This window comes from Streptomyces sp. NPDC004065, from assembly GCF_044903565.1.
Classification (GTDB): Bacteria; Actinomycetota; Actinomycetes; order Streptomycetales; family Streptomycetaceae; genus Streptomyces.
The window spans coordinates 1-57,671 of record NZ_JBJDQT010000009.1 but is presented as its reverse complement, the minus strand read 5'-3'; the positions used below and the strand labels follow the sequence as shown (position 1 = coordinate 57,671).

The window sequence follows — 57,671 nt, the reverse complement described above, 5'->3', positions numbered from 1 at the left end:
GACGTCGCCGGCCTGCTCGACGAGCGGGCCGAGGAGAGCGTCGGCTCGCTGCTCGCCTCCGTGCCTCCCGCCGACCGCCCCCGGCTCGCGCGGGCCATGCGGACCGTGCGCGAGATCCTCTCCGACGGGACAGCCTCCGACGGGACGGCGCCCCGGGCCGCCCAGGACGTCGTGCTGCGCGGCCCCGCCCCCGGCGAACTGGGCTGGATCGTGCAGCGCAACGCCGCCGTCTACGCCGCGGAGTACGGCTGGGACTCCGGCTACGAGCGCCTGGTGGCGCGGATCGTCGCGGACTTCGCCGAGGACCACGACCCGCGCCGGGAGCGGGTGTGGATCGCCGAGCTCGACCACCGGCCGGTCGGGTGCGTGATGTGCGTACGGGACGAGGCCCCGGCCACCGCCCGGCTGCGGCTGCTGCTGGTCGAGCCCGAGGCGCGCGGCCTCGGCATCGGCGACCGGCTGGTGGACGCCGTCATCGGCTTCGCCCGCGAGGCGGGCTACCGCGACCTGGTGCTGTGGACGAACTCCGTGCTGGCCGGGGCCCGCCGCATCTACCAGCGGCACGGCTTCACCCTGGTCGCCGAGCGGCCCCACCGCTCCTTCGGGCACGACCTGGTCGGCCAGGACTGGACGCTGCGCCTGGACACCGCGCCGGAGGCACGAGGAGGGGCGGGAGCGGCTCGCGACGAGTAGGGTCGCTGGGTATGAAGCTGGCGTTCTCCACGCTCGGCGTGCCCGGCCTGCCCGTACCGGACGTGGTCCGGCTGGCCGCCGAGCACGGCTACCACGGTGTCGAACTGCGGGCGGATCCCGAGGAGCCCGTCCGTCCCGGCCTGGACCGGGCCGAACGGGAGCGGGTGGCCGCCGAGTTCAAGGCGGGCGGCGTCGAGATCCTGGGGCTGGCCGGGTACACGCGCGTCGCCGCGCCGGGCGACGACGCGCCCGTGCTCGCGGAGCTGCGCGAACTGCTCCAGCTGGCCCGCGACTTGGGCGCGCCCTTCGTGCGGGTCCTGCCCGGCGGCGATCCGGACCGGCCCCGCGAGGAGGCCGACGCGATCGCGGCCCGGCGCCTGGGCACCGCCGCCGAGTACGCGGCCGACCTGGACGTGCGCATCCTGCTGGAGACGCACGACTCGCACCGCACCGGGGCGGACGCGATGCGGGTCCTCGGCCTGGTGGGCCACCGCCAGGTGGGCGCGCTGTGGGACGTGATGCACACCTGGCTGGGCGGCGAGCAGCCGGCGGACACCTACGCGGCGCTCGCCCCGTACCTCGGCTACGTCCAGGTCAAGGACATCTCCTCGGCCGACGAGCCCGCCCCCCTCGCGCTGGGCGCCGGTGTGCTGCCCCTCGCCGAGTGCGTGGACGTGCTCTGCCGGGCCGGCTGGGACGGCTGGCTGTGCTGGGAGTACGAGAAGCGGTGGTACGAGGCGGCGGCACCGCTGCCGGAACTGCTCGGCCCGGGCCGCGACCACCTGGCCCGCCTGCTGAACGACTCGGCCTGACAGCGGCGGAGTCCGGGCGCGGCGGCGTTCCGGCACCGTCCGGACGGCGGCCCGCCCGGCGCGCACGGCCCGTACGGCACGTACAGCTCGGGGGCCCGTACGGGGCATCCCGGTCCGCCCGAGTCCGACGGCCGCCCTACTACGGGGCCCGTACGACGGAGCCCGTACGCCGGGGCCCGCACACCGGGGCCCGCACGACGGGACCCGCACGACGGCGCCCGCACGGCGCGCACGGCGGCCCCGCACCGCCCCCCCGGCCTCCCCGCAGCCGTCACGCCGACGTGGACGCCGTCTCCGGCAGCGGGCGCCGCCCCGCCGCGGGCGGCGCCCCGGGGCGGCCGCCGGTCAGCGAGGTCAGGGCCACCCCGCCCACCAGGAGCGCCGCCGCGCACCACCGCAGCGGGGTGACCGGTTCGCCGAGGAAGAGCGCCGCCGAGGACATTCCGAAGACGGGGACCAGCAGGGAGAACGGCGCGACGGTCGACGCGGCGTGGCGGCGCAGCAGCCAGCCCCAGGCGCCGAAGCCGAACACCGTGGTCACCCAGGCGACGTAGAGGACCGTGCCCGCGCCCTGCCAGTCCAGGGCGCGCAGGGCGGCCAGGTCGCGGGAGGGGCCCTCCAGCGCCAGCGACAGGGCGAGCAGGGGCAGCACCGGCACCGTGCTCACCCAGACCATGAAGTTCAGCGCGTCCGGGGGCGCGGCCCTGCGGGTGAGGACGTTGGAGGCGCCCCAGCAGGCCGCCGCCGCGACGACCAGCGCGAAGGCGCCGAGCGGCCCCGAGGTTCCCTCGTCCACCGCCGCGACGGCGATCCCGGCGAGCGCCACGCCCATGCCCACCAGCCGCCGCGCGGTGGGCCGTTCGCCCAGCGCCAGGCAGGCGAACAGGGCCGTGAAGACCGCCTGGATCTGCAGCACCAGCGAGGACAGCCCGGCGGGCATGCCCGCGTCCATCCCGACGAACAGCAGCCCGAACTTCGCCACGCCCAGCACCAGGCCCACCGCCACGATCCACTTCCAGGCCACCTTGGGGCGCCCCACGAGGAGGACCGCGGGCAGTGCGGCGGCCAGGAAGCGCAGGGCCGAGAACAGCAGGGGCGGGAAGTGCCCGAGGCCGATGTCGATGACGGTGAAGTTCACGCCCCAGACGGCGGCGACGAGGACGGCGAGGAGAACGTGGGTCGGTCGCATGCGTCGAGGATCACCTCCCGCGACCGTGAAGCACCAGCGATGATTGGTGGATGGTTGGATGAAGCCCTGCTAATCGGTCGGCCGTTGAAGCACCGCCGGGCCGGCCGGACGACACCCGGGGAGGACCCGTGCTCGATCTCCAGCGTCTGCGCGCCCTGCACGCCGTCTCGGTGCACGGCAGCGTCGGGGCCGCCGCGGTCGCGCTCGGCTACACCTCCTCGGCCGTCTCGCAGCAGATCGCCAAGCTGGAGCGGGAGACCAGGACGGTGCTCCTGGAGCGGGCGGGGCGGGGCGTGCGGCTCACCGACGAGGCGCGGCAACTCGTCGCCACGGCCGGTGAGTTGCTGGCGATCGTGGAGCGCGCCGAGACCGAGCTGGAGGAGCGGCGCGGGGTGCCGGCCGGGCGGCTGACCGTGGCCGCGTTCGCCTCGGCCGCGCGCGGGCTGATGCCCTCCGTGCTGGCGGACCTGGCCCGCCGTCACCCCGCCCTGGACGCACGGCTCACCGAGGTCGACCCGCATCTGTCCGTGGACCTGGTCGCCAAGGGCGCCGTGGACCTCGCCGTCGCTCACGACTGGGACATCGCGCCGCTGCCCGCACCGGCCGGGGTGGAGCAGGCGGTGATCGGCGACGACCTGTGCGACCTGCTCGTACCGTCCGGTCATCCCTTCGCGGGGCGGACGGCGGTACGGCGCTCGGAGCTCGGCGGCGAGCGGTGGATCTGCCAGCCGCCGGGCCGGGTCTGCCACGACTGGCTGCTGCGCACGCTGCGCGAGGACGGTCATGAGCCGGAAGTGGTCCACCAGGCCGACGAGAACCCGACCCTGGTCGCCCTCGTCGCCGCCGGCCTCGGGGTCGCGCTGATCCCGCGCCTGGGCCGCGGCCCGCTGCCCGAGGGCGTGGCCGAGGTGCCGCTGGACCCCATGCCCGTACGGCGGCTGTACGCGCTGTGGCGCACCGGGGCGGCGCGCCGCCCGGCGATCGCCGAGACGGTGCGCGCCCTGCGGCGCCACTGGCCGGAGGCCTCGGCCCACACGCCCCGCTGACGCGCTCACGACCACCCCCGTCCCCGCTTGCCGGCAATCGCGCCGGCCGGGGAACCCCGCCCCGCCCCCGCCCGTCCAACCGGCGAGCTGCCGGACGAGTCTGCGCGGTGCGGTGTCGGCCCTCGCCGCCGACTGCGATCGCCGACCACCCTCTCCGCCGTACCGCGGCCGGCGGCACGCCGCCGTCGGCGCGCCCCCCTCTCAAGCGCCGGCGGCGGCACCGCGCCTGAGCGAGACTCACTTTCCGCGCCGCCCGCCGCGCCCTCCCTGTCTGCGCGTTCCCTTGACTGGCAGAAACTTCCCGGATATTGGTGGCTGCGCGGAAGTTTCCTTCAGCGGAACACCTCCGAAAGGAGCGCACGTGCACGACTCCACACGCCCCTCCAGACGCACTGTCCTCGCCGCGACGGCCGGTCTCACCGCGGCCCTCGCGGTCGACGGGCCGGGCGGCACCGCCCACGCCGCCCCCGCCGCGCCGGCCGGCGACGCGCGGCTGCGCGCCCTCGTCTCCCGGATGACGCTGGAGGAGAAGGTCGGCCAGCTGTTCGTGATGCGGGTCTACGGCCACTCGGCCACCGACCCCGACCAGGCCGACATCGACGCCAACCTCCAGGAGATCGGCGTCCGCACCGCCGCCGAACTCATCGCCAAGTACCGCGTCGGCGGCATCATCTACTTCTCCTGGGCCCACAACACCCGCGACCCGCACCAGATCGCCGAGCTGTCCAACGGCATCCAGCGGGCGTCCCTCGCCCAGCCGCGCGGACTGCCGCTGCTCGTCACCACCGACCAGGAGCACGGTATCGTCTGCCGGGTGGGCGAGCCCGCCACGCTGTTCCCGGGGGCCATGGCGATCGGGGCCGGCGGCTCGCGCGCCGACGCCCGCACCCTGGGCCGGATCTCCGGTGCCGAGCTGCGCGCGATCGGCATCAACCAGGACTACTCCCCCGTCGCCGACGTGAACGTCAACCCCGCCAACCCGGTCATCGGCGTACGGTCCTTCGGCGCCGACCCCGAGGCCGTGGCGGGGCTGGTGGCGGCGGAGGTGAAGGGCTATCAGGGAGCCCGGGTCGCCGCGACCGCCAAGCACTTCCCCGGGCACGGCGACACGGCCGTCGACAGCCACTACGGCTTCCCCGTCATCACCCACAGCCGCGAGCTGTGGGAGAAGCTGGACGCCGTGCCGTTCCGGGCCGCGATCAAGGCCGGCATCGACGCGATCATGACCGCGCACATCCAGTTCCCGGCCCTCGACGACTCCGGCGACCCGGCCACCCTCTCCCACCCGATCCTCACCGGCATCCTGCGCGGCGAGCTCGGGTACGACGGGGTGGTGGTCACCGACTCGCTCGGCATGGAGGGCGTGCGCACCAAGTACGGCGACGACCGGGTGCCGGTGCTCGCGCTCAAGGCGGGCGTCGACCAGCTCCTCAACCCGCCCTCCCTGGACGTCGCCTGGAACGCGGTGCTCCAGGCCGTGCGCGACGGCGAGCTCACCGAGGCACGGCTCGACGAATCGATCCTGCGGATCCTGCGGCTCAAGCAGCGCCTCGGCCTGTTCGACCAGCCGTGCGTCAGCCGGGCCGGGGTCGACCGCACCGTCGGCACCCCGCAGCACCTGGCCGAGGCCGACCGGATCGCCGAGCGCACCACGACCCTGCTGGTCAACGAGGGCCGCCTGCTGCCGCTGTCCCGGCGCACGCACCGCAGGCTGCTGGTCGTCGGCGCCGATCCCGCCTCCCCGTCCGGCACCACGGGCCCGCCCACCGGCGTGCTCGCGGCCGCGCTCACCGAGCAGGGCTTCACCGCCACGGCCCTGTCCACCGGCATCACCCCCACGGCCGCGGCGATCGACCAAGCCGTCGCGGCGGCGGCGGACGCGGACGCGGTGGTCGTCGCGACGTACAACGTCACCGCGGGCAGCCCGCAGCGGACGCTGGTGCAACGGCTGGTCGCGACCGGGAAGCCGGTCGTCGCGATCGCCGTCCGCAACCCCTACGACGTGGCCCAGCTGCCCTTCGCGCCCGCCGTCCTGGCGACCTACTCGTGGACCGACGTGGAACTGCGCGCCGCCGCACGGGTCGTGGCCGGCCGGGTGCGGCCGCGCGGCAGGCTGCCGGTACCGGTGCGGCGCGCGGACGACCCGGCGGCACAGCTGTACCCGATCGGGTACGGCCTGTCGTACTAGCCGGGCTCGCGCACCGGGCGTACCGCGGCGTACGCCGCGCACCCGGCGGACGGCCCCCGACGGGACCAAAGCGCCCCACACGCCTGGCGTGGCCCGCCCCCGCGGGTCACGCTGGACGCGGGTGGACCGGGGGGCGACCATGCGCGGAGAAGGAACGGCGGGGGCCGGGTGCGTGCTGCCCGTGCTGTCCGTGCTGTGTACGGCGCTGCTCCTGGTGCTGACCGGCTGTCAGCATCCGTTCTCCGGCCAGGATCACGCGAGGCGTCCCGAGGGCACGCCGGCCTCCGTCCCGCCCTCCGGCTCCTCCGGCTACGGCGGCTCCTCCGGCTACGGCGCGGTGTTCCTCGGGGTGGGCGAGTGCAGTTCCTTCGGCACGACCAGCTTCACCGAGGTGCCGTGCTCGGGCGAACGGGCGGCGGCCCGGGTGATCGCCCGTCAGGACGGCGCACCGGACACGGGACCGGCCTGCCCACCGGCCACGGACTTCGTGCTGCACATCGGCGCGCAGCGCCCCGCCCCCACCGGAACCGGCCGGCCAGGCGCGGGCGCGGGCGCGGGCGGCGCGATCGCGCGCGGCTACGCCTGCATGCGCAACCTTCAGCCACCGCACCCCGGTGACCCGGGCGGCGGGGGCGGCCCGCGCACCGTCGTCGGCGACTGCCTCTACGGCGCCGGCCGCGGCGAGGTGCGCGAGACCGCCTGCGACGGAACGGGCGCGCACAGACCCGAGTACCGGGTGGTCCGCGCGGTGCGCGGCCGCTCCGGCTGCCCGCCCTCGACCGCCCTGTACGTGCAGCTGGGCGGGAAGGACCCGGTGGGCTGCGCCCGGAGGCTGTGACTCCGGGCGCAGCGTGCGCGGTCCGGCCGGATGCCGCCGGTCAGGGCCGCGGGGCCGCACGCGGGGTGCCGGTCACGGGCGCAGGGCCGGCTCCCGCTCCACGTCCCGCACGTCGAGCTTCGCGTCGTAGCGGGCCAGCGGCCGGGCCGCCGCCGGGTCCTCGCGCACCGTGGAGGAGGCCACGCCGGCCCACTCGAGGATGCGCGCCGTGGCGAGCGCCTTCTGCTCCGGGACCAGTCCCGCGACGTTCGCGCCGTGGTTCATGCCCGGCGCGGTGAAGACGTAGGAGTCGCGCGCGCCGTGGCCGAGGCGGAAGCGCTCGGCGCCCCACGGGTCGTTCTGCCCGTAGACGAACAGCATGTGCCGGGCGTGGTGGCGCACCCAGGTGTCCACGTCCCGCATCACCCACGGCTCGAAGCGCATCGGGATGGAGCGGGGCACGAAGTTGCGCGGCGGCTGGTAGCCGTAGCGGATCAGCTTCTTCTCGATGTGGGGGAAGTGGATGGTGGGCGCGCCGAGCTGGGTGCCGGCCTGGTAGTAGTACGGCGTGTAGGTCTCCAGGCCCTGGTCGGTGTAGGCGGAGAAGCCGGAGATGGTGTCGACCGAGTCCCAGATCTCCTCGTCGGTGGCGTGCGCGGCGTCCGCCGGGACGGTGTCGCAGTCCTCGAGCAGGCTGTACTGCCAGAAGCCCCACACGTAGTCGAGGACGACCGCCTCGTAGGCCTTGTCGAGGCTGCCGATGGTGGTGAAGGTGTAGCCGTTGTCGGCGGCGTACTGCGCGTACTTCTCCTCCAGCGACTGACGGCGCACCAGGGCCTCGCGCTGCACGGCGCCGAGCCGGTCGCGGCACTCCTTGGTGCCCACGGCGGCGAAGAAGCGGTCGTAGGCCGAGTCCTCCTTGTTCACCACGTCGTTGGGCGCGACGTATGCCACCACGCCGTCCATGTCCCGCGGGTAGAAACGCTCGTAGTAGGTGGCGGTCATGCCGCCCTTGGAGCCGCCGGTGGCTATCCACTTGTGCGAGTAGAGGGGCTTGAGCGCCTGGAAGATGCGGTGCTGGTCGCTCGCCGCCTGCCAGATGTCGAGCTTGGACCAGTCGGCGGGGCTGGGCCGGGACGGGGTGAAGAAGCGGTACTCCATGGAGACCTGGTTGCCGTCGACGATCTGCGTCGGCTCACGGCGGCTGGGGGTCGTGGAGACGTTGTAGCCGCCGGTGTAGAAGACCGTCGGGCGGTCGGTTCCCTTGTGCAGCACGGTGATCCGCTGCTGGAAGGTGCCCTTGGACGGGTGCCGGTGGTCGACCGGCTGGGTGTAGTTCAGGACGAAGTACCGGTAGCCGGTGTAGGGCTTCTCCTCGATCAGGCTCATGCCCGGGATGGAAAGGAGCCGGTCCTTGATGTCGCCGGTGCTGCTCGCCGTGCCTGTGGCCTCCGGCGGGGCCGCGGTGGCCGCCCCTGCCGTGCCCATGGTGCCGATGAGCACCGTGAGCGCGAGCAGCCATCTGAGCGTGATGCGCATGCACACTCCCCTGTGAGACATATGTGCGCCGGAAGCTATCGGAGCAACTCGGGTGCGCACCAGGGGAGTAGGGGAAATCCCCGTACGGGTCAGCCGTTCAGCACAGTATCCGGCCGTTCAGCACAGGATCCAGCCGCTGCGCACCGCTTTGCCGCCCACCGATCCGCCGACGCGCACGCACCGGTGGCCGGCGTGCACGGTGACCGGGCCGGCGTGGTACGAGTAGCGGCCCCGGTCGGTGACGGCGCGGTTGCCACGGGCCTGCACGGTGACGGACATCGCCTGCCGGCGGCCGGGGTGGTCGGGGGTGGTGAGCGCGCAGACGTAGCCGGCGCGCTTGTAGACGTGGACCGTGCCGGTGGCGAAGGGCAGCGCTCTGACCTCGCGGCCGGAGCAGGTGGTGGCCGGCGCGGCCTGCGCGGTGGCGGGCAGCGCGAGAGCGAGCAGCACCGCTCCGGTCAGCACGGCCAGGGCCGGCCCCAGCCTCCCGCGTTTCGCACCACTGTCCACGGTCGTTCCTCCCCCTGGTGGCCGTCACCCACCGTACAGACGTACGGGTTTACGGACGCACGGCGTACGCCGGATGGTTGCGTCGCCGGGTTCAGCGGGACGCGCCGAGGGGTTCCTCCGGCTCGGGCGCGCCGGTGAAGGTCCGCCACAGTCCGGCGTACCGCCCGCCGCGGGCGAGCAGTTCGTCGTGGGTGCCGTCCTCGGCGACGCGGCCGTGGTCCATCACCACCACCCGGTCCGCGCGGGCGGCCGTGGTCAGCCGGTGGGCCACCACCAGGGTGGTGCGGCGGCCGGCTATGCGGTCCGTGGCCCGGTTGACCTGCGCCTCGGTGGCGAGGTCGAGCGCGGCGGTGGCCTCGTCCAGGAGGAGGATGTCGGGGTCGACGAGCTCGGCGCGGGCCAGGGCGATCAGCTGCCGCTGACCGGCCGACAGATTGCGGCCGCGCTCGGCGACCTCGTGCAGATAGCCGCCCTCCAGGGTGGCGATCATCTCGTGCGCGCCGACCGCCCGTGCCGCGGCCTCCACCTCGGCGTCGGTGGCGCCGGGGCGGCCGTAGGCGATGGCGTCGCGGACGGTGCCCTGGAAGAGGTACGCCTCCTGCGGTACGACGCCCAGCCGGTGCCGGTAGGAGGTGAGGTCCAGGGCGCGCAGGTCCCGGCCGTCCACGGTCACCCGGCCCGCGGTGGGGTCGTAGAACCGGGCCACCAGCTTCACCAGGGTCGACTTGCCCGCGCCGGTCTCGCCCACGAAGGCGACCGTCTGCCCGGCGGGGATGCGCAGGTCGATCCCGCGCAGCGCCGCCTCGCCCGAGCCGGCGCCGCCGTAGGCGAAGTGCACGTCCTCGAAGGCGATCTCGCCGCGCAGGGCGGGAACGTCGAGCGGCCGGCCGGCGGCCTCGGTGGACGTCGGCTCGCGCAGCAGCTCCTGGATGCGGCCGAGCGAGACGCTCGCCTGCTGGTAGCCGTCGAAGACCTGGGAGAGCTGCTGGACGGGCGCGAAGAACAGGTCGATGTAGAGCAGGTACGCCACCAGGGCGCCCGTGGTCAGCGTGGCCGCCTCCACCCGGCCGGCACCCGCGATCAGCACCGAGGCCGCCGCCACCGAGGACAGGAACTGCACGAACGGGAAGTAGACGGAGATCAGCCGCTGGCCGCGGGTGCGGGCCCGGCGGTAGCTGTCGCTGCGCTCGGCGAACCGCCGCCGGCCGTCGCGCTCGCGCCGGAACGCCTGCACGATCCGCAGCCCGGCCACCGACTCCTGGAGGTCGGCGTTCACCACCGACACCCGCTCCCGCGCCAGCCGGTACGCCTTCACGCTGGCCCGGCGGAAGAAGTAGGTGGCGACGATCAGCGGCGGCAGGGTGGCGAACACGACCAGCGCCAGCCGCACGTCGATCACCAGCAGGGCGACCATGATGCCGAAGAACGTGACGACCGAGACGAACGCGGTGACCAGGCCCGTCTGGAGGAAGGTCGACAGCGCGTCGACGTCCGTGGTCATCCTCGTCATGATCCGGCCGGTCAGCTCCCGCTCGTAGTAGTCGAGGCCGAGCCGCTGGAGCTGGGCGAAGATCTTCAGGCGCAGGGCGTACAGGACGCGCTCGCCGGTGCGGCCGGTCATCCGGGTCTCGCCGGTCTGCGCCGCCCACTGCAGGACCACGGCGAGCAGGCCCAGCAGCGACGCCGCCCACACCGCTCCTAGGGCCGTCTCGCTGACGCCCCGGTCGATGCCGTGCCGGATCAGCACGGGCAGCAGCAGCCCCATGCCGGCGTCCACGGCCACCAGCACGAGGCTGAGCAGCAGCGGCAGGGCGAAGCCGCGCAGCAGCCGGCGCAGGCCGTAGGAGTCCTCGGGGCGGACGGCGCGCGCCTCGTCGATGTCCGGGGTGTCGGTCGCGGGCGGCAGGGCCTCCACCTGGGCGAGGAGGGCGGGGGTGGCGGGCATGCCGTCCAGCGCCGTGTCCCTCGGCTCGCGCTCCCCCGCCCACAGCCGGGGCGTGATCCCGCGCTCGGCGTCGAACTCGGCCTCCAGCTCCTCCCTCCCCCACTCCCCGAGGGGCTCGAGCGGGGGAACCCCGGCCGAGGTGTCCTCGCGCGGTGCGGCGGGCGGGGTGTGCCCGGGGGAGACCCCGCCGAGCTCATCGGGGTCGGTGAGCAGGCGCCGGTACAGGGCACAGCGCCGCTGGAGCTCGTCGTGCGTGCCGATGTCGGCGAGCCGGCCGCCGTCGAGCACGGCGATGCGGTCGGCGAGGTTGAGGGTGGAGCGGCGGTGGGCGATCAGCAGGGTGGTGCGGCCCGCCATGACCTGTCCGAGGGCCTGGTGGATCTCGTGCTCGACCCGGGCGTCCACGGCCGAGGTGGCGTCGTCCAGGACGAGCAGGCGCGGGTCCGCGAGGATCGCGCGGGCGAGCGCGACGCGCTGGCGCTGGCCGCCGGAGAGGGTCAGCCCCTGCTCGCCGACCGTCGTGTCGTAGCCGTCGGGCAGCTCGGCGATGAAGCGGTCGGCCTGGGCGGCGCGGGCGGCCGCCTCGATCTCCGCGTCGGTGGCGTCCGGGCGGCCGTAGGCGATGTTGGCGCGGACGGTGTCGGAGAACAGGAAGGAGTCCTCCGGGACCAGGCCGATCGCGGCCCTGAGCGAGTCCAGGGTCAGCTCGCGCACATCGTGCCCGCCGACCAGGACGGCGCCGTGGGTGACGTCGTAGAAGCGCGGCAGGAGCAGGGAGAGCGTGGACTTCCCGGAGCCGGAGGAGCCGACGACGGCGAGGGTCTCGCCGGGGCGGATCTCGAAGCTGAGCCCTTGGAGGACCGGCCGGTCCGGGTCGTAGCCGAAGGAGACGTCGTCGAACTCGACGGTCGCGGGCGCGTCGGCCGGGAGTTCCCTGGCGCCGTCGGTCAGGGTGGGCTCGGTGTCGATCAGCTCCAGGACGCGCTCGGTGCTCGCGCGGGCCTGCTGGCCCACGGTGAGCACCACGGCGAGCATGCGGACCGGGCCGACGAGCTGGGCGAGGTAGGTGGAGAAGGCGACGAAGGTGCCGAGGGTGATGTGGCCCTCGACCGCCAGCCAGCCGCCGAGGGCCAGCATGGCGACCTGGCCGAGGGCGGGGACGGCCTGGAGCGCCGGGGTGAACCGGGCGTTCAGCCGGATGGTGCGCAGCCGTCCCGCGTACAGCCGCCGGCCGACCTCGCGCAGCTTGGCGGTCTCCTGCTCCTCCTGTCCGAAGCCTTTCACCACGCGCACGCCGGTGACCGCGCCGTCCACGACGCCCGCCACCGCGGCGGCCTGCGCCTGGGCGTACCAGGTGGCCGGGTGCAGCTTGGTGCGGCTGCGCCGGGCGATCCAGCCGAGCGCGGGCGCCACGGCGAGGGCGACCAGGGTCAGCGGCAGCGACAGCCAGGCCATGATCACCAGGGAGATCAGGAAGAGCAGGACGTTGCCGATGGTCATCGGCAGCATGAAGAGCAGGCCCTGGATCAGCTGGAGGTCGCTGGTGGCGCGGCCGACCACCTGCCCGGTGGACAGCTCGTCCTGGCGGCGGCCGTCGAGCCGGGTGATCGTCCCGAACATCTCGGTGCGCAGGTCGTGCTGGACGTCCAGGGCGAGCCGCCCGCCGTAGTAGCGGCGGACGTAGGTGAGGACGTAGATGAGCAGCGCGGCGCCGATCAGGGCGCCGGCCCAGGGGGCCATGGACCGCTCGTGGGAGCCGATCACGTCGTCGATGATCACCTTGGTGATCAGCGGGACCAGGGCCATGACGGCCATGCCGGCGAGCGAGGAGCCGAGGGCCAGGGCGACGTCCTTGGGGTAGCGCCAGGCGTAGGAGGCGAGCCTTCGCGCCCACCCGCGTTTCTCCCCCGCTTGCGCTGCCACGTCGGTGCCTCCCTGCTGACCTGATCTTCCGGAAGGCACCAACGCGCGGCGAGGCGGATTTCATCCCTCCGCAACAGTGGGGCGGCGGCCCCGGACGCGTACGCGCGGGGATTCGGACACGGACGCGCAGGGACTCAGACACGTACGCGCGCGGACTCAGACACGTATGCGCAGGTAGTAGAAGCGGGTGGTCTGTGCCGGGTTCTCGTTGTCGTCGCTCACCAGCAGCACCTTCAGCCGGCCCCCGGCCCGGCCGGTGACCGTCATGCCCTCGATGTTGTCCAGCAGCGGGTTCGGCTGGGGCTGCCTGGCGGTGGCGCCGAGGGACGGGCAGGAGGCGATGTCGGTGAGGAGGGTCTTGCGGATCAGCCGGACACCGGGCTGCCCGGTCAGGGTCCCGGTGTCGCGGGTGTCGGTCGCGTGCCGGAGGTCGGCCAGGTAGAGGCGGACGGTGTTGCCCACGCCGGCGGTGAAGCCGCGCTCCAGGACCAGGAGCCGGCCGTCGGGCGTGGCCTGCACCTCGGGGACGTCGAGGCCGTCGTCGGTGCGGTAGGCGTACTGGGCGGCGGGGCGGAAGTGCCCGTCCCCGCCGCGCCGCCAGGTCTGGAAGCGGACGATGCCGGGGGTGTCGCCGGCCAGCGCGTACTCCATCGACGCGAGCAGCGTCCTGCCGCCGGGCAGCAGGGTCAGGCCCTCGAAGGTCTGGTTGGCGCCGGCCCGGCCGGCCGGGGCGACCCGCAGCGCGGGCGGCACGGGAAGGCTCCCGAGGACGCGGCCGTCGCGGGAGTAGCGGCGCACCGACGGCTCGGTCTCCGAGGTGACCAGGCGGGTGCCGTCCCGGTCCACGGCCAGTCCCTCGGAGTCGAGCGGGGCGCCGCTCGCGTCGGCGAGCGGGACGACGCCCTTCGGCCGCAGCGTCCCGCGGTCCAGGCGGAACAGCGCGGAGCGGTCGGAGAGCGCGGCGAGCGAGCCGTCGCGGTCCACGGCGAGCGCGGAGAGGTTGCCGGTGTAGATGCCCTGGTACGTCGTCTTGTCCAGGGCGTCGGAGAAGCGGTCCAGGGACACGGCGGGCGAGCAGGCGTGGTCCCGGCCGGCGTGGGTGCCGGCGGCGGCCGGGCCCGCGCCGGCGCAGGTGGCCGCCGCCAGGGCGGCGGTGAGGGTCGCGAGTACGGTTCTCAGACGCATGGGACGTCACCGTAGGGCCTGGCGGTGTCCGGCGGGAGACCGCCTGGTGAAGCCTCGGCCGCCGGCCTCAGCCGCCGGCCGGCACCGCCACGAACGCCTCCCTGGGGGTGGCCGTCGGGCTGTAGCGCGAGGTGCTCGCGGTGGTGGGGACGAGGTCCTTGTGGATGGTCCGGGCGATGTTCTGGATGGTGGTGACGCCGTAGTTCATGGTGCTGTTGTCCTGGGTGAGCACCGTGATCGTGTAGTCGTGGCCGGCGCCCTTGAAGGTGCCCACGCTGTGCACCCGCCAGCCGTGCGTGGCGCGCTGCAGCCAGCCGTTCTTGACGTGCACGGCGACGGAGGACGGCGCTCCGGCGGGTGTGCCCCAGCGCTGCGAGGAGACGACCTGGCCCATCAGCTTCAGTATGTAGGCGCGGGAGTTGTCGCTCAGCACGGAGTTCTTCGCGGTGACCAGGGCGAGGAGCTTCTGCTCGTCGCGCACGGTGATCTGCGTCAGGCCCCAGTAGCCGTTCGAGCCCGGCTTGGTCTGGGTCATACCGGCCGCGGTGAGGAACCCCTTCACCTTGTTGAGGCCCAGCTGCTTCCACAGGGTGCTGGTGGCACTGTTGTCGGACTGGGTGATCATCGCTTTGGTGAGGGTGACCTCGCGCGAGGTGAGGTAGCGGTTGTGCTTCTTGGCGTCCCACAGCAGCGTGGCCAGCACCGTCACCTTGACCACGCTGGCGGAGTCGTAGGCCGTCGACTCCCGCAGCGTGCACGTGGTGTTGGTGGAGCGGTCCCGCAGGCCGACCGCGACGGTGCCCTTGCGGCCGGCCATGGCCGCGGTGATGTCCTTCTTCAGCTTGGCGGCCAGGCCCGCCTTGCCGGAGGTGCAGCTGACGGTGGGTGCGGCGGCCGCGGCGGGCGTCGCGGCCACCACGCAGGGGACGAGCATCCCGGCGCCCGCGCCGAGTGCCGCGAGCGCCTGGGCGCGTCGGGGTATCCAGTGAGTCATGCCCAGATGACACCCGGGCGCGCGGTGAGGGTTGTACGGGCGGGGCAGGGTTTGACGAGTCGTTACCGGGCGGGACGGGGTTCGGCGAGGCGCTGCCCGGGCGTGGCGTGGCCGGGGGCGAACACCGCAACGGTCCTGACCGCTGCGACCCCGGGCTGCCGTCCTGTCTCCGCGTGTGAGGTTCGGCCAGGGCCTACCGGACATCACCCATCCAGAGCCGCCGCCCCAACTCGTCGAGGTCGGCCCGCCGCTCTTCGTACTCGGGCAGCGCGATCCGCAGCAGCCGCCAGAAGTCCTCTCGGTGTCCGGACACTTTCACGTGGGCCAGTTCATGCGCGATGACGTAGTCGATCAGGTGCATGGGCAGCTGGAAGAGAGGCCACCCGAGACTCATCAGTCCCCTGGCGCCCGACCCGGCCTGCGGCGGCCGGTACGAACCCCACCGGTCTCCCAGGTCCCGCACGTCGAGTTCCGGCTCGGGCACCCCCATGCGGGCCGCCCAGGGCTGAAGCCGGTGTCCGGTCCAGTTCCGGCCGGCCCGGCAGTACCAGTCGACCAGCGCCGCCCGGCCCGCCTGTGGCTCCGCTGCCAGATCCGGGCCCATGACAAGGCGCCCCGCGATCAGCCGAACTTCTTTGGCTGCCCCTTCCTCACCGGATACAGCCAGTCGATAGGTCCGCCCCAGATAGCGGAAGACCTCTCCGTCGGCAAGCCGCTTGACAGGGCTCAACGGGCGTGTGCGCTCCCGCTCGCGCCTCTTGGTCAGCAACCAGTCCCGGTGCGCGCGTACGAACTGCTCCGCTTCGGCTGTCGAACGTCCGGCAGGGGTGTGCAGGGTGAGGGTCGCGTCGGTCTCAACGGTCAGTGCGAACCGTTTCCTGCGGGCACTGGCGCGCACGCGCAGAGCCAACCCGTCCACCGTGAGCAGGGGTGGGGGGACGGAGTATGTGGAAGGATCGGCCGGCGCGGTCACCACGCTATTCTCCCCTCGCCCTGGCCCGGAACTGCCGAAGGTTGTCCTGCGCGAAGGAGGCGAGTCGCTCGGCCGCGCTGTCCATGGGCGCCCAGTCCGCACCCACCGGCCGGACCCCGCTCCTGAGCAGGACTTCGTGAAGGTCTCCGGCCAGCATGCTGATGTCCTGGTGCTGTCCCTGGTACGACGCCCTGGCCATGACCTGGGTGGCGACGTCGCACACCTTGCCCGTGAGCTGCCGGACGTCTGCGCCATCGGCGAGCCTGATCCCGGGTGTGTCCTGAAGGATCTGTTCCACGAGCCGGTACACCCTCTGTTCGAGCGGCGTCAGACCGGCGAGTTCCGGGGACTCCTCCTGTTCTTGCCTGGCCTCCTCGATGAGCGGGCCGAACTCCTGGATCTGCTCCTCGAAGCGACCCGGCATCGTGCGCAGGATCTCTTCCAGGCGCTTGGAGAGCCGCTCGTACTTCGCGGGGTCCTCCCTCTTCGTCCGCTCCTCCAGGTGGAAGCGGAGCGCGTGACCCATCTCCGCCGCGGCCTCCTGCGGCGGCAGCCGCCGCACGGCGTCGTCGAAGGTGACCGCGGTGAGCGAGACCGGTGGAATGACCTGATCGATCTCCGGGCCCTCGAGGTGGTCGGCGATCATGGCCCGAACCTTGCGGCCGTACCGGCGCATCGTGAACGTGCCGCCCTCGTCGTCCCGGCACAGTCGCCGCACCCGCTTCTGGAGCAGGGTCCAACGCCTGGCGTCCCCGACATAGTTCAGGGCATCTTCGTGCGGAAGGACGCGCTCGAGGGTGGCGAGGAACGCGTGCAGGACCTCGTCGAAGCCGAACCGAAGGTCTTCGGGTTGCAGTGCGAGAGCTGCGGGCCCCAGCTTGGCGAGCTGGTCGAGCTCCGCGTCGTCGATTCCGTTGTGCCGCAGGAAGTCCCGGACCTTCTGTGCGGCGGGCCCGAGTTCGTTCACCTCGTAGGACAGGTCGCGCATGGTGTCGGTGACATCGGTGTTCCGGTACCCGGCCAGTGCGCTGGACAGATGCTCGAAGACGCCGTAGTAGTCGACGACGTAACCGACTTCCTTGCCGGGCGAGGTGCGGTTGACACGCGCGACGGCTTGGAGCAGCTCGGCGTCCCGCATCGGCCGGTCCAGGTAGAGCACCTGTTCGCGCGGCGCGTCGAATCCCGTGAGCAGCATGGACTTCACGATCAGGAAGGCGATGGGGCTGTCGGGGTGCACGGGGTCGGGCACCGAGGTGGGAAGCGGCGGCGACTCGCTGTTCGCGGGCTCGGACCACGGGGTGTTCATGCCGTCGGCGGGGCCGGTCGGCGGTATCGGGGCCTGCGGTGGGTTGAAGGGGGTTACGGCGACCCACTCCGGGTCGGGCGCCAGCTCGGGGAACGCCTTCTGGAAGCGCTCGGTGTAGGCCTCCTGGCGGCCGGCGTCGGTCCACTCCCGCCACTCCCCGCGCTTCTGGCCCGAGCCCGGTGAAATGACGGGGACGAAGTCGACCCGGCGCAGCAGCGCCCGGAACTGGTAAGCCTGGTAGAGGTAGCGCAGCCTGCCGGACAGCTTCTCCGGCGGAATCCCGGCCACCGACTCCGGGTTGAAATCGGACAGCCGGGCCAGCAGTTCGTCACGGGCCTTGCGCAGGGCGTGGTGGTACTGCACGGCCGCCTTCCGGCTGACGGCAGCCACCTGCGCCTTGAAGCCACCGGGCAGCACGGTGGTGACCCAGTGCTCCAGCATGTCCTCGGCCTTCGCCTCGATCATGGGAACGGACTCGGCGACGTCCCGCTCGGTGGGCCACCGCTTGAGCAGCGCAGCCCGCTCCTCGGGCGTGCGGTCCCGGACGAGGTCGTCGAACCCCGCGTCGAGAACCTCCCCGTCACGCACCTCCCCCTGCCCGGTCCGCCCCTCGTAGCGGATACGTACGACGACGCCGTCGTGCTCGGCGTCCTCCATTCGGTACTCGTCGAGGAAGCCCCGCGGCGAGTCGCCCCGCCCGAAGATCCGGCGCGTGTCCTCCTCACGCCCGGTGATGATCGGTGTACCCGTGAACCCGATCTTGGCGGCGTTCGGGATCGCCTTGCGCAGGGCGGCGTGCAGGACGCTGGTGTGGGAGCGGTGTGCCTCGTCGACGAGGACGAGGATGTCCGGCGACGTGTTGCACTCGGGGAAGTCCAGTCCAGGGCCGGGGCTCTCGTCCTCGCTCCGGCCCGATCCCTCTCCCGTCAGATCGCGGTCGTCCGCGCTGCCTTCCGCGTCCCCGGCGAACGTGAACCCGGTCCCGTACTTCTGGATCATCCCGAAGACGACGCGCCGCCCGCCGTCGCGCAGCAGCCCTTCCATCTGCGTCCGGGTCTTCGCCGTCTCGACGTCGGACTCGCTGAGTTTCAGCGTCCGCGAGAGCTGGGTCTGCAACTGGATGCGGTCGGTGACCACGACCACCATGAACTCACTGAGCCGAGGGTGCAGATGCACCCGCCGCACCAGGAACGTCATGGTCAGCGACTTGCCGGAGCCCTGCGTGTGCCAGATGACACCGCCGCGCTCGTCCTCGGTGTCACGCCCGGCGCGGGCCCGCCCGGTCAGCAGTCTGCGCACGGCCTTCTCGGCGGCCCGGTACTGCTGGTGCCGGGCGACGGCCTTCACGGTCCGCACGGCCCCGCCGTCCGCGTCCGACTCGACGGTCATCGGGATCACGTAGTGCCGTACGACGTTGAGCAGGGCGGCCGGCCGCAGGACCACACCGACGAGCTTCTGCTGCTCGCGGAGCGGCGCGGGCGCGGCCGGGTCGGAGCCGTCCACGAGCAGCCCGGCGGTACGCAGCTCCCGCCGCAGCGTGCTCCCCTCCTCCGGTTCGACGCTGCGCCACGGGTGGAAGTGCTCGGGTTCGGAGGTGACGGTGCCCAGGTGGGCGGTCTCGCCGGTCGCGGCGACGAGGAGCTGCACGGTCCGGAAAAGTTCCGGCACACCGGCGGGGACCGGAGCACCGGTGGCGTCGAGGTCAAGGACGGGGTTCCCCGCGTAGTGCCGGAGATCGAGCACGGCACTGCGGACGGGCTCGGCCAGATCGGGGCTCTTGCACTCGACGGCGACGAGCGGGATGCCGTTCACGAAAAGGACGAGGTCGAGTATGGACAGTTCGCCGGAGCGGCTGCGCACACGGAGCTGGTCGACGACGGTGAAGGTGTTGCGCGTGACGAGGTCCGGATGCCACTCGACGTACTGGACGGTGGCGGACGGACCACCGTGCGCGGCGGAGGGCGAGGGAAGCGTCCAGCCGTGCAGCAGCATGTCGGTGGCGGCGAGGTTCGCCTGCACGACGCCCTTGCCCAGGGAGAGGGAGGCAAGTTCGCCGACCGCCCGCCGGATGTCGTCCTCACCCATCCACTGCTGACCGTCACTGCCCCGGAGGTTGATCCGCCGCAGCGCTGGCCCGAGTTGGTCGACGAGCAGCGGCACCGCCGCGTCGAGCGTGTCCAGCTCCACGCCCGGGACGTGCGTCCACCCCATGGCCTCCAACTGCGCGACTAACGGCCGCTCCACCTCGTCCCGCTCGACGTGCACCACCACAGCCCCGCGCCTCTCTCCGTACGTCCCGCTGTTCCCCGGAGATCCATTCTGCGCCCGGGGGGCGGGGTGAGGGGAAGAGAACCGGACGTAGGAGACGGCTGAGCGCGCGGACATACAGGGGCTTTGAGCCAACAAGTCCGCACGCTCGGCGGAGTAGGGCACGTCAGGTGCCGGGAGCCTCTTCCGGGACGGCGCCCGAGTCCTCGTCGTCGTGGGGCACGGCCAGGCGCGCTCCCCGGCTGCGGGCGATGCGGTGCACGTCGTGGAGCGCCTCGGCCAGGCGGGCTGCGAAGTAGCGGAGTTGAGGCGTGGTGGCCTTGGCGTCCCCCAGGAGATCGACGGCGTGGCCGAGGAGGTCGTCGGCCATACCGAGCTGGACGGTTTCCACGTCGTCGGCGAGGCGCGAGAGACGGCTGGTTCCCGTGTTGTCGGTCACGAGGTAGCAGGGCTTGCCGTCGAGGTTGGACCAGGGGAGGAGGCGGGGCCGGCCTGCCGAGGTGGCGGCGTCGTGACTCTTGTGGATCACGAGACGGCCACCTCGTTGCCCCAGATTCGGCGCGAGCCGACGTCGACACCGTGGATGCGTCGCGGCCCTACGTCGATGCCGTGCACGGCGAGCCAGAGGGTCCGGCGACGGGCACGCTGCTGCCTGGCCTGGGCGCGTCGTTCGTGGGCGAGGAGGTAGGGGCGAACGAGCCGGGAGTCCTCGCCGTGAAGGAGGGCCTCGTGCGGGGAAGGACGGCGGCGGGGTGCGACGGGACTGGCCGACACGGGGGTGGGCCGCGCCGATCCGCCGGCGCGGTGCCGGTGCCGGTTCCGCTGCCGATGGCGCCCGGAGGCGGGCCACAGCAGCCGCAGCAGCGGCTCGACGAGGCAGGCGATACGGTGCAACACGTCTTCAACTCCAGTGTGGTTGAGGGCCATGCCCCCGGGCCGTTGGTAGCGGTCGCGGGGGTCTTCCGTGCCCGAAGGCAGTCGACGTGCAGGGACGTCGCTGTGTAGTGATCCACTCACAGAGTGAGACGGGCCGGGCTAGGCTCGCCAGGGGGTCGGATGTGACAACGCATCTGTCACACGGGAGTTGACGATGAGTAACATCTATGGGGAGTGGTTGAAGGCGAAGCGCGAAGCGGCCGGGATGACACAGCAGGAGCTGGCGACAGCCGCCGTCATGACGCGTTCGCACATCGCGCACATCGAGGCGGGCAGGCGCACCCCGTCGAAGGAGGACGCGAGACGCCTCGACAGGGCGCTGAACACGGGCGATGTACTCAGCAGCTTCCTGCCGGACGAGGACACCGCAGTCGCGGGGTACTTCGAGGCGGCCCTTCAGCTCGAACAGCAGGCGACGATGATCCGGGAGTTCGCCCTGTCGTTCATCCCCGGCATCCTCCAGACGGAGAGGTACGCACGTGCGGTTCTGAGTACGTCGTTCCCTCCGGTGGGTGAAACGGAATGTGACAGGCTCGTTGTCACACGGCTGGAGCGGGCGAAGATCCTGGAGGACCCGGTGTCACCCGTAGTGTGGGCACTGCTTGACGAGGCTGTGCTGCGGCGGGTGGTGGGCGGGCCGGATGTCATGGCGGAACAACTCCGCCACATCGTCAAGCTGGCGGAATCAGGACGCGTACGCGTCCACGTGTTGCCCTTCGCGCTGGGGGTCCACCCCCTCATGCAGAGCATGCTCACCCTGCTCAAGTTCGAGGATCAGCCTCCGGTGGCGTACTCCGAAGGCATCCAAGTAGGCAGGATTCACGACTCCCCCGCCATGGTCGACCGCCTTGAAGGCACCTACGATCTCGCGCTAGGCGACGCAATGCCGCTCAAGGAGTCACTGACCCTGATGAGGGCGACAGCAAAGGACTACGAACACCGTGAATGAACCCATCATCCCCAACGCCTCCTCGCTGCACGGCTGGCGCAAGTCGACGTACAGCGGCAACGAAGGAGGCAGCTGCATCGAGGTCTTGGACGGCTACACGACCGGTGTCCCGGTCCGTGACTCGAAGGTCCCTCAGGGGCCCGCGCTGGTCTTCTCGTCGACCGGCTGGACATCGTTCGTCACAGCAGTCAAGGACGGCCGCCTGCCCGCCTGATCGCTCACCACCACGATTCATCCGGCCCGCACCCCTTGGGCGGGCCGGACACCGTTCCTCAGGCCGCCAAGGCAGAAGCCTTGACTCGCCCCGACAGTAGATCGTCCACAAGCCCTTGCTTGAGCTCACGGAGCTTGTTGAGCTCTTCTTCCTCACGCCCGATCTGCTCGTCACAGGCCTCCAGCGTGGCTACGATGCGCCGCTGTTCAGCCAAGTCGACTGGGAGATCGATCTCCAACTCCCCCAACCGGGATGGATTGACATTCACCTGCTGCACCGCAACCGTTGAAATCGACCGCACCCGCTGACGAACGAGAGGGTGCATCAACCATTCAACAAGGTACTCCGGTGTCACGCGTCGCAGGTCCGGGACAAGGCGTACCAAATACGAGGCGAAGGTTGCGCTCGGCAATTCGTCACGCCACATGGCCGCCTTACCGATATGCTCCATACTGTTGGTCCTGTTGAACAGGACGTCTCCGCGCCGGAGAAACAACTTCGAAGGAACCGGAACCGGGCAATAGCGAAGATCATTCGCATCGATCCTGGCATTCTGAATATTGTTCATACGCAGCACGGGCACGCCGCGAGCATCCCTGTCAAGGGCTTCAGAGATCCCATATTCGGCCGAAGGAACAATGTCCTTCAACGGCACGTGAACCCAGCCTGCCGTTGGCTTACCACTTACTACAGACTCCATGGACGCCAGCAGAGCACCCTGCCGCACGTTACGGAGCTTTGTGATCGATGCCTCGACACTCCGCTCCAATTCCGTAAAGCTAGCGAGTACCTCAACGATCCGCCGCTGTGCAGCCACCGGAATCAAGGGGAATAGTAGCGCCCCGAACCGGTCGCCTCCCAGGTGAGCAATGCTGGTCGTCTGTTTGGCGATCGCCGCAAAGACCCCGGTCGCCAGCCAGCGCTCGAAGACCACCTGGGCATACGCAGGAAGAACATCAGCACCTGGCCGGAAGCGGATCAAAGTGTTCTGAAAGCAAAACTTTCCCTCCGCTCCGTCGTAAATTGCGCTGCGCCCAACGAGATCCAGGCTCTGCCCTTCGTTCAGCAGAATGTCACCGGGCTTAAGCCCATACGTCTCACGCTCTGCGCTAGTGAACCCCATTGTGTTCACGTCCGCGTAGTCAATCCGCCCCAGATGAACGTTCGCCACACGCAGATAAGGGAACTGTCCAGGCGCATCCCGGGTTGCTGGCGAGAGCTGCTTCCCCATACGGACGTCACCAACGTTCCGAACCTCGGTCCACTGGATCTCGGCGCTATCCCACATAACCAAGCTCCTCCAGGAACTCATCCAGCGCGCCCGCCGCCCGCTCCCGCCCCGCCCGAATCTCCCGCAACGAAACGGCGTACTTCTGCTCCCACGTCTCGTAAGAAGCTGCCAGTTCCCGCTGCCACCGCACCACATGCCCGTCCAGCTTCGCCGTCAGGTCGTCCCGCAACAGGTCAAGCACCACCCGGCGCTCCCCCTCCGCGTCCAGCTCCTCCCGCGCCCGGAACAAGCGCGGCGGCTCCTCCCCCAGGGTCGGCGGGTCGCTCGGGTACGGATAGCGATGGAAGTCCGCCTCAAGGCGTTTGATTTCTGCGCCCGCCTTCGTACGCGCCTTCTTCACCTTCGCCAGCTCAGCCGTGAGCTCGGCCAACTCCTCCACGCTCAGAGCCGCTTCTTCCGAGTCGGCCTCACCGTCGGCCGGGTCGCCGTCGGTCTCCACTTCCTCCCCGCCCCCGGAAAGCCGCGCGCTCAGCTCCTTGAACCGCGCGTCGGCCTCGGCCTTGCGTGCGTCCGCCTCCGCCAGTTCCTCCAGGAACTGCGGAGCGATCGCGGCGACCACCTTGTGGTCGTACGCCTGACGCCGCTCCGCTGCCGTCCGCGACCGCAGCTTCTTCGTCCGCGCGTCCTGTTCCGGCGAAAGCATCGTGTCGACGTTCTCGACCCACCCGTCGACAACACCGCCGAACCCGTTCTCCGACAGCGCAAGCAGGTCGTACTTGGCGTCCCACCACCACCCCGCGACCGCCCCCGCCAACGCGTACCGGTCCAGCAGCCCGACCCGGCCCAGCCGTTCCCCGAACGACTTCATCAACTGCCCCCGCACCGCCATCAACGCGGCCTTGCGCTCGGAGGACGTGGAGGAAGCGAGGGCTTCGGGCGTGGCCGCCACCGCCTCCAGCCGCTGGGCGGCCTCTTCCTCCCACCACTTGGCGAACTCCGCCCGCAGCGCCTCCTCCCGGGGACGCGCCAGCTCGCCCAGATCGGGACGGCCGCCCGCCGCCTCGTCCCGGAAGTCGACGTACTCCGGGTCCGCCGGCCCCCGCTCCACGAACAGGTCGGTCACCCCGATCCCGTACGAGTCGAGCAGCGGCTTCTTCGCCTCGATCTCGGCGCGCGGGACGCCGCCCACCAGGTGCGCCCGCACGTCCTGCGGCTCGGGCGGCGGCGTGTTGTCGACGTACCGGCGGATGTTGAGGTTGTCGTCGTTGGCAGCGAGTTCCTCGCGGGTCACGATCCGCGAGAAGCCGGGTACCTCCTCGTACGCGTGGAACGTCGAGACGATCTTCTCGGCGTGCTCGGGGAGCAGAATGTTCTGCGCCCGCTCCGCGTGGAACTCCCGGTCGGCGTTGATGAACAGCACCTTGCCCTCCCGCTCCCGGTCCTTCCGGCCCGGCGGGCGGAGCACCAGGATGCAGGCCGGGATGCCGGTCCCATAGAAGAGGTTCGGGGCGAGGCCGATGACCGCCTCGATGGTGTCCTTCTCCAGCAGCTCCGTACGGATCATCTTCTCGCCGCCGCCACGGAACAGCACCCCGTGCGGCATGACCGTGATCACCATGCCGCCGCGAGGGCCCTCCCGCTTGGCCTCCCACAGCATGTGCTGGAGGAACATCAGGTCGGCCTTGCCGCGCTCGCTCGTCGCCCCGTACTTGGCACGCTCGGCCGGGTGCGCCAGGTCCGCAAGGGTGTAGTCCAGGGAGAACGGCGGATTGCTGAGCACCCCGTCGAACCGGTCCTCGTCCGAGCGCGGAACGTGCGCCGGCTGCGCGAGCGTGTCCCCGGTGGCCAGGTCGAAGCGACGTACGCCGTGCAGCACCATGTTCATCGTCGACATGATCCAGGAGCCGGAGTTGGCGTCCTGACCGGCGAAGAACATCGACGATGTGTCGCCGCCGTGCTCCTCCACGTACTCCGCCGCGTGGATGAGCATGCCGCCCGAGCCGACGCACGGGTCGTAGATCCTCATGTTGTCGGTGGGGGCGAGGAGCTCGACCATCATGCGGACGACAGCGCGCGGGGTGTAGAACTCACCGCCCTTGCGTCCGGCCGTGTCCGCGAACTCCTTGATCAGGTACTCGTACGCGGCACCGATCAGGTCAGGGAACTCGAAGTCGTCCGTGCGCAGCCGGATACGCCCGAAGTGCGCGATGAGAAGCTTCAGGCGCTGGTCGGCGAGCTTGGCCGCGCCGGACGCGGCGCCCGATCCACCGATGCGGTTGAAATCGAGGTGGTCGAAGAGGCCCTTGAGCTTCGCGTTCTGGCTCTCGAGCGCTTGCAGGGCGGGACGCAGCGCCTTCTCGTTGATGTTGTGGGGGACGGCGGAGATCTTGGCCCAACGGGCCTCCTCCGGCACGTACAGCACATCGCGCTTGCGGTAGGGGCCCGGCTGCTCGAGGTAGCCGCGAAGCTCCTCGTCGCCGAGATTCAGCTCCTCGACGGCATACTGCCGGAGCCTGTCCCTGGCCGCCTCGAACTCGTCGTTGGCGCGCTTCAGGAAGAGCAGCCCGAAGATGTAGTCCTTGTACTCGGAGGCGTCCATCGTGCCGCGCAGAATGTCCGCGGCGGCCCACAGATGCCGTTCCAGCTGCGCGAGCGTGAGCTTGGCCACGTACGACTCCCTACAACCCGGCCTGAGACAACGGAGAGACTTTATTGCCCGGCCGGAGCCATATCGAAATCGGTGCGCGGACGGCCGCCGGGATCAGTACGTGGCGATGTGCAGCGCGTTCTCCACGAACTCGTGCACGTCTGTGTACGGGTCCCTGTCCCACTTGGCCACATGTGCCGCATGCCGGCTGTTCATCTGCTCGGCGTTCTTCCGCGCCGTCTCGTAGCGGCCGAGGATCTGGTGCGGCAGGACGACCTTGGGAGTCCTGGCGTCCTGGGAGCCTCGCTGGAACGGGAGCCGCGTGGCCGCCCCGTCGCAGACCCCGGCGAACGAGCCGCTGACCGGCTTGTAGTGGGCGAGCCGCCAGACCTCGAAGCACGGATGCGAGAAGGCGACTCCGATGCCCGCCTTCTCCGCCTCCTCCAACGCGTCGCGAATGTACGTGTATCTGTCGTGGTCGAAGAGACACCAGACCGCGGGCAGGTACTTCGCGTCCAGCCTGGCCCGCTTGGCCTTGCGGTCCTCCTCACGCTTCAGCTTGATCGCCTGCTCCACGAGGTCCAGCGGTTTGCGCCCGCTGTCCGCCTTGCGGTTGGCGATGTGCACCTCCACCGGGACCTTGTCGGCGTGCGGGACGCCCTTGTCCTTGAGGATGTCGAGATAGGAGGGCTCGGTCACCTTGCCCTCGGTGAAGACGAAGACCTGACGCCTGCGCTGTCCGCCCCTTCGGGCCGGACGCTCCCACGAGTCCCTGCCCTTGTGCGCCCGCCCCATCAGTCGCGCCCCGCCCGGTCCGCTCGCTCGCCTGTCTCGTCGTACGTGCCGGCCTCACGCGCCACGAGCAGTCGCCGCGCGATCTGTCCCTCCAGCAGGGCCGGAACCCCGCCGAAGGCCCCCGCGAGGTACGACTGCGTGAGGTCCTCGTCCTCGCCCGGCTCGACGTCGGTGAGGGGATACAGCGCGGTCGCCCCGTCCTTGTCCTTCTCCGTCAGCCACACCTGCGCCGGGTCGAGGAGCCGCTCGCCGCTCGGGGTGGTGAGCACCGTCGCGTCGTGCGAGGTGAAGACCAGCTGGGCGCCCCTGGGGTTCGCGTCGGGGTCATGGAAGAGCCGGACGACCTCGGCCGCGAAGCGGGAGTGCAGGCTGGCGTCGAGCTCGTCGACGAGCAGGACCGCGCCCTCGTCGAGGGCGAGGAGCAGAGGGCCCAGGAGAGCGAACCAGGAGCGGGTGCCGTAGGACTCCTCGTGCCAGTCGAAGGCCACATCCCCGGCAGTCGAATGGTGGGTCAGCTTCACCGCGTCCTGCCCCGGGCGGTCCTGGACGACCGTCGCTCCGGTGATGCCGAGGTCCGCGACCCTCAACAGCTCCTGGATCCTGGTGGCCCTCGGGCCGGACAGTTCCTTGGTGGTGTACCGCGCGCGCTCGTCCCGCTCGACCTCGGGGTTGATCAGCCAGAAGTTACGGCGGAACCAGTGGAACAGCGGGGAGAGCTGCGGATGGTTGTCCGTGCCGGCCGTGGAGAGCAGCAGTGCGTTCGGCCGCGTACGCCGCACGAGCTGGGCCCGGTCCCTGACACGCCCGCCGGGCCACTTGAAGACCTCCGGCCGGGAGGCGTCGCGGTCGAGCCATTCCTGACGGCGGCCGCGCGGGTAGCTGTGCAGCCACTCGGACTCGACACGGGTGGCGCCGAGCTCGAAGCCGTACGTCCAGCGGACCGAGTCGATGACGACGTCGACCTCGAAGAAGGAAGGTTCGCTCTCGCACTTGGGGTCCAGAGCGAAGACCTGGCGCGGGATGCCGTCGTAAGAGGCCCAGCGGGCGTATGAGTTGAGGACGGCGTTACGCATGTCGGTCATCGCGGTCAGCACGTTCGACTTGCCGGACGCGTTGGCTCCGAAGATCCCGATCAGCGGAAGGACGGAGACGGATTCCCCACCCGCAAGATCCACCGGGTTCGCCGACCCGCCCTGTTCGCCGCCCGGCACGACGAAGGACAGCTCCTGCTCATCCCGCAGGGACCGTACGTTCGCGACGCGGAACCTCAGCAGCACGCTGCCCTCCTCTCGGGCTCAGGGTAGTGGCCGCCTCCGGCATCGGCCCGGCCGGGACGCCTGCGACCTCACGGAACATATCCCTTGGAGGCCACCGCGACCAGCCGATCGGGTGATCAGCCCGTGCCCAGGTGGGTCGGTGCGAACATGCGCAGGAGCGCGGGGAGTACGACCACCGACGGGCCCGGCTCGGCCAGGGCCTTGGCCAGGTCGGTCTCCAGGGTCTCGGGGGACGTGCGGACTCCCGGCACGCCGAAGGACTCGGCCAGGGCCACGTAGTCGGGGCGGGACAGCTCGGTCGCCGTCGCCCGGCCGAAGGCGTCGGTCATGTACTCGCGCAGGATGCCGTAGCCGCCGTCGTCGACGATCAGCCAGGTGACGTCCAGGTCGTACTGGCGGGCGGTGGCCAGCTCGGCGATCGAGTACAGCGCGCCGCCGTCGCCGGAGACCGCCAGCACCGGGCGGGTGGGGTCGGCCGCCGCCGCGCCGAGGGCCGCGGGGAAGCCGTAGCCGAGACCGCCGGCGCCCTGCGCCGAGTGCATGGTGTTGGGGCCCTGGGCGTCGAAGGCCGACCAGGCCCAGTAGGCCAGGATCGTCATGTCCCAGAAGGACGGGGAGCCGGCGGGCAGGGCGCGCCGGACCGAGGCCAGCACGTCCTGCTCCAGGGTCAGTCGCTGCGCCGCGATGCGCTCGCGGACCTTGCCCAGCACCTCGCGCACCCGTCCGGGGGCGCTCGCGTCCGGCCGCTCCCGGACGGTCTCCAGCAGCGCCTGCAGCGCGAGGCGGGCGTCCGCGTGGATGCCGAGCGCGGGGTGGTTGGACTCCAGCTTGCCGAGGTCGGCCTCGATCTGGATCACCCGGCCGCGCGGCTTGAACGTGTGGTAGTTGGAGGAGAGTTCACCCAGTCCCGAGCCGGCCACCAGCAGGACGTCGGCGTCCTCCAGGAAGTCGGTGGTGTGCCGGTCCTCCAGCCAGGACTGCAGGGACAGCGGGTGCTCCCAGGGGAAGGCGCCCTTGCCGCCGAAGGTGGTGACGACGGGGGCGTTCAGCCGCTCGGCGAGGGCGAGCAGCTTGCCGGAGGCGTCGGCCCGCACCACTCCGCCGCCCGCGATGATCGCCGGCCGCTCGGCGCCGGAGAGCAGCTCGGCGGCGACCGCGGTCAGTTCGGGGCGCGGGAGGAGTTCCTCCGGGGTGGCGTCGAGCGCGGTCACCACCGGCAGCCGGGTCTCGGCGAGCAGCACGTCCTGCGGGATCTCCACCCACACCGGTCCGTGCGGGACGGTGAGCGCCGACTTCCAGGCCGCGGCGATGGCCGAGGGGATCTGGGACGGGGTGCGGACCGTGTGGACCGACTTGACCACGCCCCGGAACGAGGCGGCCTGGTCCGGCAGTTCGTGCAGATAGCCGTGGCGTCCGCCGCCGAGTCCGGCCGTCGGGACCTGGCTGCTGATCGCCAGGACCGGCGCGGAGGCCGCCGCCGCCTCCTGGAGCGCGGCCAGGGAGGTGAGGGCTCCCGGGCCGGTCGACAGCAGCAGCGGCGCGGCCTCGCCGGTGATCCGGCCGTAGGCGTCCGCCGCGAAGCCCGCGTTGTTCTCCACCCGCAGGCCCACGTAGCGCAGGTCCGAGCGGCTCAGGGCGTCGAACATGCCGAGGGCGTGCTGGCCGGGCAGGCCGAAGACGGTGGTGGCGCCGAGCCCGGTCAGGGTCTCCACGACCAGGTCCCCGCCGTTGCGGCCGGGGGGTGGGTTCAGGGCCGCCGTGATCTGCGCGGGCGTCGGGCGGAGTACCAGGTCGTGGTCGTGGGTCACTGCTCTTCGGTCCCCTGGGAGTGTCAGGCGTTGCGGTCCGCCGCGATCCGGCGGCTCATGAGGGTGGTCAGCTCGTACGCCGTGTGCGAGGCGGCGACCGAGGTGATCTCGGCGTGGTCGTAGGCCGGCGCGACCTCGACGACGTCCGCCGACACCAGGTTGCAGGAGGCCAGTCCGCGCAGGATCTCCAGCAGCTCGCGGGAGGTCATGCCGCCCGCCTCGGGGGTGCCGGTGCCGGGCGCGTGCGCCGGGTCGAGGCAGTCGATGTCGATGGAGATGTACAGCGGGCGGTCGCCGATGCGCTGGCGGAGCTGGTCGGCCACCTCGTCGGCGCCCCGGCGGTAGACGTCCGCGGAGGTGACGATGCCGAAGCCCATCTTCTCGTCGTCGGTGAGGTCCTGCTTGCCGTACAGCGGGCCGCGGGTGCCGACGTGGGAGAGGGCGGAGGTGTCGAGGATGCCCTCCTCCACCGCGCGGCGGAACGGGGTGCCGTGCGTGTACTCGGCGCCGAAGTAGGTGTCCCAGGTGTCGAGGTGGGCGTCGAAGTGGAGCAGGGCCACCGGGCCGTGCTTCTTCGCCACGCTCCTGAGAAGGGGCAGCGCGATGGTGTGGTCGCCGCCGAGGGTCATCAGGCGGGCGCCGGTGCCGAGCAGCTCGTCGGCGGCGGCCTCGATGGTCTCGACGGCCTCGTTGATGTTGAACGGGTTCACCGCGATGTCGCCGCCGTCCGCCACCTGCGCGAGGGCGAACGGGGAGGCGTCCTGCGCCGGGTTGTAGGGGCGCAGCAGCCGGGACGCCTCGCGGATCGCGTTGCCGCCGAAGCGGGCGCCCGGCCGGTACGAGACGCCGGAGTCGAACGGCACGCCCACGACGGCGACGTCGGCGGTGCCGACCTCGTCCAGGCGGGGCAGCCGGGCGAAGGTCGCGGGGCCGGCGTACCGCGGGACGCGGGAGGAGTCGACCGGGCCGCGGGGCGTCTCGTTGCTGCTCATGGTGAAATGCCTTCTTTCTCGCGCTTTTTCGCGCGTGTACTGCTTTCGCCCCGACTCTACTGGTGAGCCGGGACCGGTTCGGTGGCGAGTTCCGGGCCCCCGCGGCCGGCCAGGCGCTCACGCCAGGCCGCCAGGACCGCCTCGTCGGTGGGCCGGGTCGCCAGGGAGACGGCGACGTAGGCGACCAGGGAGGACAGCAGGCCGTAGTAGACGGGCTCGTTGGCGAGGATGCCGAAGGACGCCATCAGCCCGACGACCGCCAGGCCGCCGACGATCACGGAGGCCAGCGCGCCCTGCACGGTGCCCCGCTTCCACAGCAGGCCGCCGAGGATCGGCACGAGCAGTCCGCCGACGAGGAGGTTGTAGGCGACGGTCAGCGCCTCGACCACGTTGTTCAGCGCGATCGCGGTGACGATCACCGCGACACCCATGATCAGGATGAAGGCGCGGTTGCCCTTGACCTCGTCGTGCCGCTCGCCGTCGGGCCGGACGATGCCGCGCAGCCGCGACCAGATGTCGTTGTTGGCCACGGTGGCGCAGGCGATCAGCGCGCCGGAGGAGGTCGACATCACGGCGGCCAGGGCGGCGGCCAGCACCAGGCCCCGGACGCCGACGGGCAGCTCGTCCTTGACGATGGTGGCGAAGGCGTCGTCGGCGCTGCCCAGGTCCGGGTAGAGCACCTTGGCGGCGGTGCCGATGACGGCGCCGGCGAGGGCGTAGACCAGGCAGTAGGTTCCGGCCACCGTGCCGCCGAGCCTGGCGGTGCGGTCGCTGCGCGCGGTGAACACCCGCTGCCAGATGTCCTGGCCGATGAGCATGCCGAAGGTGTAGATCAGGACGTAGGTGAAGATCGTCTCGCCGCCGATGCCCAGCGGGTCGAAGTACTCGGTCGGCAGCTTCGCCTTCATCTCGCTGAACCCGCCGGCCTTGACGACGGCGATGGGCAGCAGGAGCAGGAGCACGCCGATCGTCTTGACCACGAACTGCACCATGTCGGTCAGCGTGATCGACCACATGCCGCCGAGGGTGGAGTAGGCGACGACGATCGAGCCGCCCAGGATGATCGCGACGGTGCGGTTCATGTCGAACAGCACGTCGAAGATCGTGGCGTAGGCGATGGTGGAGGTGACGGCGAGCATCAGGGTGTACGCCCACATGACGACACCGGAGATGACGCCGGCCCGGCCGCCGTAGCGCAGGTCGAGCATCTCGGAGACGGTGTAGACCTTCAGCCGGGCGATGCGGGCGGAGAAGAACACCGACAGTGCCAGCAGGCCGAGGCCGATGGTGAACACCATCCAGGCGCCGGACAGGCCGTACTTGTAGCCGAGGCCCACGCCGCCGATGGTGGAGGCGCCGCCGAGCACGATCGCGGCCATGGTGCCGGAGTACATGGCGGGTCCCAGGCGGCGGCCGGCCACCAGGAACTCGCTCTTGGACCTGGCGCGGCGCATGCCCCACCAGCCCATGGCCAGCATGCCGGCCAGATAGACGACGATCACTGTGTAGTCGACGGCCATGGGGCCCTCCTTCGCGCACATCCCGGTGGCGTGTCGTGCAAAGACGCGGGGTGCTCCTGTTTGCGGAGCGGGGTGCTCCGCCGGAGCGGGGTGCTCCTGATGGGGAGCGGGGTGCTCCTGAGGGGGAGCGGGACGCCGGCCAGGATCCGCGGGGACATCCGCCCGTACCCGCGGCTGCCGGTCCGCCCTCGACAGTAGGTGGCCGGAAAGCGACTGCGAAGTGTACGTTTCATCCATTCGACCGGACCGGAATGGAGGGAACGCACATCATGCCGGACACTCACGCGCCGTCGGCCCCCTCCGCCTCCCCGGTCCCGCCGACCTCCGGAGCCACTTCGGCCTCGTCCGCCGCCCCCGCCACCCCCGCCGCCCCCGCCGCTTCGGCCTCCCCGGCCCCGTCAGCCGCCCCGGCCCGGTCCGCGGCCCCGTCCGCCTCCCAGGCGCCGTCCGCCCCGGCGGTGCCGCCCACTCCGCCGGTCCCGCTGTCGGCGCTGCTGGCCCGCGAGGACCTCGGCCTGCGCCGGATCGCGGGCCCGGACGGGGACACCGTGATCCACTGGGCCCACACCTCGGAGATGGCCGACCCCTACCCCTACCTGCTGGGCGGCGAGCTGCTGCTGACGGCGGGCGTGCACGTGCCCCGGGAGGTGCTCGGCGACCCGGCGAGCACCTACTTCGACGACTACGCCGCCCGGATCACCGCGGCGGGCGGGGCGGCCCTCGGCTTCGGTCTGGCGCCGGTGCACGACGCCGTGCCGCCCGCGCTGGCGGCCGCCTGCGACGCGCACGGCCTGCCGCTGCTCGAGGTCCCGCCGCGGACCACCTTCTCGGGCGTCGCCCGCGCCGTCTGGCAGCTGATGGCGCAGGCCCGCCTCGCCGAACTGCGCCGGGTCACCGAGGCCCAGCAGAGCCTGGCCGCCGCGGCCTCCCGCCAGGACCCGGTCCCCTCCGTGCTGCGGCAGCTGGCCCAGCGGGTGGGGGGCCGGGCGGTGCTGTACGGGCCCGACGGCACGCTGATCGCCGCGGCGGGCCGCGAGCAGTCCGACCAGGTGGCGCGGGCGCTCGCCGCGCTGGCGGCCGTGGTCCGCCCCGCGCCCGCCGCCGGCGCCGTTCCCGCCACCGGCGCCGGCGCCGGACCCACCGGCGCCACCCGCTCCACGCCGTCCGGCCGCACCGCCTCCCCCGCCTCCGCCGTCCCCGCCTCCCCCGTCCACACCGCCGCCGCCCGGGCCGCGCCCGCCGGGCGTCCCGCGCCGACCTCCGCCACCGACACCGCCGGCGGCAGCCACCTCGCCGCCTACGCGCTGGGCAGCGGCCAGGGCTTCGTGCTCGCCGTCGCCTCCCCGCACCGCGACCCCGGCGACCACACCATCGCCTCGGTGGCCGCCGTCCTGCTCTCCCTGCTCACCGGGGAGCACCAGAGCGGCGCCGGCGCGGCCCGCTCCTCGGCGCTGGTACGGCTGCTGCTGGGCGCCGCGCCCGAGGAGGTGGCCCCGCTGCTCGGCGGCGGGGGGTGGATGGTGGTGCACGCGCGGCCCGACGCGCAGGCCGCGGACGCGGTGGCCGCCTCGGCGCTGGGCGCGGCCCTCGGCTCGGCGCTGGTCGACCTCGCGGACGGCGTCGTACGGGTCCTGGTGCCCGCCGGGCGCGAACCGGCGCCGCAGCCCGGCTGGACCCTGGGCGTGAGCGCGGCCGTCGCGCCGGGCGACTGGCCGGCCGCCGACGCCCAGGCGGCCCGCGCCCTGGCCCGGGCCCGCGCCACCCGCACCGCCCTGGTCCGGCACGGAGCCGGCCGCGGCCTGGCCGACCTGCTGCCGCCCGGCGAGGCGGAGGCGCACGCCCGCGCGCTCCTCGAGCCCGTCGCGGCGGTGCCCGCGCTCACCGAGACGCTGCGCACCTGGCTGTCGCTGCACGGCAGCTGGGACCGCACCGCGGTCGCGCTGGCCGTGCACCGCAACACCGTGCGCCAGCGCATCGCCCGCTGCGCCGCGCTGCTCGACGCCGACCTCGACGACCCCGACGTGCGCATGGAGCTGTGGTTCGCGCTGCGCCGCGGCTGACCGCGTGCCTCGCGCCTCGCGCCGCAGGCATGGCACGCCCCGCTTTCCCGCGCCACAGGCGTGGCGTGACCCCTGTCCCAGCGGCCGGGACGGCGACCACGGACCCCGGCGGCTGCACCACAATGGGGACCATGCCGATTCCCGGGACACCCAGCCGCGCCGAGCTCGTCGACCACCTCGTCAGAACCCGTATCGCCGGGGACGTCGCCACCCCCCGCGAGAACAACCTCTCCCACTACCGCAAGCTCGCCAACGGCGACCGCAACTACTGGCTGGGCCTGGAACTCGGCGACCGCTGGAGCGACGAGCAGGACGTGCTCGCGGTGATGGCCGAGCGGGCCGGCGTCAGCGACGACCCGGCGCACCGCCACGGCCAGGACACCATCGACCCGGAGCTGACCGTGGACGCCCTGGAGCGGCTGGCGGGCCGGCTGCGCAAGGCGGCCGAGGGACGGCAGCGGGTGCTGCTGGCCACCGGGCACCCCGGCGGCCTGCTGGACGTGCACCGCGCCACGGCCGCCGCGCTGCGCGCCGCGGGGTGCGAGATCGTCGTCATACCCGACGGGCTGCAGACGGACGAGGGCTACGTCATGCAGTTCGCGGACGTCGCGGTCCTGGAGCACGGCGCCACGCTGTGGCACACCCACTCCGGGCAGCCCATGCGCGCCATCCTCACCGGCCTGGAGCGCGAGGGCCGCCCGCTGCCCGACCTGGTCGTCGCCGACCACGGCTGGGCCGGCTACGCCGGTCAGCACGGGGTGGACGCGGTCGGCTACGCCGACTGCAACGACCCGGCCCTCTTCCTCGCCGAGGCCGAGGGCACCCTCCAGGTGACCGTGCCCCTCGACGACCACGTGGTCAGCCCCCGGTACTACGACCCGATGACGGCGTACCTGCTGGACCAGGCGGGCCTGGCGCGGTAGCGGCCGGGGACGGGACCGGTGACAGCCCGCGCGCCGGGGGCCCCGCACCTGGCCCCGCGCGGCGCCCCGCTCACGGCCAGGGGTTCAGGCCCTCCGTGCGGCGCTGGGCGTGGCCCGGGGTGGGGTCCAGGTAGACCCGGCTGATCGCCGGGAACGCCTCGCGCAGCCGCTGCTCGGCCTGTTCGCAGGCCCACTCGATCTGGGCGGCGGTGGACACGTCCCGGAAGTCGACCTTGGCGGCCACCAGGGCCTCCCGCGGGCCCTGCACCAGCGTGGTCAGCTCCAGCACCGCCTCGATGTGCTCCACCGCCAGCAGCTCGGCGCGGATCCGCTCCCGGGTGGAGCGGGGCAGCGCCCGGCCGATGAGCAGTTCGGCGTTGGACCGGCCCAGCACCCAGGCGACGTACAGCAGCAGCGCGCCGATGCACAGCGAGGCGATGCCGTCCCAGACCCCGGAGCCGGTGAGCTGCCCGCCGAGCAGTCCGCCCGCCGCCAGCAGCAGGCCGGCCAGCGCGGCGGAGTCCTCCATGACCACGGCCTTGACCGCCGTGTCGGGGGTGCGCCGCAGATAGCGGCCGAAGGGCACGTCCAGCCGGGCCGCCTCGCCGTGCGTCTGCCGCACCGCGGTGCGCAGCGAGAACCCCTCCAGCACGAAGGCCACCGCGAGCACGAGGTAGGAGACCAGCGGGTCGCCGAGGTCCTCGCCCTGGACGAGGGTGTGGACGCCGTCGTAGAGGGAGAAGACCGCGCCGCCGACGAAGGTGGCGACGGCGGCGAGCAGCGCCCACACATAGCGTTCGGGCCCGTGGCCGAGGGGGTGGTCCTCGTCGGCGGGTTTCCCGCTGCGTTTGAGCGCGGTGAGCAGCAGCACCTCGGTGACCGTGTCCGCGACCGAGTGGGCGGCCTCGGAGAGCATCGCGCTGGAGCCACTGATCACTCCGGCGATCGCCTTGGCCAGTGCGATGCCGAGGTTGGCCAGGGCGGCGACGATCACCGTGAAGGTGCTCTCGCCGTCGCCGGTGTCCCGCTGTGCCGTTTCCCGCGCGGTGTCCGCCATGCCCCTCAGTGTTCCCGGGGTACGCGGACCACGCCTTCCTGGATCACCGAGATGGCCAGCCGGCCGTCCTGCGTGTAGATGCGGGCCTGGCCCAGTCCCCGGCCGCCGTGCGCGGAGGGCGACTCCTGGTCGTACAGCAGCCACTCGTCGGCCCGGAAGGGGCGGTGGAACCACATGGCGTGGTCCAGCGAGGCCCCGACCACGTCGCCGACCGCCCAGCCGCCGCGGCCGTGCGCGAGCAGCACGGAGTCCAGCAGCGTCATGTCGGAGACATAGGTGGCGAGGACGACGTGCAGCAGGGGGTCGTCGTCGAGCTTGCCGTTGGTGCGGAACCACACCTGGGAGTGCGGCTCGCGCGGCTCGCCGTACCGGCCGTACGGCGGCTCGTCGACGTAGCGCAGGTCGACGGCCTCACGGGCCTCGAGGAAGCGCTCGACGACCTCGGCGGGCAGATGGCCGTAGCCGCGCATGCGCTCCTGGGAGGTCGGCAGGGTCTCCGGGTCGGCCGAGGGGGGCATCGGGGCCTGGTGGTCGAGGCCCTCCTCGTACGCCTGGAAGGAGGCCGAGAGGTGGAAGATCGGCTGCCCGTGCTGGACCGCGACGACCCGCCGGGTGGTGAAGGAGCGGCCGTCGCGGATGCGGTCCACCGTGTAGACGATGGGCGCGCCGGGGTCGCCGGGGCGCAGGAAGTAGGCGTGCAGCGAGTGCGCCTGCCGGTCGGCGGGGACCGTGCGCCCGGCGGCGACGAGCGCCTGCGCGGCGACCTGCCCGCCGAAGACCCGGGGGACGACGGCGGAGCGGGAACGGCCGCGGAAGATGTCCTGCTCGATCCGCTCGAGGTCGAGCAGATCGAGCAGGGACCTCAGTGCCTGACTCATATGTCAGTTGTATCGTGCACGGTTTTCCTGGGGGTGTCCGGGGACCCTACAGGCCCATGTCCTTGGCGATGATCGTCTTCATGATCTCGCTGGTGCCGCCGTAGATGCGGTTGACGCGGTTGTCCGCGTACAGGCGGGCGATGGGGTACTCGTTCATGTAGCCGTAGCCGCCGTGCAGCTGCAGGCACCGGTCGATCACGCGGTGGGCGACCTCGGTGCAGAACAGCTTGGCGGAGGCGGCCTCGGCCGGGGTCAGCTCGCCGGCGTCCAGGGCCTCGGTCGCGCGGTCGGCGACCGCCTCGGCCGCGTCCACCTCGGCCTGGCAGGCGGCCAGCTCGAACTTGGTGTTCTGGAAGTGGGCGACGGGCTTGCCGAAGACGGTGCGCTCCTGCACGTACTGCTTGGCGAACCGGACGGCGGCCTTGGCCTGGGCGTAGGCGCCGAAGGCGATGCCCCAGCGCTCGGAGGCCAGGTTGTGGCCGAGGTAGTAGAAGCCCTTGTTCTCCTCGCCCAGCAGGTCCTCGACCGGCACCTTGACGTCGACGAAGGCCAGTTCGGCGGTGTCGGAGGTGCGCAGGCCCAGCTTGTCCAGCTTGCGGCCGACGGAGTAGCCCTCGGACTTGGTGTCCACGGCGAACAGGGAGATGCCGAAGCGGCGGTCCTCGGCGGTCGGGGCGGAGGTCCGGGCGCAGACGATGACCCGGTCGGCGTGCACACCGCCGGTGATGAAGGTCTTGGCGCCGTTGAGGACGTAGTGCGTGCCGTCCTCGGAGAGCTTGGCGGTGGTCTTCATGCCGGCGAGGTCGGAGCCGGTGCCCGGCTCGGTCATCGCGATGGCCCACATCTCCTCGGCGGAGACGAACTTGGGCAGGTAGCGCTTCTTCTGCTCGTCGGTGGCGAGCATCTTGATGTAGGGGAGCGCGAGCAGGACGTGCACGCCCGAGCCGCCGAAGGTGACGCCCGCGCGGGCGGTCTCCTCGTACTGGACGGCCTCGAACTTGTGCGACTCGATCCCCGCGCCGCCGAACTCCTCGGGCACGTTGATCCCGAACAGGCCCAGCTCGGCGAGCTTGTAGTAGAACTCGCGGGGCACGATGCCCTGCGTGAACCACTCGTCGTAGACGGGCACGACCTCGGCCTCGATGAAGGCGCGAAGGGTCTCCCGGAACGCCTCGTGATCCTCGTTGAACACCGTACGGCGCACGCCGCCACCTCCACGTACTTCGGCACTGTCCAAGCGCTTGCTCACACAAACGTACCGATCAGTAGGCTCACCCGTAAAGAAGCGGCAGCCGTAACGCACGTCACGCCCGGCACGGCGGCGGGGGCCCGGGCGGGCAAGCCCCGGGCGGGTCGGGCGCCGGGCGCGCCGGGCACACGCGACCGCGCGCCCGCCCCGGCGCGAAACGTGCCCCGCGCGCCCGCTCAGCCCTCCGCCCGCCCCCTCAGTCCTCCGCGGCCGGGGCCACCGAGGCGAAGGCGCCCCGGGCCATCCGGTGCAGCAGCGCGGCCGTCGCCGAGCGGCCCGGCAGCGAGCCCGGGCGCCCCAGGTGGGGCGTGGAGTTCAGCAGCCCGAACACCGAGTGCACCGCCGAGCGGGCCACCGGCTCCGCCAGCCCCGGGTACAGCTCCCGCACCACCCCCACCCACAGCTCCACGTACTGGCGCTGGAGCTGGCGCACCAGCTTGCGGTCGCTGTCCCGCAGGCGGTCCAGCTCACGGTCGTGCAGGGTGATGAGGGGACGGTCGTCGAGCGCGAAGTCGATGTGCCCCTCGATGAGGGAGTCGAGGACCTCCCCGGGGCCGGCCACCCCCTCGGCCTCCGCCAGCCGCCGCCTGGCTCCCGTCAGCAGCTGACCGCTGATCCCGACGAGCAGCTCCGCGAGCATCGCGTCCTTGCCCGCGAAGTGCCGGTACAGCCCCGGTCCGCTGATGCCGACGGCGGCCCCTATCTCGTCCACGCCGACGCCGTGGAAGCCGCGTTCGGCGAAGAGCCGGGCGGCCTCCTTGAGGATCTGCTCGCGGCGGGTCGGGGCGTCGGTTCTCGTGGCCATGGAGGCAATTCTAGACAGGGAGGTTAGCGGTCGTTAACCTGTGGGAAATGCGTTAACGCTCATTAACACCGTGAGGGGACCGCAGGATGCAACAGGCACCGGAGCTGACGAGCGCGGCCGATCCCGCGTCGGCGGCCTGGCGGGCCAACGAGTCGGCGCACCGCGCCCTCGTCGACGAACTGCGCGGCAGGCTCGCCGCGGCCCGGCAGGGCGGCGGCGAGCGGGCCCGCGCCCGGCACACCGCGCGCGGCAAGCTGCTGCCGCGCGACCGGGTGGACACCCTCCTCGACCCCGGCTCGCCCTTCCTGGAGCTGGCCCCGCTGGCGGCCGAGGGCATGTACGACGGGCAGGCCCCGGCGGCCGGGGTGATCGCCGGGATCGGCCGGATCAGCGGGCGCACCTGCGTGGTCGTCGCCAACGACGCCACCGTCAAGGGCGGCACCTACTACCCGATGACGGTGAAGAAGCACCTGCGCGCGCAGGAGGTGGCCCTGGAGAACCGGCTGCCGTGCGTCTACCTCGTCGACTCCGGCGGCGCCTTCCTGCCCATGCAGGACGAGGTCTTCCCGGACCGCGACCACTTCGGCCGGATCTTCTACAACCAGGCCCGCATGTCCGGCGCCGGCGTCCCGCAGATCGCGGCCGTGCTCGGCTCCTGCACGGCGGGCGGGGCGTACGTCCCGGCGATGAGCGACGAGGCCGTCATCGTCCGCAACCAGGGCACGATCTTCCTGGGCGGCCCGCCGCTGGTGAAGGCGGCCACCGGCGAGGTCGTCACGGCCGAGGAGCTCGGCGGCGGCGAGGTGCACGCGCGCACCTCCGGCGTCACCGACCACCTCGCCGAGGACGACGCCCACGCGCTGCGCATCGTGCGCGACATCGTGGCCACGCTCCCCGGGCAGCCGCGGCCGCCGTGGTCCGTCGAGCCGGCGGCCGAGCCGAAGGTGGACCCGGCCGGGCTGTACGGCGCCGTCCCGGTCGACTCCCGCACGCCCTACGACGTGCGCGAGGTCATCGCCCGGGTGGTGGACGGCTCGCGCTTCGCGGAGTTCAAGGCGGAGTTCGGGCAGACCCTGGTAACCGGCTTCGCCCGGATCCACGGCCACCCGGTGGGCGTCGTCGCCAACAACGGCATCCTCTTCTCCGAGTCCGCCCAGAAGGGCGCGCACTTCATCGAGCTGTGCGACCAGCGCGGCATCCCGCTGGTGTTCCTGCAGAACATCTCCGGTTTCATGGTCGGCCGGGACTACGAGGCCGGCGGCATCGCCAAGCACGGCGCCAAGATGGTCACGGCGGTCGCCTGCACCCGGGTGCCCAAGCTGACGGTCGTCGTCGGCGGGTCGTACGGCGCCGGCAACTACTCGATGTGCGGCAGGGCGTACTCGCCCCGCTTCCTGTGGATGTGGCCGAACGCCAAGATCTCGGTGATGGGCGGCGAGCAGGCCGCCTCCGTGCTCGCGACGGTCAAGCGCGACCAGCTCGAGGCGCGCGGCGAGGAGTGGGGCGCCGAGGAGGAGGAGTCCTTCAAGGCCCCGATCCGCGCCCAGTACGAGCGCCAGGGCAACGCCTACTACGCCACCGCCCGCCTGTGGGACGACGGCGTCATCGACCCGATGGACACCCGCCAGGTGCTGGGCCTGGCGCTGACCGCGTGCGCCAACGCCCCGCTGCCGCCCAAGGCGGACGGCTTCGGCGTCTTCCGGATGTGAGGGGGACCATGTTCGACACAGTTCTGGTGGCCAACCGGGGCGAGATCGCGGTCCGCGTGATCCGCACGCTCCGGGCGCTGGGCGTGCGCTCGGTCGCGGTGCACTCCGACGCCGACGCCGACGCCCGGCACGTCCGCGAGGCCGACACAGCGGTGCGGATCGGTCCGGCTCCGGCGGCCGAGAGCTATCTGTCCGCCGAGCGGCTCCTCGAGGCCGCCGCCCGCACGGGCGCCCAGGCCGTGCACCCGGGCTACGGCTTCCTCGCGGAGAACGCGGACTTCGCGCGCGCCTGCGAGGACGCCGGGCTGGTCTTCGTCGGGCCGCCCGCGGACGCGATCTCGCTGATGGGCGACAAGATCCGCGCCAAGGAGACCGTCCGGGCGGCCGGGGTGCCGGTCGTCCCCGGGTCGAGCGGTTCGGGGCTGTCCGACGGCGAACTGGCCGCCGCGGCCCGCGAGATCGGCATGCCGGTGCTGCTCAAGCCTTCCGCCGGCGGCGGCGGCAAGGGCATGCGGCTGGTGCGGGACGCCGGCCTGCTGGCCGAGGAGATCGCCGCCGCCCGGCGGGAGGCGCGCGCCTCCTTCGGCGACGACACCCTGCTCGTGGAGCGCTGGGTCGACCGGCCCCGGCACATCGAGATCCAGGTGCTGGCCGACGGCCACGGCCGGGTGATCCACCTGGGCGAGCGCGAGTGCTCCCTGCAGCGCCGGCACCAGAAGATCGTCGAGGAGGCGCCGAGCGTGCTCCTCGACGAGGAGACCCGGGCCGCCATGGGCGAGGCCGCGGTCCAGGCGGCCCGCTCCTGCGGCTACCGGGGCGCGGGCACGGTGGAGTTCATCGTGCCGGGCGGCGACCCGTCGTCGTACTACTTCATGGAGATGAACACCCGGCTCCAGGTGGAGCACCCGGTCACCGAGCTGATCACCGGGCTCGACCTGGTCGAGTGGCAGCTGCGGGTCGCGGCGGGCGAACGGCTGCCGTACGCCCAGGAGGACATCCGGCTCACCGGGCACGCCGTGGAGGCCCGGCTGTGCGCCGAGGACCCCGCGCGCGGGTTCCTCCCCTCGGGCGGCACGGTGCTGATGCTGCGCGAGCCGCGGGGCGAGGGCGTGCGCACCGACTCCGGGCTGAGCGAGGGCACCGAGGTCGGCAGCCTCTACGACCCGATGCTCTCCAAGGTGATCGCGCACGGCCCGGACCGGGCCACCGCGCTGCGCCGGCTGCGCGCGGCCCTGGCGGACACGGTCACCCTGGGCGTGCAGACCAACGCCGCCTTCCTGCGCCGGCTGCTGGCCCATCCGGCGGTCGTGGCGGGCGAGCTGGACACGGGGCTGGTCGAGCGGGTGGCCGACGAGCTGGTCACCGCCGACGTGCCGGAAGAGGTCTACGAGGCCGCCGCCGCCGTCCGGCTGGAGGCGCTGCGCCCGAAGGGCGAGGGCTGGACCGACCCGTTCTCGGTGCCGAGCGGCTGGCGGATGGGCGGCGAGCCGAAGCCGGTGAGCTTCCCGCTGCGGGTGCACGAGCCGGTGGAGCACACCCCGCGCGGCACCCACACGGTCACCGCCGGCACGGTCTCGGTCACCCTGGACGGTGTCCGCCACACCTTCCACCGCGCCGCCGACTGGCTCGGCCGCGACGGCGAGGCCTGGCACGTGCGCGACCACGACCCGGTGGCCGCGTCGCTGACCCGGGCGGCCCACTCCGGCGCCGACTCGCTGACCGCGCCCATGCCCGGCACGGTCACGGTGGTGAAGGTGGCCGTCGGCGACGAGGTGGAGGCGGGCCAGAGCCTGCTGGTGGTCGAGGCGATGAAGATGGAGCACGTCGTCTCCGCCCCGCACGCCGGCACCGTCACCGAACTGGACGTCACCCCGGGCACCACCGTCGCCATGGACCAGGTCCTCGCGGTGATCGCCCCGCACGAGGAGCACGAGGAGCACGCGCCCGGAGCCGGACCGGCCGGCGCGACGGAGAGGGAGAGGGAGGAGACGGCATGAGCACCCCGGAACCCGCCCTGCCGATGGTCGTCCCGGCCCCGGACCTGCCCCAGCGGGTGCGGATCCACGAGGTGGGCGCCCGCGACGGCCTGCAGAACGAGCGGCTGGCCGTCCCGACGGAGATCAAGGCGGAGTTCATCCGCCGCCTGGCCGACGCGGGCCTGACGACCATCGAGGCGACGAGCTTCGTCCACCCCAAGTGGGTGCCCCAACTGGCGGACGCGGAGGAGCTGTTCCCGCTCGTCAAGGAGCTCGAGGGCGTGCACCTGCCGGTCCTGGTGCCCAACGGGCGCGGGCTCGACCGCGCGCTGGCGCTGGGCGCGGACCGGGTGGCCGTCTTCGCCAGCGCGACCGAGTCCTTCGCCAAGGCCAACCTCAACCGGACGGTGGACGAGTCGCTCGGCGTCTTCGCGCCGGTGGTGGCCCGCGCCAAGGAGACGGGCGCCCATGTGCGCGGCTATGTCTCGATGTGCTTCGGCGACCCCTGGGAGGGCGCGGTCCCCGTCCACCAGGTCGTGCGCGTGTGCAGGGCGCTCCTGGACATGGGCTGCGACGAGCTGAGCCTGGGCGACACGATCGGGGTCGCGACCCCGGGCCATGTCCTCGAACTCCTCTCCGCGCTCAACGAGGAGGGCGTGCCGACCCATGTGATCGGCGTGCACTTCCATGACACCTACGGCCAGGCACTGGCCAACACCTACGCGGCACTGGAACACGGGGTCACCACCGTCGACGCCTCCGCCGGAGGCCTCGGCGGCTGCCCCTACGCCAAGTCCGCGACCGGCAACCTCGCCACCGAAGACCTCGTCTGGATGCTGCAGGGCCTCGGCATCGACACCGGGGTCGACCTCGGCCGTCTCGTCGCCACAAGCGTGTGGATGGCCGCCCATCTGGGCCGACCCAGCCCGTCCCGCACCGTACGCGCCCTGTCCCACAAGGAGCAGTGATCACCATGGACCACCGACTCTCCCCCGAGCTCGAGGAACTCCGCCGCACGGTGGAGGAGTTCGCCCACGACGTCGTGGCGCCGAAGATCGGTGACTTCTACGAGCGGCACGAGTTCCCGTACGAGATCGTCCGCGAGATGGGCCGCATGGGCCTGTTCGGGCTGCCGTTCCCGGAGGAGTACGGCGGCATGGGCGGCGACTACCTGGCGCTCGGCATCGCGCTGGAGGAGCTGGCCCGGGTGGACTCCTCGGTCGCCATCACCCTGGAGGCCGGGGTCTCGCTGGGGGCCATGCCGATCCATCTGTTCGGCACCGAGGAGCAGAAGCGCACCTGGCTGCCGCGGCTGTGCTCGGGCGAGATCCTCGGCGCGTTCGGCCTGACCGAGCCGGAGGGCGGCTCGGACGCGGGCGCCACCCGCACCACGGCGCGGCTGGACCCGGACACCGGCGAGTGGGTGATCAACGGCAGCAAGTGCTTCATCACCAACTCGGGCACGGACATCACCGGGCTGGTCACGGTCACGGCGGTGACCGGCCGCAAGCCCGACGGCAGGCCGCTGATCTCCGCGGTCATCGTCCCGTCCGGCACCCCCGGCTTCACCGTGGCGCCCGCCTACTCCAAGGTGGGCTGGAACGCCTCGGACACCCGTGAGCTGTCCTTCTCCGACGTGCGGGTGCCGGCGGCGAACCTGCTGGGTGAGGAGGGCCGCGGCTACGCGCAGTTCCTGCGCATCCTCGACGAGGGCCGGATCGCCATCGCGGCGCTGGCCACGGGCCTGGCCCAGGGCTGTGTGGACGAGTCGGTGAAGTACGCCAAGGAGCGGCGCGCCTTCGGCCGGCCGATCGGCGCCAACCAGGCCATCCAGTTCAAGATCGCGGACATGGAGATGAGGGCCCACACGGCGCGCCTGGCCTGGCGGGACGCGGCCTACCGGCTGGTGGCCGGCGAGCCGTTCAAGAAGGAGGCGGCGCTGGCGAAGCTGTACTCGTCCACGATCGCGGTCGACAACGCCCGCGACGCCACCCAGATCCACGGCGGCTACGGCTTCATGAACGAGTACCCGGTCGCGCGCATGTGGCGCGACTCCAAGATCCTCGAGATCGGCGAGGGCACGAGCGAGGTCCAGCGGATGCTGATCGCCAGGGAGCTGGGCCTGACGGGCTGACGGCCTGACGGCCTGACGGGCTGACGGGCTGACGGGCCGCCACCCGGGCGGCGCGGCGCGGAGACCCGCACCCTGGACAGGAACTGAGGTTAGGCTAACCTACCTTCAGACCTGTCCGGCGGGCTCTCCGCCCCGTTCGAAAGCAGTCATGCCCATGCCCAAGTCCCGTGCCCCACAGCTCTCCCGCCGCGGCCTCCTCGCCGCGGGCGGCGCCCTCGGCCTCGGCGCCGCGCTCGCGGCCTGCGGCGGCGGCGACGGGAAAAGCGGCGGCCGGGGCGAGGGGACGGCCGCCGCCAAGTCCGGTCCCTGGTCCTTCAAGGACGACCGCGGCCGGACCGCCAAGGCCGACCGGACACCATCGAACATCGTCGCCTTCGTCGGGGTCGCCGCCGCGCTCCACGACTACGGCGTGCCGGTCAAGGGCGTCTTCGGCCCGACCAGGACCAAGGACGGCAAGGCCGACGTCCAGGCCGGCGACATGGACGTCAGCAAGGTGACCGTACTCGGCAACGAGTGGGGCCAGTTCAACATCGAGAAGTACGCCGCCCTCGCCCCCGACGTCCTCATCTCCACCATGTTCGACGCCGCCGGCACCCTCTGGTACGTCCCGGAGGAGTCCAGGAAGAAGATCCTCGCCGTGGGCGCCCCGAGCGTGGGGATCTCCGTCTACGACCGCCGGCTGACCGAGCCGCTGGAGCGGATGCTCGCGCTCGCCAAGTCGCTGGGCGGGGACGTCACTTCGGAGAAGGTGAAGCAGGCCAGGAAGCGCTTCGAGGACGCCGCCGCCCGGCTGCGCGCCGCCGCCAGGGCCAAGCCGGACATCAAGGTGATGGCCGGTTCCGCCAGCCAGGACCTGTTCTACGTCTCCGGCACCAACCTCTCCGTCGACCTGGAGTACTTCAAGGCGCTCGGCGTGCGCTTCGTCGAGCCGCCGGAGCAGGCCAAGGCCCAGGGAGGCGGCTGGTACGAGTCCCTGAGCTGGGAGAACGTCGACAAGTACGCGGCGGACATCATCATGATGGACAACCGCACCTCCGCCATCCAGCCGGCCGGGATCACCGAGGGCACCTGGAAGAAGCTGCCCGCCGTCAAGGCCGGCCAGGTCATCGCCCGCAACCCCGAGCCGATCCTCTCCTACGACAAGTGCGCCCCGCTGCTCGAGGACCTCGCCAAGGCGATCGAGAGCGCGAAGAAGGTCTCCTGACCCGCCCGACAAGGTTTCCTCGAAGGAGCACCCATGACGACGGCCGTGGCCGCCCCGTTCCGTTTCTTCTCCCTGCAGGTCGTACGGACGAGGCGGCTCGGCCCGTCGTTCGTCCGGGTCACCTTCGCGGGGGACGACCTCCACGCCTTCCGCTCCCTGGGACGCGACCAGTCCCTCTCCCTCTTCCTGCCGCACCCCGGCCAGACCGAACCCGTGGTTCCGGTGGAACTGGGCGACGGCTGGTGGCAGGGCTGGCGCGAACTGCCCGACGACGTACGGGCGGTGATGCGCTCGTACACCCTGCGCGCGCTGCACCGGGACGCCGTCGGCGTCACCACCGGGATCGACATCGACTTCGCCCTGCACAGCCCGCCCGGCCCCGCCTCCCGCTGGGCCGCCCACGCCGCCCCCGGCGACCGCGTGCTGCTGATCGGCCCCGCGGTCGCGGACAACCGGGCGGTCCGCTTCCGCCCGCCCGAGGACACCGGCCTCGTGGTGATGTGGGGCGACGACACCGCCGTACCGGCCGCGACCGCGATCCTCGAGTCCCTGCCGCCCGGCACACGGGTGCGCGCCTGGCTGGAGGTGCCGCACGCCGGCGACATCCAGGACGTGCCGACGCGCGCGGACGCGGAGATCACCTGGCTGGTACGGCGCGACGGAACCCCCGCGGAGGCGGACGCGGCGAACGTGGACCCGGCGGACACGGATCCCCTGGACGTGGACCCGGCGGACGCGGACCCCGTCCTCGCCGCCGGTCCGACCGCCGCCGAGCGGCCGTACGTATGGCTCGCGGGCGAGTCCGGGCGGGTGAGGGCGCTGCGCCGCCACTTCACCGGCGCGGGCGGGATCGACCGCCGCCGTGTCACCTTCGTCGGCTACTGGCGGCGCGGGTTGACGGAGGAACAGCTGCGCGCGGCGGAGTGACCGCCTGAACGACTCCCCCGCGGTGAGGCCGGCCGGCCAGGGCACAGGCATGCCTCGATCCAGTGAAGTTAGGTTAGGCTAACCTAAGTAACATGATCTCGGAGGACCCCACATGCGCTCGCACCTGCTCAATGACCTCACCGCCGAGCACTACCGGCGCTCGGTGACCGAAGGAGTGGAGCGGGTGGCCGCCCGACTCGCCGCCACCGGCCGTCCGTTCACCGGCATCACGCCCGGCGGACTCGCCCCCCGCATCGACCGGATCGACCTCGACCGGCCGCTGGGCGACACCGCCGCCGCCCTCGACGAACTCGAGGAGGTCTACCTCCGGGACGCCGTCTACTTCCACCACCCGCGCTACGTCGCCCACCTCAACTGTCCGGTCGTCATCCCCGCGGTGCTCGGCGAGGCGGTGCTGTCCGCCGTCAACTCGTCCCTGGACACCTGGGACCAGTCGGCCGGCGGCACCCTGATCGAGCGCAGGCTGGTCGGCTGGACCGCCGCCCGGATCGGGCTGGGCGCCGCCGCCGACGGGGTGTTCACCTCCGGCGGCACCCAGTCCAACCTCCAGGCGCTGCTGCTGGCCCGCGAGGAGGCCAAGACGGACGACGCGGCGCGGCTGCGGATCCTCGCCTCCGAGGACAGCCACTTCAGCGTGCGCAAGTCGGCGAAACTCCTGGGCCTCGGCCCGGACGCGGTGGTCGCCGTCCCCGTCGACCAGGACCGGCGGATGCGGACCGTCGCGCTCGCCCACGAGCTGGAGCGCTGCCGCCGCGACGGCCTGGTCCCCATGGCCGTGGTCGCCACCGCCGGCACCACCGACTTCGGCGCCATCGACCCGCTGCCGGGGATCGCCGAGCTGTGCGCCCGCTCCGGCGCCTGGATGCACGTGGACGCGGCCTACGGCTGCGGCCTGCTCGCCTCCCCCACCCGCCGCCATCTGCTGGCCGGCATCGAGCGCGCCGACTCCGTCACCGTGGACTTCCACAAGTCCTTCTTCCAGCCGGTCAGTTCGTCCGCCGTGCTGGTCCGGGACGGCGCGACCCTGCGGCACGCCACCTACCACGCGGACTACCTCAACCCCCGCTCCACGGCCGCCGAGCGCATCCCCAACCAGGTCGACAAGTCCCTGCAGACCACCCGCCGCTTCGACGCCCTGAAACTGTGGATGACCCTGCGCGTGATGGGCGCCGACGGCGTCGGCCGCCTCTTCGACGAGGTGTGCGACCTGGCCGCCGAGGGACACCGGCTGCTGGCCGCCGACCCGCGCTTCGACGTCGTCGTGGAGCCGGCCCTGTCCACCCTGGTCTTCCGCTACGTCCCGGCCGCGCCCACCGACCCGGCCGTGACCGACCGCGCCAACCTGCACGCCCGCAAGGCCCTGTTCGCCTCCGGCGAGGCCGTGGTGGCGGGCACCAAGGTCGGCGCCCGCCACTACCTGAAGTTCACCCTCCTCAACCCCGAGACCAGGGCGGCCGACCTCGCCGCCGTCCTGGACCTGATCGCCGGCCACGCCGAGCAGTACCTGGGAGAGTCCCTTGACCGCGCGTCCTGAAGCCCGCCCCGTGAACACCGTGTACGACGTGTACGACTTCGTGGGGATCGGGCTCGGTCCCTTCAACCTCGGCCTGGCCTGCCTGACCGAGCCGATCGCCGAACTCAACGGCCTCTTCCTGGAGTCCAAGCCCGGCTTCGAGTGGCACTCGGGGATGTTCCTGGACGGCGCCCATCTGCAGACGCCGTTCCTGTCCGACCTGGTCACCCTGGCCGACCCCACGTCCCCGTACTCCTTCCTCAACTACCTGAAGGAGAAGGGCCGGCTGTACCCGTTCTACATCCGGGAGAACTTCTACCCGCTGCGCGTGGAGTACGACGACTACTGCCGCTGGGCCGCGGCCCGCCTGGACAGCGTCCGCTTCGGCGCCACGGTCACCGAGGTGACGTACGACGAGGGCGACGAGCTGTACGCCGTGCGCACGCACACCGGGGACACCTACCGCGCCCGCCGGCTGGTCCTCGGCACCGGCACCTCCCCGCACGTCCCCGCCGCCTGCCGCGGCCTGCCGGACGGCGGCGCCGGCCTGCACACCTCCCGCTACCTGGACCGCAGGGACGAACTGCGGCGCATGCGGTCCATCACCCTGGTGGGCAGCGGCCAGTCCGCCGCCGAGATCTACCACGACCTGCTCGGCGGGATCGACGTCCACGGCTACCGGCTGAACTGGGTCACCCGCTCCCCGCGCTTCTTCCCGCTGGAGTACACCAAGCTCACGCTGGAGATGACCTCCCCGGACTACGTCGACTACTACCACGCGCTGCCCGAGCCGACCCGCTACCGCCTCGCCGAGCAGCACAAGGGCCTGTACAAGGGCATCGACGGCGCCCTGATCGACGAGATCTTCGACCTGCTGTACCGCAAGCGGCTCACCGGCCCGGCCCCCACCCGCCTGCTCACCAACTCGGCCCTGACCGGGGCGTCGTACGACGACGGCGGCTACACCCTCACCTTCCGCCAGGAGGAGCAGGGCAAGGACTTCGCGCTGCGCTCGGAGGGCCTGGTCCTGGCCACCGGCTACCGCTACACCGAGCCGGAGTTCCTGAAGCCGGTCCGCCACCGCCTGCGCCACGACGCGCACGGCAACTTCGACATCGGCCGCAACTACGCCGTCGACGTCACCGGCCGGGGGATCTTCCTGCAGAACGGCGGCGTCCACGCCCACAGCGTCACCTCCCCCGACCTGGGCATGGGCCCGTACCGCAACGCCTGCATCATCCGTGAGCTGCTCGGCACCGAGTACTACCCCGTCGAGAAGACCATCGCCTTCCAGGAGTTCGCCGTATGAGCGCCCCGGCCTTCACCTTCCGCCCGCTGGACCCGCCGGGGGACGCCGCACTGCTGCACGGCTGGGTCACCCACCCCAAGGCGGCCTTCTGGATGATGCGGGACGCCGGGGTCGAGGACGTCGAGCGCGTCTACCGGGAGATCGCCGCCGACGAGCACCACCACGCGCTCCTCGGCCTGCACGACGGCGTCCCCGCCTTCCTGATGGAGCGCTACGACCCCGCCCACCGCGAACTGGCGGGGCTGTACGAGCCGCGGCCGGGAGACGTCGGCATGCACTTCCTGGTGGCGCCCACCGACACTCCCGTGCACGGCTTCACCCGGGCCGTGATCACCGCCGTGCTGCGGCACCTGTTCGAGGACCCGGCGGTGACGCGGGTCGTGGTCGAACCGGACGTGCGCAACACGGCCGTGCACGCCCTCAACGCGGCCGTCGGCTTCGTTCCGGAGCGCGAGATCCGCAAGCCGGAGAAGCGGGCGCTGCTGAGCTTCTGCACCCGCGAGCAGTTCCGCCGGGCGGTGACCGCATGACCTCCGCCCCGCGCCCCATGACCTCCACCCCGCACTCCATCACCTCCGCCCCGCACCCCGCCGACGCCGTGTCCCACCTGTCCCCCGGGCGCTGGGAGACCGCCAACCGGCTGCTCGTGCGCAAGGCGCTGGCCGAGTTCGCCCACGAACGGCTGATCACACCCGAGCGGCAGGACGACGGCGGGTACGCCGTCCGCGGCGACGACGGCCGGACCCGCTACCGCTTCACCGCCGTCCGCCGCGCCCTCGACCACTGGGACGTCGACCCCGCCTCGATCACCCGCGAGGGCGAGGGCGAGGGCGGGCCCGGGACCGCGCCGTCCGCCCTGGACTTCGTGCTCGACTTCAGGGCCTCCCTCGGCCTGAGCGACGAGATCCTGCCGGTCTATCTGGAGGAGATCTCCTCCACCCTCGCCGGCACCTGCTACAAGCTCGCCAAGCCCCCGGTCACCGCCGGGGAACTGGCGTACTCGGACGACTTCCAGGCGATCGAGACCGGCATGACCGAGGGCCACCCGTGCTTCGTCGCCAACAACGGACGGCTCGGCTTCGGCAGCGACGAGTACCTGTCCTACGCCCCCGAGGCCGCGCACCCGGTACGGCTGGTGTGGCTGGCCGCGCACCGCTCCCGGGCGGCGTTCACCGCCGGAACCGGCGTCGAGTACGCGTCCTTCCTGCGCGGTGAGCTGGGCGAGGCCACGCTCACGCGGTTCGCCGGACGGCTGCGCGCCCAGGGGCTGGACCCCGACGACTACCTGCTCGTCCCGGTCCACCCCTGGCAGTGGCGGAACAAGCTGTCGGTCACCTTCGCCGCCGAGGTCGCCCGCCGCCGGCTGGTGTGCCTGGGCGAGGGCGACGACGAGTACCTGGCCCAGCAGTCCGTACGGACCTTCTTCAACGTCTCCCACCCGCGCCGCCACTACGTCAAGACCGCCCTGTCGGTCCTCAACATGGGCTTCATGCGCGGGCTGTCGGCCGCGTACATGGAGGCCACCCCGGCCATCAACGACTGGCTGGCCCGGCTGATCGAGGACGACCCGGTGCTGAGAGCCACGGGGCTGACGGTCATCCGGGAGCGGGCGGCGGTCGGCTACCGGCACCTGGAGTACGAGGCGGCCACGGGCCGCCACTCGCCGTACCGGAAGATGCTGGCGGCGCTGTGGCGGGAGAGCCCGGTGCCCTCGCTGCGCGAGGGCGAGTCCCTGGCCACCATGGCCTCGCTGCTGCACCTGGACCACGAGGGCGGCTCCTTCGCCGCGGCCCTGGTCGAGCGGTCCGGCCTGCCGGCGCGGGAATGGCTGCGGCGCTATCTGCGGGCCTACCTCACCCCGCTGCTGCACAGCTTCTACGCCCACGGCCTGGTCTTCATGCCGCACGGCGAGAACGTCGTGCTGGTCCTGGCGGACGGGGCGGTACGGCGCGCGGTGTTCAAGGACATCGCCGAGGAGATCGCGGTGCTGGACCCGCGGACCCCACTGCCACCGGAGGTGGCGCGCATCCGCGTCGACATCCCCGAGGAGCACAAGCTCCTGTCCCTGTTCACGGACGTCTTCGACTGCTTCTTCCGCTTCCTGGCCGCGCACCTGGCCGCGGCGGGGACCCTGGAGGAGGACGGCTTCTGGGACACGGTCGCCGAGGTGGTGCGCGCGTACCAGGAGTCGGTGCCGGAACTCGGCGACCGGTTCCGCCGCTACGACCTGTTCGCCCCCGAGTTCGCGCTGTCCTGCCTCAACCGGCTCCAGCTGCGCGACAACCGGCAGATGGTGGACCTCACCGACCCCTCCAGCGCGCTGCAGCTGGCGGGCACCCTGGAGAACCCCCTCGCCGGGCGGTGACCACCGCTGCCCCGCGGACGGGCGGTGGCGACCGCACCCCAGGGGGCGGTGGTCACCGCTGTCCCGCGGGCGGGCGGGCGCCCCGGAGTACGGTCCTCCGGGGCGCCCTTCCTGCCCGAGCCCGTCAGGTGCCCGGCCGGCCGGTCAGTTGCCCGGCCAGGGCACCTGCGGCGACCGGTAGTAGCCGATGCCCAGGGCGTCCCAGCGCGGCGCCTGCGCCGCGAGCCGCACCTTGTAGGCGTCCCAGTCGTGCGTGGCCGCCGGCGACCAGCCCAGCTCGGCCGCGCCCGGCAGCCGGGGGAAGGCCATGTAGTCGATGTGGGCGGAGGTGGACAGGGTCTCCGACCACAGCGGGGCCTCGACCCCGCGCACGGCGGACGCGGGCGCCCCGGGCAGATAGCTCCCGGGGTCCCAGTCGTAGGACCGCCGCACCTCGACGTAGCCCGCCCAGGCCAGCCCCAGCGGGGTGTCCTTGGTGTACTTCATGTCGAGGTAGACGCGGTCGGCCGGGGACAGCACCAGCCAGGTGCCGTTCTGCGCGGCCCGCGCCACCTGTGCCTTCTCCGCCGCGCCGGTGGAGTCCAGGCCCCAGTACTGGGCGAGCGCGCCCTTGGCCGGGGTGGCGCCGGTCAGCTGGTGCCAGCCGACGACCGTCTTGGCGTACTTCGCGACGATCGGCTGCACCCGGTCCATGAACTTCACGTAGTCGTCGTGGCTGGTGGAGTGGGCCTCGTCGCCGCCGATGTGCAGATAGCGGCCCGGGGTGAGGGCGGCCAGCTCCCGCAGGACGTCGTCGGCGAAGTCGTAGGTGATCTCCTTGGGCACGCACAGCGAGCTGAAGCCGACCTGGGTGCCGGTGTAGAGCGGCGGCGCCTTGCCGTCGCAGTTCAGCTCGGCGTAGGAGGCCAGGGCCGCGTTGGTGTGGCCGGGCATGTCGATCTCGGGGACGACCTCCAGGTAGCGGGAGGCGGCATAGCGGACGATCTCCTTGTAGTCGGCCTTGGTGTAGTGGCCGCCAGGACCGCCGCCGACCTGCGTGGAGCCGCCGTAGGCGGCCAGGCGCGGCCAGGAGTCGACGGCGATGCGCCAGCCCTGGTCGTCGCTGAGGTGCAGGTGCAGCTTGTTGACCTTGTAGAGGGCCAGTTCGTCGATGTAGCGCTTCACCTGCGCGACGGTGAAGAAGTGCCGGGAGACGTCCAGCATGGCGCCCCGGTAGGCGTAGCGCGGGCTGTCCTGCACGGTGCCGCCCGCCACCGGCCACGGCCCGGGCTGGACGGACCGCTTCTCCACGGCCGGGGGCAGCAGCTGACGCAGCGTCTGCACGCCGTGGAACAGCCCGGCCGGCTCGCGGGCGGTGATGGTCACCCCGCGGGCGCCGCTGTCGAGCCGGTAGCCCTCGGCGCCGAACGGGCCGTCGGCGAGCCGCAGCCGGATGCCCGCGGGGCCGTGCGTGGTGACGGGCAGCCGGTAGCCGGTCGAGGGGCGCAGGATGCCGCTCAGGTAGTCGCCGACACGGCGGGCCTCGCGGGTGCCGTCGACGCGGATACGGGTGGCGGGTGTGATGCGGTACGGGGCCCCGCCCGCCCGGACGGAGGCTGGGGCGGGGATCACCTGGTCCAGCGGGGTCGCGGCGCGCGCCCGGCCGGCGGGTCCGTTCTGGCCCGCCTGCGCCGCGGGCGCGGCGCCGGCGGCGAGGACGCCGGACGCCGCCACGAGCAGCAGCGCGCCGAGGGCGCGGGACGTCCGGGTGGTGCGCGGTCCGCGGGGAGTCGTGCTGTGGTGCCGTCTCACATGCGCTCCCTTCACACTCGGTTCGGGACCCGATGGGCCCCGACGGTATAGACCACTCTCTCGCACGGGCGGTGAAACAATCCCCCCATGGCGGAAATCATCCAGAAGGACGGTACGTGGACGTTCGACGGCGACACGCTCCGGCTGATACCAGGGCGGGACAAGAACGTCAGCCTGCTGCGCCGCACTTTGGGTGAAGTCGTGGTGCCGCTGGGCGCGTTGGCGGGCATCTCGCTGGAGCAGGGGAAGCGGTCGGGGCGGCTGAGGCTGCGGCTGCGCGAGGGCGCCGACCCGCTGCTGCTGGCGACCGGCGGCCGGCTGACCGAGCCCCACGACCCCTACCAGCTGGTCGTCGAGGCCGACCGCTACGGCGTCGCCGAGTACTTCGTCGACGAGGTGCGCTCCGCCCTGCTGCTGGACGCGGTGCCCGCCGACCCGGTGACGGAGTATCTGCTGCCCGGTCCCGCGGTGCCGTTGTCGGTGTCCGCCGGGGACGGCACGGCGAGCTTCGACGGCGAGTACGTGCGGCTGGAGTGGAACTGGAAGACGGAGGAGGCCAAGGCCGCCGCCGGGCCCCGCGCCCTCGCGCTGCGCGACATCACCGCGGTGGAGTGGCTGCCGGCCGCCGGGCTGGACAACGGGTACCTGCGCCTGACGGTGGGGAACACGCCCACCCAGGCGCCGCCCAAGTACGACCCCAACGCGGTGGAGCTGTGGGGCTTCAAGAAGGACCCGCTGATGGCCCTGGTCGCCGCGGCGGTGCAGGCCCGGCTGCCGCATCCCGCGGCGCCGGCCGGGCAGCCGCGGCAGGACGGCGCGGGGGGCGTGCGGGGCGACGGCGTACGGGGCGCGGGGGGCGACGGCGTTCCCGTTCCCGCTCCCCGCGGCGCGGTTCCGCAGGGCGCCCTTGCGCAGGGTGCGCCGGCGGACGGTGCGCCGACGGACGGCGGCGTACGGCCCGGCGAGCCGGCCCGGCTCGCGTCCGCCGCCGAGCACGACCACGACGCGCTGCTGCGGCGGCTGCGGGAGCTGGGCGAGCTGCACCAGACGGGGGTGCTCACCGACGAGGAGTTCAGCCTGGCCAAGCAGGCGGTCCTGCGGCGCATGTGAGAACGCGGGCGGGGACAGTGTGCGAACAGATGTTCATGGGAGAATCCCCACACTCCCTGCCCGAAATCGGGCAGGATTCTTGCACAAGAGTCGCCCGTGCCCCAGAATCCACCGGGTGCACGACGAACTCGTTGATCATCTGACGCGCTCCACGCCCCTGAACCGGGGCGAGGCGCTGCGGGTGATCCAGGACGTGCTCGCCTACTTCGACGAGACGACCGAGGAGTTCGTCCGTCGCCGCCACCGCGAGCTTCAGGCCCAGGGCCTGGTGAACGCGGAGATCTTCGAACGGATCGGGGCGGACCTGAAGTACCGCGCGGTGGCGCCACCGGAGCTCTCCCTCCGGCAGCTGCGCCGCATCGTCTACGGCTGAGGAATACCTTTATATGTGCGGAATCGTCGGATACATCGGCAAGCGTGATGTCGCCCCGCTGCTCCTGGAGGGCCTGCAGCGCCTGGAGTACCGCGGCTACGACTCCGCCGGCATCGTGGTCACCTCGCCGAAGGCGACCGGGCTGAGGATGGTCAAGGCCAAGGGCCGGGTCCGCGACCTGGAGGCCAGGGTCCCGGCGCGCTTCAAGGGCACCACCGGCATCGCCCACACCCGCTGGGCCACCCACGGCGCCCCCTCCGACGTGAACGCCCACCCGCACATGTCGGCCGACAACAAGGTCGCCGTGGTGCACAACGGCATCATCGACAACGCCGCCGACCTGCGCCGCAAGCTGGAGGCGGACGGCGTGGAGTTCCTCTCCGAGACCGACACCGAGGTGCTCACCCACCTCATCGCCCGTTCCGAGGCCTCGACGCTGGAGGAGAAGGTCCGCGCGGCCGTCCGCCTGGTCGAGGGCACCTACGGCATCGCGGTCCTGCACGCCGACTTCCCCGACCGCATCGTGGTCGCCCGCAACGGCTCGCCGGTCGTGCTGGGCATCGGCGAGAAGGAGATGTTCGTCGCCTCCGACATCGCCGCCCTGGTCACCCACACCCGGCAGATAGTCACCCTCGACGACGGCGAGATGGCCACCCTCACGGCGGACGACTTCCGCACCTACACCACCGAGGGCACCCGCACCACCGCCGAGCCGACCACCGTCGAGTGGGAGGCCGCCTCCTACGACATGGGCGGCCACGACACCTACATGCACAAGGAGATCCACGAGCAGGCCGAGGCCGTGGACCGGGTGCTGCGCGGCCGGATCGACGACCGGTTCGCCACCGTGCACCTCGGCGGCATCAACCTCGACGCCCGTGAGGCGCGCGCGGTGCGCCGGGTGAAGATCCTCGGCTGCGGCACCTCGTACCACGCGGGCATGATCGGCGCCCAGATGATCGAGGAGCTGGCCCGCATCCCCGCCGACGCCGAGCCGGCCTCCGAATTCCGGTACCGCAACGCGGTGGTGGACCCCGACACCCTCTACATCGCGGTCTCCCAGTCCGGTGAGACCTACGACGTGCTGGCGGCCGTGCAGGAGCTCAAGCGCAAGGGCGCGCGGGTGCTCGGCGTGGTCAACGTGGTCGGCTCGGCGATCGCCCGCGAGGCCGACGGCGGCATCTACGTCCACGCCGGGCCCGAGGTGTGCGTGGTGTCCACCAAGTGCTTCACCAACACCTGTGTCGCCTTCGCGCTGCTGGCGCTGCACCTCGGCCGCATCCGCGACCTGTCGGTGCGCGACGGCAAGCGGATCATCGAGGGCCTGCGCCGGCTGCCGGCGCAGATCTCCGAGATCCTGAAGCAGGAGGAGGAGATCAAGAGGCTGGCCGAGGAGTACGCCGGCGCCCGCTCGATGCTCTTCATCGGCCGGGTGCGCGGCTACCCGGTGGCCCGCGAGGCCTCCCTGAAGCTCAAGGAGGTCTCCTACATCCACGCCGAGGCCTACCCGGCCTCCGAGCTCAAGCACGGCCCGCTGGCCCTGATCGAGCCGGCCCTGCCGACGGTCGCGATCGTGCCGGACGACGACCTGCTGGAGAAGAACCGCGCGGCCATGGAGGAGATCAAGGCCCGCAGCGGCAGGATCCTGGCGGTCGCCCACCAGGAGCAGGAGAAGGCCGACCAGACCGTCGTCGTACCGAAGAACGAGGACGAGCTGGACCCGATCCTCATGGGCATCCCGCTGCAACTCCTCGCCTACCACACGGCGTTGGCGCTGGGCCGGGACATCGACAAGCCGCGCAACCTCGCCAAGTCCGTGACCGTGGAGTAGTGAAGCGGCAGGCGGCCCGGCGGAAGCGGGCCGCCGCCCGCCGGACGCCGCCCGCCGGACGCCGGACGTGAACGACCCCCTGTGTGCCACCTGCACAGGGGGTCGCTCCTTGGCGGGGCCGGAGCCGCCCAGCTCCCCGGCCCGGCGGCTGCCCGGGCCGGCGGCCGTCACCCCCCGGCAGGCAGCGCGCGTGCGCGCATGCGATGACCGGTATATGCCCTGCACCAGGGCTCGAACACATCTACGCGTCAGTAGGGGGAAGTTGGGCGGCGAGGCCGCCCGGAAACGGGCTCCGGGTGCCAAGGGGGCGCGGAGGAACGCCGGGGGACCGGGCCTGGGCGACGCGGGAGCAACGCCGTGGAACGCGCCTGAGGGACGCCGGGCGAACGCCGGGGAACGCGCCTGAGGGACGCCGGGCGAACGCCGGGGAACACGCCTGAGGGACGCCGGGCGAACGCCGGGGAACACGCCTGAGGGACGCCGGGCGAACGCCGGGGAACGCGCCTGAGGGACGCCGGGCGAACGGGCCCGGGGGACGCCGGGCGAACGGGCCCGGGGGACGCCGGAGTGAACGCCAGGGGGAACGCTAGTGTCCTGCGCCGGTAGTCCGTCGTTAGATCTCGTATGAGTTCTTCTGCCGGGGTGCCGGTGCCGCGTCGTGGTCCGAAGTTGGAACCGC

44 protein-coding genes (1 of these 44 running past the window's edge) are annotated in these 57,671 nt (G+C 72.2%); 22 read left to right on the top strand and 22 right to left on the bottom strand.

Going from position 1 to position 57,671, the window contains the following annotated elements:
• Positions 1-693, top strand: the 3' portion of a protein-coding gene (locus ACI2LW_RS12865) for a GNAT family N-acetyltransferase (RefSeq protein ID WP_404731223.1). The gene continues 291 nt to the left of window position 1, outside the view; the window shows 693 of its 984 coding nt (coding positions 292-984); its start codon lies beyond the left edge, outside the window; it ends in the stop codon at positions 691-693.
• Positions 694-704: 11 nt separating this feature from the next.
• Entirely contained in the window at positions 705-1,505 is an 801-nt protein-coding gene (locus ACI2LW_RS12860; protein WP_404731222.1) for a sugar phosphate isomerase/epimerase family protein, read from the top strand.
• A gap of 271 nt (positions 1,506-1,776) precedes the next feature.
• Here ACI2LW_RS12860 and ACI2LW_RS12855 read toward each other — a convergent pair whose 3' ends face one another.
• Positions 1,777-2,694 (bottom strand): EamA family transporter, encoded by a 918-nt coding sequence (locus ACI2LW_RS12855; RefSeq protein ID WP_404731221.1) that lies wholly within the window; start codon positions 2,692-2,694, stop codon positions 1,777-1,779.
• 128 nt (positions 2,695-2,822) lie between these two features.
• On the opposite strand from ACI2LW_RS12855, the gene ACI2LW_RS12850 reads away from it, so the two are divergent.
• The 3 genes from ACI2LW_RS12850 (at position 2,823) to ACI2LW_RS12840 (ending at position 6,766) form a co-directional block, all read left to right on the top strand.
• A complete protein-coding gene (locus tag ACI2LW_RS12850; protein ID WP_404731220.1) occupies positions 2,823-3,740 on the top strand; it encodes a LysR family transcriptional regulator in 918 nt (305 codons plus the stop codon).
• A 361-nt stretch (positions 3,741-4,101) separates the two neighbouring features.
• Positions 4,102-5,928 (top strand): glycoside hydrolase family 3 protein, encoded by a 1,827-nt coding sequence (locus ACI2LW_RS12845; protein WP_404731219.1) that lies wholly within the window; start codon positions 4,102-4,104, stop codon positions 5,926-5,928.
• Between the two features lie 139 nt (positions 5,929-6,067).
• Entirely contained in the window at positions 6,068-6,766 is a 699-nt protein-coding gene (locus ACI2LW_RS12840) for a hypothetical protein (RefSeq protein ID WP_404731218.1), read from the top strand.
• A 72-nt stretch (positions 6,767-6,838) separates the two neighbouring features.
• On the opposite strand, the gene ACI2LW_RS12835 is transcribed toward ACI2LW_RS12840, so the two are convergent.
• The 9 genes from ACI2LW_RS12835 to ACI2LW_RS12795 all read right to left on the bottom strand — a co-directional run bounded on the left by ACI2LW_RS12835 (position 6,839) and on the right by ACI2LW_RS12795 (position 20,285).
• Entirely contained in the window at positions 6,839-8,284 is a 1,446-nt protein-coding gene (locus ACI2LW_RS12835) for a S28 family serine protease (protein ID WP_404731217.1), read from the bottom strand.
• Positions 8,285-8,401: 117 nt separating this feature from the next.
• Positions 8,402-8,794, bottom strand: coding sequence for a hypothetical protein (locus tag ACI2LW_RS12830; protein ID WP_404731216.1), 393 nt, complete (start codon positions 8,792-8,794; stop codon positions 8,402-8,404).
• 91 nt (positions 8,795-8,885) lie between these two features.
• A complete protein-coding gene (locus ACI2LW_RS12825; protein WP_404731215.1) occupies positions 8,886-12,662 on the bottom strand; it encodes an ABC transporter ATP-binding protein in 3,777 nt (1,258 codons plus the stop codon).
• A gap of 156 nt (positions 12,663-12,818) precedes the next feature.
• Complete coding sequence (locus tag ACI2LW_RS12820) at positions 12,819-13,847, bottom strand: esterase-like activity of phytase family protein (protein ID WP_404731214.1); 1,029 nt, start codon at positions 13,845-13,847, stop codon at positions 12,819-12,821.
• A 67-nt stretch (positions 13,848-13,914) separates the two neighbouring features.
• Positions 13,915-14,841 carry a serine hydrolase gene (locus tag ACI2LW_RS12815; RefSeq protein ID WP_404731213.1) on the bottom strand — a complete coding sequence of 309 codons (927 nt, stop codon included), beginning with the start codon at positions 14,839-14,841 and terminating at the stop codon, positions 13,915-13,917.
• 193 nt (positions 14,842-15,034) lie between these two features.
• The gene (locus tag ACI2LW_RS12810) at positions 15,035-15,760 is read right to left on the bottom strand and encodes a M48 family metallopeptidase (protein ID WP_404731324.1); all 726 of its coding nucleotides are present in this window, start codon (positions 15,758-15,760) and stop codon (positions 15,035-15,037) included.
• Between the two features lie 58 nt (positions 15,761-15,818).
• Entirely contained in the window at positions 15,819-19,391 is a 3,573-nt protein-coding gene (locus tag ACI2LW_RS12805) for a type I restriction endonuclease subunit R (protein ID WP_404731212.1), read from the bottom strand.
• Between the two features lie 163 nt (positions 19,392-19,554).
• Positions 19,555-19,917, bottom strand: a complete 363-nt coding sequence (locus ACI2LW_RS12800) for a hypothetical protein (protein WP_404731211.1) — start codon at positions 19,915-19,917, stop codon at positions 19,555-19,557.
• On the bottom strand, positions 19,914-20,285 hold the full coding sequence (locus ACI2LW_RS12795; protein ID WP_404731210.1) for a hypothetical protein: 372 nt from the start codon (positions 20,283-20,285) through the stop codon (positions 19,914-19,916). Before ACI2LW_RS12795 ends, ACI2LW_RS12800 begins: the two co-directional genes overlap by 4 nt.
• Before the next feature lie 193 nt (positions 20,286-20,478).
• Here ACI2LW_RS12795 and ACI2LW_RS12790 point away from each other — a divergent pair, with 193 nt between their 5' ends.
• Together ACI2LW_RS12790 and ACI2LW_RS12785 are read left to right on the top strand one after the other, a co-directional pair.
• On the top strand, positions 20,479-21,273 hold the full coding sequence (locus tag ACI2LW_RS12790; RefSeq protein WP_404731209.1) for a Scr1 family TA system antitoxin-like transcriptional regulator: 795 nt from the start codon (positions 20,479-20,481) through the stop codon (positions 21,271-21,273).
• Positions 21,266-21,487, top strand: a complete 222-nt coding sequence (locus ACI2LW_RS12785; RefSeq protein ID WP_404731208.1) for a DUF397 domain-containing protein — start codon at positions 21,266-21,268, stop codon at positions 21,485-21,487. Before ACI2LW_RS12790 ends, ACI2LW_RS12785 begins: the two co-directional genes overlap by 8 nt.
• A gap of 58 nt (positions 21,488-21,545) precedes the next feature.
• On the opposite strand, the gene ACI2LW_RS12780 is transcribed toward ACI2LW_RS12785, so the two are convergent.
• The 7 genes from ACI2LW_RS12780 to ACI2LW_RS12750 form a co-directional block, all read right to left on the bottom strand.
• A complete protein-coding gene (locus ACI2LW_RS12780) occupies positions 21,546-22,718 on the bottom strand; it encodes a restriction endonuclease subunit S (protein ID WP_404731207.1) in 1,173 nt (390 codons plus the stop codon).
• A 46-nt stretch (positions 22,719-22,764) separates the two neighbouring features.
• Entirely contained in the window at positions 22,765-25,386 is a 2,622-nt protein-coding gene (locus tag ACI2LW_RS12775) for an N-6 DNA methylase (RefSeq protein WP_404731206.1), read from the bottom strand.
• Between the two features lie 93 nt (positions 25,387-25,479).
• Positions 25,480-26,160 carry an RloB family protein gene (locus tag ACI2LW_RS12770; RefSeq protein WP_404731205.1) on the bottom strand — a complete coding sequence of 227 codons (681 nt, stop codon included), beginning with the start codon at positions 26,158-26,160 and terminating at the stop codon, positions 25,480-25,482.
• Positions 26,160-27,437, bottom strand: a complete 1,278-nt coding sequence (locus tag ACI2LW_RS12765) for an ATP/GTP-binding protein (protein WP_404731204.1) — start codon at positions 27,435-27,437, stop codon at positions 26,160-26,162. The genes ACI2LW_RS12770 and ACI2LW_RS12765 overlap by 1 nt, the downstream gene beginning before the upstream one ends.
• A gap of 116 nt (positions 27,438-27,553) precedes the next feature.
• Complete coding sequence (locus ACI2LW_RS12760) at positions 27,554-29,245, bottom strand: thiamine pyrophosphate-binding protein (protein ID WP_404731203.1); 1,692 nt, start codon at positions 29,243-29,245, stop codon at positions 27,554-27,556.
• A gap of 23 nt (positions 29,246-29,268) precedes the next feature.
• The gene (speB, locus tag ACI2LW_RS12755; protein WP_404731202.1) at positions 29,269-30,237 is read right to left on the bottom strand and encodes an agmatinase; all 969 of its coding nucleotides are present in this window, start codon (positions 30,235-30,237) and stop codon (positions 29,269-29,271) included.
• 56 nt (positions 30,238-30,293) lie between these two features.
• Entirely contained in the window at positions 30,294-31,757 is a 1,464-nt protein-coding gene (locus ACI2LW_RS12750; protein ID WP_404731201.1) for a sodium:solute symporter, read from the bottom strand.
• 269 nt (positions 31,758-32,026) lie between these two features.
• Here ACI2LW_RS12750 and ACI2LW_RS12745 point away from each other — a divergent pair, with 269 nt between their 5' ends.
• The gene (locus ACI2LW_RS12745) at positions 32,027-33,817 is read left to right on the top strand and encodes a helix-turn-helix domain-containing protein (protein ID WP_404731200.1); all 1,791 of its coding nucleotides are present in this window, start codon (positions 32,027-32,029) and stop codon (positions 33,815-33,817) included.
• Positions 33,818-33,948: 131 nt separating this feature from the next.
• A complete protein-coding gene (locus tag ACI2LW_RS12740; RefSeq protein WP_404731199.1) occupies positions 33,949-34,740 on the top strand; it encodes a phosphatase in 792 nt (263 codons plus the stop codon).
• A 70-nt stretch (positions 34,741-34,810) separates the two neighbouring features.
• On the opposite strand, the gene ACI2LW_RS12735 is transcribed toward ACI2LW_RS12740, so the two are convergent.
• From ACI2LW_RS12735 to ACI2LW_RS12720, 4 genes are all read right to left on the bottom strand, one after another.
• The gene (locus ACI2LW_RS12735) at positions 34,811-35,797 is read right to left on the bottom strand and encodes a cation diffusion facilitator family transporter (RefSeq protein ID WP_404731198.1); all 987 of its coding nucleotides are present in this window, start codon (positions 35,795-35,797) and stop codon (positions 34,811-34,813) included.
• A 5-nt stretch (positions 35,798-35,802) separates the two neighbouring features.
• The gene (tesB, locus tag ACI2LW_RS12730) at positions 35,803-36,675 is read right to left on the bottom strand and encodes an acyl-CoA thioesterase II (RefSeq protein ID WP_404731197.1); all 873 of its coding nucleotides are present in this window, start codon (positions 36,673-36,675) and stop codon (positions 35,803-35,805) included.
• Between the two features lie 46 nt (positions 36,676-36,721).
• Entirely contained in the window at positions 36,722-37,879 is a 1,158-nt protein-coding gene (locus ACI2LW_RS12725) for an acyl-CoA dehydrogenase family protein (RefSeq protein ID WP_404731196.1), read from the bottom strand.
• A 241-nt stretch (positions 37,880-38,120) separates the two neighbouring features.
• A complete protein-coding gene (locus ACI2LW_RS12720) occupies positions 38,121-38,729 on the bottom strand; it encodes a TetR/AcrR family transcriptional regulator (protein WP_404731195.1) in 609 nt (202 codons plus the stop codon).
• A gap of 86 nt (positions 38,730-38,815) precedes the next feature.
• On the opposite strand from ACI2LW_RS12720, the gene ACI2LW_RS12715 reads away from it, so the two are divergent.
• From ACI2LW_RS12715 to ACI2LW_RS12670, 10 genes are all read left to right on the top strand, one after another.
• Positions 38,816-40,438, top strand: coding sequence for a carboxyl transferase domain-containing protein (locus tag ACI2LW_RS12715; RefSeq protein WP_404731194.1), 1,623 nt, complete (start codon positions 38,816-38,818; stop codon positions 40,436-40,438).
• A gap of 8 nt (positions 40,439-40,446) precedes the next feature.
• Positions 40,447-42,435: an acetyl-CoA carboxylase biotin carboxylase subunit gene (locus ACI2LW_RS12710; RefSeq protein ID WP_404731193.1), complete on the top strand. Its 1,989-nt coding sequence runs from the start codon at positions 40,447-40,449 to the stop codon at positions 42,433-42,435.
• Positions 42,432-43,382 (top strand): hydroxymethylglutaryl-CoA lyase, encoded by a 951-nt coding sequence (locus ACI2LW_RS12705; RefSeq protein ID WP_404731192.1) that lies wholly within the window; start codon positions 42,432-42,434, stop codon positions 43,380-43,382. The genes ACI2LW_RS12710 and ACI2LW_RS12705 overlap by 4 nt, the downstream gene beginning before the upstream one ends.
• A gap of 5 nt (positions 43,383-43,387) precedes the next feature.
• Positions 43,388-44,548: an acyl-CoA dehydrogenase family protein gene (locus ACI2LW_RS12700; protein ID WP_404731191.1), complete on the top strand. Its 1,161-nt coding sequence runs from the start codon at positions 43,388-43,390 to the stop codon at positions 44,546-44,548.
• Positions 44,549-44,702: 154 nt separating this feature from the next.
• Positions 44,703-45,752, top strand: coding sequence for an ABC transporter substrate-binding protein (locus ACI2LW_RS12695; protein ID WP_404731190.1), 1,050 nt, complete (start codon positions 44,703-44,705; stop codon positions 45,750-45,752).
• 33 nt (positions 45,753-45,785) lie between these two features.
• On the top strand, positions 45,786-46,679 hold the full coding sequence (locus ACI2LW_RS12690; RefSeq protein ID WP_404731189.1) for a siderophore-interacting protein: 894 nt from the start codon (positions 45,786-45,788) through the stop codon (positions 46,677-46,679).
• A gap of 112 nt (positions 46,680-46,791) precedes the next feature.
• The gene (locus ACI2LW_RS12685) at positions 46,792-48,234 is read left to right on the top strand and encodes a pyridoxal phosphate-dependent decarboxylase family protein (protein WP_404731188.1); all 1,443 of its coding nucleotides are present in this window, start codon (positions 46,792-46,794) and stop codon (positions 48,232-48,234) included.
• The gene (locus ACI2LW_RS12680) at positions 48,218-49,522 is read left to right on the top strand and encodes a lysine N(6)-hydroxylase/L-ornithine N(5)-oxygenase family protein (protein ID WP_404731187.1); all 1,305 of its coding nucleotides are present in this window, start codon (positions 48,218-48,220) and stop codon (positions 49,520-49,522) included. Before ACI2LW_RS12685 ends, ACI2LW_RS12680 begins: the two co-directional genes overlap by 17 nt.
• On the top strand, positions 49,519-50,052 hold the full coding sequence (locus tag ACI2LW_RS12675) for a GNAT family N-acetyltransferase (protein WP_404731186.1): 534 nt from the start codon (positions 49,519-49,521) through the stop codon (positions 50,050-50,052). The genes ACI2LW_RS12680 and ACI2LW_RS12675 overlap by 4 nt, the downstream gene beginning before the upstream one ends.
• Positions 50,053-50,069: 17 nt before the next feature.
• Positions 50,070-51,887 carry an IucA/IucC family protein gene (locus ACI2LW_RS12670; RefSeq protein ID WP_404731323.1) on the top strand — a complete coding sequence of 606 codons (1,818 nt, stop codon included), beginning with the start codon at positions 50,070-50,072 and terminating at the stop codon, positions 51,885-51,887.
• Between the two features lie 144 nt (positions 51,888-52,031).
• Here ACI2LW_RS12670 and ACI2LW_RS12665 read toward each other — a convergent pair whose 3' ends face one another.
• Complete coding sequence (locus tag ACI2LW_RS12665) at positions 52,032-53,678, bottom strand: beta-N-acetylhexosaminidase (protein WP_404731185.1); 1,647 nt, start codon at positions 53,676-53,678, stop codon at positions 52,032-52,034.
• Between the two features lie 87 nt (positions 53,679-53,765).
• Here ACI2LW_RS12665 and ACI2LW_RS12660 point away from each other — a divergent pair, with 87 nt between their 5' ends.
• The 3 genes from ACI2LW_RS12660 to glmS all read left to right on the top strand — a co-directional run bounded on the left by ACI2LW_RS12660 (position 53,766) and on the right by glmS (position 56,992).
• Positions 53,766-54,788 (top strand): DUF4429 domain-containing protein, encoded by a 1,023-nt coding sequence (locus ACI2LW_RS12660; RefSeq protein ID WP_404731184.1) that lies wholly within the window; start codon positions 53,766-53,768, stop codon positions 54,786-54,788.
• Positions 54,789-54,903: 115 nt separating this feature from the next.
• A complete protein-coding gene (locus tag ACI2LW_RS12655) occupies positions 54,904-55,161 on the top strand; it encodes a hypothetical protein (RefSeq protein WP_313748401.1) in 258 nt (85 codons plus the stop codon).
• Between the two features lie 13 nt (positions 55,162-55,174).
• Positions 55,175-56,992, top strand: a complete 1,818-nt coding sequence (glmS, locus tag ACI2LW_RS12650) for a glutamine--fructose-6-phosphate transaminase (isomerizing) (RefSeq protein ID WP_404731183.1) — start codon at positions 55,175-55,177, stop codon at positions 56,990-56,992.
• The last annotated feature ends 679 nt before the right edge of the window (positions 56,993-57,671 follow it).

Bases quoted from the DNA above. Each gene is read 5' to 3' on its own strand.
- ACI2LW_RS12740 (WP_404731199.1), top strand. From the start codon at position 33,949: ATGCCGATTCCCGGGACACCCAGCCGCGCCGAGCTCGTCGACCACCTC.
- ACI2LW_RS12695 (WP_404731190.1), top strand. From the start codon at position 44,703: ATGCCCAAGTCCCGTGCCCCACAGCTCTCCCGCCGCGGCCTCCTCGCC.
- ACI2LW_RS12770 (WP_404731205.1), bottom strand. From the start codon at position 26,160: ATGGGGCGGGCGCACAAGGGCAGGGACTCGTGGGAGCGTCCGGCCCGA.
- ACI2LW_RS12860 (WP_404731222.1), top strand. From the start codon at position 705: ATGAAGCTGGCGTTCTCCACGCTCGGCGTGCCCGGCCTGCCCGTACCG.
- ACI2LW_RS12675 (WP_404731186.1), top strand. From the start codon at position 49,519: ATGAGCGCCCCGGCCTTCACCTTCCGCCCGCTGGACCCGCCGGGGGAC.
- tesB (WP_404731197.1), bottom strand. From the start codon at position 36,675: ATGAGTCAGGCACTGAGGTCCCTGCTCGATCTGCTCGACCTCGAGCGG.
- ACI2LW_RS12820 (WP_404731214.1), bottom strand. From the start codon at position 13,847: ATGCGTCTGAGAACCGTACTCGCGACCCTCACCGCCGCCCTGGCGGCG.
- ACI2LW_RS12735 (WP_404731198.1), bottom strand. From the start codon at position 35,797: ATGGCGGACACCGCGCGGGAAACGGCACAGCGGGACACCGGCGACGGC.
- ACI2LW_RS12750 (WP_404731201.1), bottom strand. From the start codon at position 31,757: ATGGCCGTCGACTACACAGTGATCGTCGTCTATCTGGCCGGCATGCTG.
- ACI2LW_RS12660 (WP_404731184.1), top strand. From the start codon at position 53,766: ATGGCGGAAATCATCCAGAAGGACGGTACGTGGACGTTCGACGGCGAC.
- ACI2LW_RS12790 (WP_404731209.1), top strand. From the start codon at position 20,479: ATGAGTAACATCTATGGGGAGTGGTTGAAGGCGAAGCGCGAAGCGGCC.
- ACI2LW_RS12720 (WP_404731195.1), bottom strand. From the start codon at position 38,729: ATGGCCACGAGAACCGACGCCCCGACCCGCCGCGAGCAGATCCTCAAG.
- ACI2LW_RS12715 (WP_404731194.1), top strand. From the start codon at position 38,816: ATGCAACAGGCACCGGAGCTGACGAGCGCGGCCGATCCCGCGTCGGCG.
- ACI2LW_RS12685 (WP_404731188.1), top strand. From the start codon at position 46,792: ATGCGCTCGCACCTGCTCAATGACCTCACCGCCGAGCACTACCGGCGC.
- ACI2LW_RS12815 (WP_404731213.1), bottom strand. From the start codon at position 14,841: ATGACTCACTGGATACCCCGACGCGCCCAGGCGCTCGCGGCACTCGGC.
- ACI2LW_RS12705 (WP_404731192.1), top strand. From the start codon at position 42,432: ATGAGCACCCCGGAACCCGCCCTGCCGATGGTCGTCCCGGCCCCGGAC.
- ACI2LW_RS12855 (WP_404731221.1), bottom strand. From the start codon at position 2,694: ATGCGACCGACCCACGTTCTCCTCGCCGTCCTCGTCGCCGCCGTCTGG.
- speB (WP_404731202.1), bottom strand. From the start codon at position 30,237: ATGAGCAGCAACGAGACGCCCCGCGGCCCGGTCGACTCCTCCCGCGTC.
- ACI2LW_RS12835 (WP_404731217.1), bottom strand. From the start codon at position 8,284: ATGCGCATCACGCTCAGATGGCTGCTCGCGCTCACGGTGCTCATCGGC.
- glmS (WP_404731183.1), top strand. From the start codon at position 55,175: ATGTGCGGAATCGTCGGATACATCGGCAAGCGTGATGTCGCCCCGCTG.
- ACI2LW_RS12745 (WP_404731200.1), top strand. From the start codon at position 32,027: ATGCCGGACACTCACGCGCCGTCGGCCCCCTCCGCCTCCCCGGTCCCG.
- ACI2LW_RS12840 (WP_404731218.1), top strand. From the start codon at position 6,068: ATGCGCGGAGAAGGAACGGCGGGGGCCGGGTGCGTGCTGCCCGTGCTG.
- ACI2LW_RS12700 (WP_404731191.1), top strand. From the start codon at position 43,388: ATGGACCACCGACTCTCCCCCGAGCTCGAGGAACTCCGCCGCACGGTG.
- ACI2LW_RS12690 (WP_404731189.1), top strand. From the start codon at position 45,786: ATGACGACGGCCGTGGCCGCCCCGTTCCGTTTCTTCTCCCTGCAGGTC.
- ACI2LW_RS12710 (WP_404731193.1), top strand. From the start codon at position 40,447: ATGTTCGACACAGTTCTGGTGGCCAACCGGGGCGAGATCGCGGTCCGC.
- ACI2LW_RS12780 (WP_404731207.1), bottom strand. From the start codon at position 22,718: ATGGGGAAGCAGCTCTCGCCAGCAACCCGGGATGCGCCTGGACAGTTC.
- ACI2LW_RS12670 (WP_404731323.1), top strand. From the start codon at position 50,070: ATGACCTCCACCCCGCACTCCATCACCTCCGCCCCGCACCCCGCCGAC.